At 61.2% G+C, this 55,116-nt stretch carries 62 protein-coding genes, 1 tRNA gene and 1 pseudogene (2 of these 64 running past the window's edge); 16 read left to right on the top strand and 48 right to left on the bottom strand.

Annotated features, from left to right (window positions below; genetic code table 11):
* Nucleotides 1-143, bottom strand: partial view of an acyl-CoA transferase gene (locus tag OE747_RS18055; RefSeq protein ID WP_263829936.1) — the beginning only. The gene continues 277 nt to the left of window position 1, outside the view; 143 of the gene's 420 nt are visible here — the first part of the coding sequence; its start codon is at nt 141-143; the stop codon falls past the left edge of the window.
* A 91-nt stretch (nt 144-234) separates the two neighbouring features.
* On the opposite strand from OE747_RS18055, the gene OE747_RS18050 reads away from it, so the two are divergent.
* Nucleotides 235-2,094: an adenylate/guanylate cyclase domain-containing protein gene (locus OE747_RS18050; protein ID WP_263829935.1), complete on the top strand. Its 1,860-nt coding sequence runs from the start codon at nt 235-237 to the stop codon at nt 2,092-2,094.
* Between the two features lie 267 nt (nt 2,095-2,361).
* Nucleotides 2,362-2,664 carry an SH3 domain-containing protein gene (locus OE747_RS18045; protein ID WP_263829934.1) on the top strand — a complete coding sequence of 101 codons (303 nt, stop codon included), beginning with the start codon at nt 2,362-2,364 and terminating at the stop codon, nt 2,662-2,664.
* A gap of 125 nt (nt 2,665-2,789) precedes the next feature.
* Here OE747_RS18045 and OE747_RS18040 read toward each other — a convergent pair whose 3' ends face one another.
* The 5 genes and pseudogenes from OE747_RS18040 to OE747_RS18020 form a co-directional block, all read right to left on the bottom strand.
* The gene (locus tag OE747_RS18040; protein ID WP_263829933.1) at nt 2,790-3,494 is read right to left on the bottom strand and encodes an IS6 family transposase; all 705 of its coding nucleotides are present in this window, start codon (nt 3,492-3,494) and stop codon (nt 2,790-2,792) included.
* Between the two features lie 57 nt (nt 3,495-3,551).
* A pseudogene (locus OE747_RS18035) lies at nt 3,552-3,980 on the bottom strand (IS6 family transposase); the annotation flags it as partial.
* Nucleotides 3,981-4,187: 207 nt separating this feature from the next.
* A complete protein-coding gene (gene terL / locus OE747_RS18030; protein ID WP_263829932.1) occupies nt 4,188-5,681 on the bottom strand; it encodes a phage terminase large subunit in 1,494 nt (497 codons plus the stop codon).
* Entirely contained in the window at nt 5,662-6,111 is a 450-nt protein-coding gene (locus tag OE747_RS18025; protein ID WP_263829931.1) for a DUF5681 domain-containing protein, read from the bottom strand. The genes terL and OE747_RS18025 overlap by 20 nt, the downstream gene beginning before the upstream one ends.
* Nucleotides 6,104-7,537 (bottom strand): site-specific DNA-methyltransferase, encoded by a 1,434-nt coding sequence (locus OE747_RS18020; protein WP_263829930.1) that lies wholly within the window; start codon nt 7,535-7,537, stop codon nt 6,104-6,106. The genes OE747_RS18025 and OE747_RS18020 overlap by 8 nt, the downstream gene beginning before the upstream one ends.
* 411 nt (nt 7,538-7,948) lie before the next feature.
* Here OE747_RS18020 and OE747_RS24675 point away from each other — a divergent pair, with 411 nt between their 5' ends.
* The 3 genes from OE747_RS24675 to OE747_RS18010 are packed head-to-tail and all read left to right on the top strand — an operon-like array spanning nt 7,949 to nt 10,265.
* Nucleotides 7,949-8,176, top strand: coding sequence for a DUF3489 domain-containing protein (locus OE747_RS24675; RefSeq protein ID WP_404818333.1), 228 nt, complete (start codon nt 7,949-7,951; stop codon nt 8,174-8,176).
* Nucleotides 8,176-8,592, top strand: a complete 417-nt coding sequence (locus OE747_RS18015) for a DUF2924 domain-containing protein (protein ID WP_263829929.1) — start codon at nt 8,176-8,178, stop codon at nt 8,590-8,592. Before OE747_RS24675 ends, OE747_RS18015 begins: the two co-directional genes overlap by 1 nt.
* Nucleotides 8,589-10,265 (top strand): recombinase family protein, encoded by a 1,677-nt coding sequence (locus OE747_RS18010; RefSeq protein WP_263829928.1) that lies wholly within the window; start codon nt 8,589-8,591, stop codon nt 10,263-10,265. Before OE747_RS18015 ends, OE747_RS18010 begins: the two co-directional genes overlap by 4 nt.
* Nucleotides 10,266-10,639: 374 nt before the next feature.
* Here the strand turns inward: OE747_RS18010 and OE747_RS18005 are convergent.
* Nucleotides 10,640-10,729, bottom strand: a tRNA-Ser gene (locus OE747_RS18005).
* A gap of 207 nt (nt 10,730-10,936) precedes the next feature.
* Here OE747_RS18005 and OE747_RS18000 point away from each other — a divergent pair.
* The 8 genes from OE747_RS18000 (at nt 10,937) to OE747_RS17965 (ending at nt 18,113) form a co-directional block, all read left to right on the top strand.
* Nucleotides 10,937-11,806, top strand: coding sequence for an SPOR domain-containing protein (locus tag OE747_RS18000; RefSeq protein WP_263829927.1), 870 nt, complete (start codon nt 10,937-10,939; stop codon nt 11,804-11,806).
* A gap of 17 nt (nt 11,807-11,823) precedes the next feature.
* Nucleotides 11,824-12,990, top strand: coding sequence for a D-alanyl-D-alanine carboxypeptidase family protein (locus tag OE747_RS17995; protein ID WP_263829926.1), 1,167 nt, complete (start codon nt 11,824-11,826; stop codon nt 12,988-12,990).
* Entirely contained in the window at nt 12,987-13,622 is a 636-nt protein-coding gene (gene tmk / locus OE747_RS17990) for a dTMP kinase (RefSeq protein WP_263829925.1), read from the top strand. The genes OE747_RS17995 and tmk overlap by 4 nt, the downstream gene beginning before the upstream one ends.
* Complete coding sequence (locus OE747_RS17985; RefSeq protein ID WP_263829924.1) at nt 13,619-14,740, top strand: DNA polymerase III subunit delta'; 1,122 nt, start codon at nt 13,619-13,621, stop codon at nt 14,738-14,740. The genes tmk and OE747_RS17985 overlap by 4 nt, the downstream gene beginning before the upstream one ends.
* Nucleotides 14,737-15,552 carry a TatD family hydrolase gene (locus OE747_RS17980; protein WP_263829923.1) on the top strand — a complete coding sequence of 272 codons (816 nt, stop codon included), beginning with the start codon at nt 14,737-14,739 and terminating at the stop codon, nt 15,550-15,552. The genes OE747_RS17985 and OE747_RS17980 overlap by 4 nt, the downstream gene beginning before the upstream one ends.
* Nucleotides 15,549-16,349 carry an MBL fold metallo-hydrolase gene (locus OE747_RS17975; protein ID WP_263829922.1) on the top strand — a complete coding sequence of 267 codons (801 nt, stop codon included), beginning with the start codon at nt 15,549-15,551 and terminating at the stop codon, nt 16,347-16,349. Before OE747_RS17980 ends, OE747_RS17975 begins: the two co-directional genes overlap by 4 nt.
* Before the next feature lie 71 nt (nt 16,350-16,420).
* Nucleotides 16,421-17,365: an AEC family transporter gene (locus OE747_RS17970; RefSeq protein ID WP_263829921.1), complete on the top strand. Its 945-nt coding sequence runs from the start codon at nt 16,421-16,423 to the stop codon at nt 17,363-17,365.
* Between the two features lie 31 nt (nt 17,366-17,396).
* Complete coding sequence (locus OE747_RS17965; RefSeq protein WP_263829920.1) at nt 17,397-18,113, top strand: CbiX/SirB N-terminal domain-containing protein; 717 nt, start codon at nt 17,397-17,399, stop codon at nt 18,111-18,113.
* 20 nt (nt 18,114-18,133) lie between these two features.
* Here OE747_RS17965 and OE747_RS17960 read toward each other — a convergent pair whose 3' ends face one another.
* The 7 genes from OE747_RS17960 to OE747_RS17930 form a co-directional block, all read right to left on the bottom strand.
* Nucleotides 18,134-19,411 (bottom strand): peptidoglycan-binding domain-containing protein, encoded by a 1,278-nt coding sequence (locus tag OE747_RS17960; protein ID WP_263829919.1) that lies wholly within the window; start codon nt 19,409-19,411, stop codon nt 18,134-18,136.
* A gap of 346 nt (nt 19,412-19,757) precedes the next feature.
* A complete protein-coding gene (locus OE747_RS17955; protein WP_263829918.1) occupies nt 19,758-20,873 on the bottom strand; it encodes a GGDEF domain-containing protein in 1,116 nt (371 codons plus the stop codon).
* A complete protein-coding gene (locus OE747_RS17950; protein ID WP_263829917.1) occupies nt 20,870-21,457 on the bottom strand; it encodes a heme NO-binding domain-containing protein in 588 nt (195 codons plus the stop codon). Before OE747_RS17950 ends, OE747_RS17955 begins: the two co-directional genes overlap by 4 nt.
* 86 nt (nt 21,458-21,543) lie before the next feature.
* Nucleotides 21,544-23,322 carry a DUF4153 domain-containing protein gene (locus tag OE747_RS17945; RefSeq protein WP_263829916.1) on the bottom strand — a complete coding sequence of 593 codons (1,779 nt, stop codon included), beginning with the start codon at nt 23,320-23,322 and terminating at the stop codon, nt 21,544-21,546.
* Nucleotides 23,323-23,414: 92 nt separating this feature from the next.
* Nucleotides 23,415-24,974, bottom strand: a complete 1,560-nt coding sequence (locus OE747_RS17940; protein WP_263829915.1) for a trimethylamine methyltransferase family protein — start codon at nt 24,972-24,974, stop codon at nt 23,415-23,417.
* A gap of 118 nt (nt 24,975-25,092) precedes the next feature.
* Nucleotides 25,093-25,782, bottom strand: coding sequence for an HAD family hydrolase (locus tag OE747_RS17935; protein WP_263829914.1), 690 nt, complete (start codon nt 25,780-25,782; stop codon nt 25,093-25,095).
* A 24-nt stretch (nt 25,783-25,806) separates the two neighbouring features.
* Nucleotides 25,807-26,088, bottom strand: coding sequence for a DUF3572 domain-containing protein (locus tag OE747_RS17930; RefSeq protein ID WP_263829942.1), 282 nt, complete (start codon nt 26,086-26,088; stop codon nt 25,807-25,809).
* Nucleotides 26,089-26,119: 31 nt separating this feature from the next.
* Here OE747_RS17930 and OE747_RS17925 point away from each other — a divergent pair, with 31 nt between their 5' ends.
* Entirely contained in the window at nt 26,120-27,610 is a 1,491-nt protein-coding gene (locus OE747_RS17925) for a diguanylate cyclase (protein WP_318527321.1), read from the top strand.
* Here OE747_RS17925 and OE747_RS17920 read toward each other — a convergent pair.
* Genes OE747_RS17920 through OE747_RS17905 form a run of 4 tightly spaced genes read right to left on the bottom strand, consistent with a single transcriptional unit; the run spans nt 27,584 to nt 29,500 of the window.
* Complete coding sequence (locus OE747_RS17920; protein ID WP_263829913.1) at nt 27,584-28,051, bottom strand: periplasmic heavy metal sensor; 468 nt, start codon at nt 28,049-28,051, stop codon at nt 27,584-27,586. The two genes, OE747_RS17925 and OE747_RS17920, sit on opposite strands and share 27 nt — an antisense overlap.
* Nucleotides 28,052-28,405, bottom strand: coding sequence for a hypothetical protein (locus tag OE747_RS17915; protein WP_263829912.1), 354 nt, complete (start codon nt 28,403-28,405; stop codon nt 28,052-28,054).
* A 1-nt stretch (nt 28,406) separates the two neighbouring features.
* Nucleotides 28,407-29,024: an RNA polymerase sigma factor gene (locus OE747_RS17910; protein ID WP_263829911.1), complete on the bottom strand. Its 618-nt coding sequence runs from the start codon at nt 29,022-29,024 to the stop codon at nt 28,407-28,409.
* A gap of 5 nt (nt 29,025-29,029) precedes the next feature.
* On the bottom strand, nt 29,030-29,500 hold the full coding sequence (locus tag OE747_RS17905) for an EF-hand domain-containing protein (protein WP_263829910.1): 471 nt from the start codon (nt 29,498-29,500) through the stop codon (nt 29,030-29,032).
* Between the two features lie 221 nt (nt 29,501-29,721).
* On the opposite strand from OE747_RS17905, the gene OE747_RS17900 reads away from it, so the two are divergent.
* Both OE747_RS17900 and OE747_RS17895 read left to right on the top strand, forming a co-directional pair.
* Nucleotides 29,722-30,114 carry a DUF983 domain-containing protein gene (locus OE747_RS17900; protein WP_263829909.1) on the top strand — a complete coding sequence of 131 codons (393 nt, stop codon included), beginning with the start codon at nt 29,722-29,724 and terminating at the stop codon, nt 30,112-30,114.
* Between the two features lie 22 nt (nt 30,115-30,136).
* Complete coding sequence (locus tag OE747_RS17895; protein WP_263829908.1) at nt 30,137-30,838, top strand: NUDIX hydrolase; 702 nt, start codon at nt 30,137-30,139, stop codon at nt 30,836-30,838.
* 82 nt (nt 30,839-30,920) lie between these two features.
* Here OE747_RS17895 and OE747_RS17890 read toward each other — a convergent pair whose 3' ends face one another.
* The 30 genes from OE747_RS17890 to OE747_RS17745 all read right to left on the bottom strand — a co-directional run.
* Complete coding sequence (locus OE747_RS17890; protein WP_263829907.1) at nt 30,921-32,588, bottom strand: ribonuclease J; 1,668 nt, start codon at nt 32,586-32,588, stop codon at nt 30,921-30,923.
* Nucleotides 32,585-33,364 carry a type III pantothenate kinase gene (locus tag OE747_RS17885; protein WP_263829906.1) on the bottom strand — a complete coding sequence of 260 codons (780 nt, stop codon included), beginning with the start codon at nt 33,362-33,364 and terminating at the stop codon, nt 32,585-32,587. Before OE747_RS17885 ends, OE747_RS17890 begins: the two co-directional genes overlap by 4 nt.
* Nucleotides 33,365-33,377: 13 nt before the next feature.
* Nucleotides 33,378-34,127, bottom strand: coding sequence for a biotin--[acetyl-CoA-carboxylase] ligase (locus tag OE747_RS17880; protein ID WP_263829905.1), 750 nt, complete (start codon nt 34,125-34,127; stop codon nt 33,378-33,380).
* 57 nt (nt 34,128-34,184) lie between these two features.
* Nucleotides 34,185-35,627, bottom strand: coding sequence for an NADH-quinone oxidoreductase subunit NuoN (gene nuoN / locus OE747_RS17875; protein WP_263829904.1), 1,443 nt, complete (start codon nt 35,625-35,627; stop codon nt 34,185-34,187).
* Between the two features lie 15 nt (nt 35,628-35,642).
* Complete coding sequence (locus tag OE747_RS17870) at nt 35,643-37,184, bottom strand: NADH-quinone oxidoreductase subunit M (protein WP_263829903.1); 1,542 nt, start codon at nt 37,182-37,184, stop codon at nt 35,643-35,645.
* Nucleotides 37,184-39,328 carry an NADH-quinone oxidoreductase subunit L gene (gene nuoL / locus OE747_RS17865; RefSeq protein WP_263829902.1) on the bottom strand — a complete coding sequence of 715 codons (2,145 nt, stop codon included), beginning with the start codon at nt 39,326-39,328 and terminating at the stop codon, nt 37,184-37,186. The genes OE747_RS17870 and nuoL overlap by 1 nt, the downstream gene beginning before the upstream one ends.
* A gap of 6 nt (nt 39,329-39,334) precedes the next feature.
* The gene (gene nuoK, locus OE747_RS17860; protein WP_011048465.1) at nt 39,335-39,640 is read right to left on the bottom strand and encodes an NADH-quinone oxidoreductase subunit NuoK; all 306 of its coding nucleotides are present in this window, start codon (nt 39,638-39,640) and stop codon (nt 39,335-39,337) included.
* Between the two features lie 4 nt (nt 39,641-39,644).
* On the bottom strand, nt 39,645-39,788 hold the full coding sequence (locus tag OE747_RS17855; RefSeq protein WP_263829901.1) for a hypothetical protein: 144 nt from the start codon (nt 39,786-39,788) through the stop codon (nt 39,645-39,647).
* On the bottom strand, nt 39,789-40,391 hold the full coding sequence (locus tag OE747_RS17850) for an NADH-quinone oxidoreductase subunit J (RefSeq protein ID WP_263829900.1): 603 nt from the start codon (nt 40,389-40,391) through the stop codon (nt 39,789-39,791).
* Entirely contained in the window at nt 40,388-40,810 is a 423-nt protein-coding gene (locus tag OE747_RS17845) for a carboxymuconolactone decarboxylase family protein (protein WP_263829899.1), read from the bottom strand. Before OE747_RS17845 ends, OE747_RS17850 begins: the two co-directional genes overlap by 4 nt.
* Nucleotides 40,807-41,301, bottom strand: coding sequence for an NADH-quinone oxidoreductase subunit NuoI (nuoI, locus tag OE747_RS17840; RefSeq protein ID WP_234138978.1), 495 nt, complete (start codon nt 41,299-41,301; stop codon nt 40,807-40,809). The genes OE747_RS17845 and nuoI overlap by 4 nt, the downstream gene beginning before the upstream one ends.
* A 2-nt stretch (nt 41,302-41,303) precedes the next feature.
* Nucleotides 41,304-42,341 (bottom strand): NADH-quinone oxidoreductase subunit NuoH, encoded by a 1,038-nt coding sequence (gene nuoH, locus OE747_RS17835; protein WP_263388542.1) that lies wholly within the window; start codon nt 42,339-42,341, stop codon nt 41,304-41,306.
* A gap of 6 nt (nt 42,342-42,347) precedes the next feature.
* Entirely contained in the window at nt 42,348-42,734 is a 387-nt protein-coding gene (locus OE747_RS17830) for a hypothetical protein (protein ID WP_164128686.1), read from the bottom strand.
* Complete coding sequence (nuoG, locus tag OE747_RS17825; protein WP_263829898.1) at nt 42,731-44,755, bottom strand: NADH-quinone oxidoreductase subunit NuoG; 2,025 nt, start codon at nt 44,753-44,755, stop codon at nt 42,731-42,733. The genes OE747_RS17830 and nuoG overlap by 4 nt, the downstream gene beginning before the upstream one ends.
* A gap of 3 nt (nt 44,756-44,758) precedes the next feature.
* Nucleotides 44,759-45,169 carry a DUF5333 domain-containing protein gene (locus tag OE747_RS17820; protein ID WP_263829897.1) on the bottom strand — a complete coding sequence of 137 codons (411 nt, stop codon included), beginning with the start codon at nt 45,167-45,169 and terminating at the stop codon, nt 44,759-44,761.
* Between the two features lie 98 nt (nt 45,170-45,267).
* The gene (locus OE747_RS17815) at nt 45,268-45,642 is read right to left on the bottom strand and encodes a hypothetical protein (protein WP_263829896.1); all 375 of its coding nucleotides are present in this window, start codon (nt 45,640-45,642) and stop codon (nt 45,268-45,270) included.
* 5 nt (nt 45,643-45,647) lie between these two features.
* Nucleotides 45,648-46,946, bottom strand: a complete 1,299-nt coding sequence (gene nuoF, locus OE747_RS17810; protein WP_263829895.1) for an NADH-quinone oxidoreductase subunit NuoF — start codon at nt 46,944-46,946, stop codon at nt 45,648-45,650.
* Nucleotides 46,947-46,955: 9 nt separating this feature from the next.
* The gene (locus OE747_RS17805) at nt 46,956-47,183 is read right to left on the bottom strand and encodes a DUF5337 domain-containing protein (protein ID WP_164129243.1); all 228 of its coding nucleotides are present in this window, start codon (nt 47,181-47,183) and stop codon (nt 46,956-46,958) included.
* Nucleotides 47,184-47,204: 21 nt separating this feature from the next.
* Entirely contained in the window at nt 47,205-47,630 is a 426-nt protein-coding gene (locus OE747_RS17800; protein WP_263829894.1) for a hypothetical protein, read from the bottom strand.
* A gap of 22 nt (nt 47,631-47,652) precedes the next feature.
* Entirely contained in the window at nt 47,653-48,777 is a 1,125-nt protein-coding gene (gene nuoE / locus OE747_RS17795; protein WP_263829893.1) for an NADH-quinone oxidoreductase subunit NuoE, read from the bottom strand.
* 25 nt (nt 48,778-48,802) lie between these two features.
* Nucleotides 48,803-49,114 (bottom strand): hypothetical protein, encoded by a 312-nt coding sequence (locus tag OE747_RS17790; protein WP_263829892.1) that lies wholly within the window; start codon nt 49,112-49,114, stop codon nt 48,803-48,805.
* A complete protein-coding gene (locus OE747_RS17785) occupies nt 49,111-50,325 on the bottom strand; it encodes an NADH-quinone oxidoreductase subunit D (protein WP_263829940.1) in 1,215 nt (404 codons plus the stop codon). The genes OE747_RS17790 and OE747_RS17785 overlap by 4 nt, the downstream gene beginning before the upstream one ends.
* Before the next feature lie 73 nt (nt 50,326-50,398).
* Nucleotides 50,399-50,530 (bottom strand): hypothetical protein, encoded by a 132-nt coding sequence (locus OE747_RS17780; RefSeq protein WP_263829891.1) that lies wholly within the window; start codon nt 50,528-50,530, stop codon nt 50,399-50,401.
* A gap of 1 nt (nt 50,531) precedes the next feature.
* A complete protein-coding gene (locus OE747_RS17775; RefSeq protein ID WP_263388551.1) occupies nt 50,532-50,705 on the bottom strand; it encodes a hypothetical protein in 174 nt (57 codons plus the stop codon).
* Nucleotides 50,705-51,310 carry an NADH-quinone oxidoreductase subunit C gene (locus tag OE747_RS17770; protein ID WP_263829890.1) on the bottom strand — a complete coding sequence of 202 codons (606 nt, stop codon included), beginning with the start codon at nt 51,308-51,310 and terminating at the stop codon, nt 50,705-50,707. The genes OE747_RS17775 and OE747_RS17770 overlap by 1 nt, the downstream gene beginning before the upstream one ends.
* A 12-nt stretch (nt 51,311-51,322) precedes the next feature.
* The gene (locus OE747_RS17765; protein ID WP_318527320.1) at nt 51,323-51,856 is read right to left on the bottom strand and encodes a NuoB/complex I 20 kDa subunit family protein; all 534 of its coding nucleotides are present in this window, start codon (nt 51,854-51,856) and stop codon (nt 51,323-51,325) included.
* Complete coding sequence (locus tag OE747_RS17760) at nt 51,847-52,212, bottom strand: NADH-quinone oxidoreductase subunit A (RefSeq protein ID WP_263388553.1); 366 nt, start codon at nt 52,210-52,212, stop codon at nt 51,847-51,849. Before OE747_RS17760 ends, OE747_RS17765 begins: the two co-directional genes overlap by 10 nt.
* 186 nt (nt 52,213-52,398) lie before the next feature.
* Nucleotides 52,399-53,187 (bottom strand): crotonase/enoyl-CoA hydratase family protein, encoded by a 789-nt coding sequence (locus OE747_RS17755; protein ID WP_263829889.1) that lies wholly within the window; start codon nt 53,185-53,187, stop codon nt 52,399-52,401.
* A gap of 57 nt (nt 53,188-53,244) precedes the next feature.
* On the bottom strand, nt 53,245-54,099 hold the full coding sequence (locus OE747_RS17750) for a hydroxymethylglutaryl-CoA lyase (protein ID WP_263829888.1): 855 nt from the start codon (nt 54,097-54,099) through the stop codon (nt 53,245-53,247).
* A 64-nt stretch (nt 54,100-54,163) separates the two neighbouring features.
* Nucleotides 54,164-55,116 carry the end of an acetyl-CoA carboxylase biotin carboxylase subunit gene (locus OE747_RS17745; protein WP_263829887.1) on the bottom strand. It continues 994 nt past the right edge of the window, so only the last 953 of its 1,947 coding nucleotides appear in the window; its start codon lies off the right edge, out of view — the gene reads right to left on this strand; the stop codon is at nt 54,164-54,166.

The following is a 55,116-nucleotide window of genomic DNA, read 5'->3' as shown; positions in this document are numbered from 1 at the left end:
TCGCCCGGCTCCCCGTCGCGCAGGATCAGCATGCCATCGGCCGACACGCGCTCGGGCAGGACCTCACCGCGGAGGGCGATCGCTGGCAGCACAGAGAGGCGCGCATACAGCGCGGCGAGGATGGTTTCGCGGGAGGTGGGCATTGTTGTTCGCTAACCTGCAAGGGCAGAAAAGTCGGGGCAGAGTCTGAAGCGGACATATTTAGAAAGGCAGTTTGTGTGATATAGTTTTTCGATGGAACGCCGGGTTGCAGCCGTCCTTGCCACCGACATGGCTGGCTATTCTCGTCTCGTTGAACTGGATGAGGTAGGGACGCTCAAACGTCAGAAACGCCACCTGCAGGAACTCATTGAGCCGACGATCGTGGCCAGAAATGGCCGGATCGTGAAGTTCACTGGTGACGGGCTCATCGCGGAATTCTCATCTGTGGTGGAAGCCGTCCAGTGCGCCGTCTCCATTCAAGCCGAGATGGCTGCACGAGAAGAAGAATTCTCCGACGACAAGAAGATACGATATCGTATGGCGATCCACCTCGGGGACGTGATCTTCGACGAGGGGGATGTGTATGGCGACGGGGTGAATGTGGCCGCACGGCTGGAGGGCTTAGCTGCGCCTGGGGGCGTGGTCGTATCGGGAACGGCCTACGACGTGCTGAAGGCCAATGTGGATGTCACCTACAAGTCACTGGGTGAGCAGCGGCTGAAGAACATCGCCACGCCTGTCAGAGTCTATCAGGTCGTGGAAGGCGCACCCATTGCTCCCGCATTTCGTGCCCCGCGTCGGGTTGGTTGGCTGGCGGCGGCGGTCGCACTCCTTGCCACGCTCGGCGGGCTGGTGTGGTGGTTTCAGAGGCCCGAATTCGAACCTCTCAATCCGGAAGAACTGGCCTTTGCGCTGCCCGGAAAACCCTCACTAGCGGTACTCCCGTTCGAGAACCTGTCGATGGCAGAGGAAAACCGTTTTGTTGCCGACGGGTTGACAGATAGCCTGATAACAACACTGGCTTCAGCTCCCAAATTGTTCGTCATCGGTAAGAAATCGAGCTTTGCCTATACCGACAAGGCACGGCCCGCCTCGCAAATCGCAGAGGAACTTGGCGTGCGATATCTGGTCGGAGGCAGCGTTCAGATTGCCGAGACGTCGCTGAGAGTTTCTGCCCATCTGATAGATGCGACAACCGGCCAACAAATTTGGGCGAAACGATTTGACGGCGAATTTGCCGCCAGCGGAGTTTTTGAAATCCAGGACAACATAGTGCGAAGCATTCTTGTACAACTCGATGCAAGTCTGGTGTCGGGCGACTTCGCCTTCAGCCTTATCAAGGATGCGGGCGACCTGGAGGTCTACGAATTGATAACTCAGGCAATCGCCGAAATCGAGAAATTCCGCCCAGACGCTGACTTAAAGGCAAAATCCCTGTTGGAGGAGGCCGTCAAGCTGAACCCAAAATCAGCCTCGGCGCATGGCTACTTGTCGTGGCTGTATCTGAGTGCAATTTTCCTGGGGTACTCGCAGGACCCGACGGTGTCGCTTGCCCAGGCTAGGAGACATGCAGAAACCGCGCTGGCCCTGAATCCGGACTATTATCATGGTCATATCGGGCAAGCATGGCTGCATTTATATTCCGGTGAACACGACAAGGCAGCGCGTTCTGCCGAACGTGCCCTGGAACTGCTGCCCGGTGAAGCAACGAACGCGGCCATGGTGGGTTGGATCCTCTCTGCATCGGGCGATCCCGAACGAGGTGAAACGCTCCTGCGATATGGGCTTAGGACGCAGCCACATCCTCCAATCTGGGTGCCGAGCCTTCTGGCGTTTGCCTTGTTGATGCAGGGTCAGAATGACGAGGCGCAGGAACTATACAAAGCGGCATTGGAAGTGTTTCCCAACCCAATGGCGACAGCGCATCTGGCGGCCCTCTCAGTCTTCAATGGACAACAGGAAGATGCAAAAAAATATGCGGAGTTGACGCGTCAAATCTCACCCAACTCGACTGTCGCGCGAAACGCAGCCTATTGGGGATATTTGAGGGATAAGGCATTTCTGGAACAGTACTTGGATGCATTGCGACAAGCGGGCCTGCCCGAATCTTGATCAAGCTGCAGGAAAGGAGCTGTTAATCTTCTCCAGAATCCTCAGCAGCGAATTTGTCCCGCAAAGCCGACGTCACCAGTTTTGCCTTCCGCGCAGTTCGCCACAATCATCCCCGGCACGCTGTCGAGCGCCCGCTCCGCATCCCGCCCGAGATCCAACCGCTTCGATAGCCTGACTGAGCTCAAAGATCGATCCCCCTGAGGTGACTGTTTCTTTCAGCGGACCCTCAAACTACGATCTTCATTGAGGTAGAAACAGGAGAAGACGATGCGCAAAGCTTTTTTCGTCGCACTTGCGGCGGTTTCTATCGGAACTCTCCTGAGTACCAACCCAGCAACGGCCGCGTCGCTCGGACGTTTCGAGGTTTCCGGCGTCGAAGGGGATGACATGCTCAAGATGCGTGCAGGCCCAGGAACCGGGTACCGCGTGATCCTTGGTCTGCCGAACGGTACCGTGCTGCGCGTTCACACATGCGAGCAAACCGGAGGCACGCGCTGGTGCCGCGTGTCCCTGGAGCAAGCACGTGGGCTCCAGGGGTATGTATCCTGGGCATACCTGCGGAAACTGTGACCGAAAGCCTCCGGCTCACCTTCGCGCAAGACAAGCAGGACGTTGGCTGGAACGCGCTTGAATAGCAGTGACGGTGCTGGCAGACGAATGCGAACCAGTCTCTCCAAGGGCACGATGGCTGCCCCTTATGCCGCACAAAGACCGCGCCATTCGGAGAGAGCGGCGGCGCGGTTCAGCTTGAAAGTCGTTCGGGAAGTGAGGCTGCGCTCTGAGTTGAAATGATTGCAGACCGAGGCATGGACAGCGGCGAATTTCTGCAAACTTCGCATCCTCCGGAACCGTAGCATTGCCCGTTCTCGTCGTCGGAATGGAAGGTGCGAGTTCTCGGCCCGATTGTTCAACCAGCGACCCGTTTCCTGGCGATGGCTGGCACCGATTTCCCTCAGAGCGGCACCGTAGGACCTGAGCCTGTCGGTTACGATCGCTTCCGGGCGACCGTGCTTACGTATTGCTTTCCTTAGAAATTTCAGCGCGGCTTTCTTGTCCCGCTTCTTCGTGACGAAGCTCTCAAGGATTTCGCCCTCGTGATCCACAGCCCGCCAAAGGTAGTGGCGTTCGCCATTGATCTTCACGAACATCTCGTCGAGATGCCAGCACCATCGGCTGGATTTCATCCCTGCAATCCTGCGCTTTCGGATTTCAGCGGCGAACATCGGCCCGAACCTGTGCCACCAGAACCGCACCGCTTCGTGGCTCACATCAATGCCGCGCTCGTGCAGAAGGTCTTCCACGTTCCGCAGCGACAACGGGAACCGGATGTACAGCATGACCGCCAAGCGGATGATCTCTGGGCTGGTCTTGAAATAGCGAAACGGGGATCTTTTGGTCATGGCTGGACGCTACAAAACCGCCCTGCCCGCCTCAAGCCGGTTTGCTTTGACAGCACCCCTGAGCCTGTCGGTTACGATCGCTTCCGGGCGACCGTGCTTACGCATTGCTTTTCTTAGAAATTTCAGCGCAGCCTTCTTGTCTCGTTTCTTCGTGACGAAGCTCTCAAGAATTTCGCCCTCGTGATCCACAGCCCGCCAAAGGTAGTGACGTTCGCCATTGATCTTCACGAACATCTCGTCGAGATGCCAGCTCCATCGGCTGGATTTCATCCCTGCAATCCTGCGCTTTCGGATTTCAGCGGCGAACATCGGCCCGAACCTGTGCCACCAGAACCGCACCGCTTCGTGGCTCACATCAATGCCGCGCTCGTGCAGAAGGTCTTCCACGTTCCGCAGCGACAACGGGAACCGGATGTACAGCATGACCGCCAAGCGGATGATCTCTGGGCTGGTCTTGAAATAGCGAAACGGGGATCTTTTGGTCATGGCTGGACGCTACAAAACCGCCCTGCCCGCCTCAAGCCGGTTTACTTTGACAGTGCCGTCTGGCGAATTCGAACTCGTCTTCGTTAATCGCGTTGCATTTGTGAGGTCCTTCAGGCGGTTTGACTGCGCAGACATTTGTGTCTCGGCTGGGTTCACTCTTCACTCCGTGATCGGCGCAGTCGCCCCTCCATGCTTGATTGATCAATTTCACGCGAACCGCATCCTGTCTTCCCGCCGAGGGCGCTCCCGATGAATTTGTCCCATGCGGCGCCCGGAATGCGGATCTGTGTCCAAGTAAGCGATCTGAGACCGACGCATGTACTCCGCAAACTGGGTGAGTGCATCGACCTGGTCGTCATAACTGGCATCCGGGAATAACAGAAGCTCACGTCGGAACGTGTCAAACCAAGGCTTGTTGATGGGGATCGCAAGCTTACCGGACTTGATCCAATCGGTATGAGGGATGAACCGGTCCAGTTTGCTGTGAACCACGTTTATCGGTTGAAAGACTCCGTTCGTCTCGCGCCGGAACTCCTGAAGCAGCGCGTTGCCCATAGCGGACGCCTCGATCAAAACCTTGTCCGCGACCCAACGCTCGCGCCATCGGCGGATTGTTGACTTGAGTTCGGTGTAGTCGAGCCGTCCGCGAATGACGTCGAGAAGATACCAGCGCATTTCCTGGTCATGCCAACCAAAGGTCATTCCGACCGAATAGTCACACCGAGGACCGTCCTTGGCCGCCGTATCCCAACTCTGTACGCGCCGCGTGAACAAAATTTCGTTCGGGAGGGTATCGACCAGATGCAGATCCGACATCGACAGGAATGCGCTCTCACCGTCGGACGGGTTCTGTTGGTATTGTGCCTGGAACGCGAAGGTCCCGATGTCGGCTTTGATCCTGGCGAGAACCTCCTGAGGTTCCCGTTCCGGGTTCAGGACATCCCCGGGCCGCCGCCTGAACACGCGATTGTTGTAAAGTCGGAGTTCTTCCGGGAGTTCGGCGATCGACGGCAAACACAGGTGATCAAAGGTCTCCTTCTCGAGAAGATACGCCGAAAAATCGTCGGGATGCAGGCGCTGCTGGATCGACACGATACGATCTTTTCGCTTGTCGTTCAGACGAGAGAACAAGGTCTGATCGAAATAGTCACGCAACTCCTGACGATAGCTGTCATGCCGCATCTCGGACGGTTTGCCGAGATCGTCAATAATGATCAGGTTGGCACCGAAGCCCGTAACGCCACCACCGACAGAGACGGATTTTCGGCCGCCACCTGCCGAGGTTTTCATATGCTCGTGACGGTTGTGCCTGGGATCCAAGCTCATCTGAGGGAACAGCCGCCTGTAAAATGAACTCGTGACCAGGCGCCTGAACTGTTCCGCATGTTCTCTTGCAAGATCCTTGCCATAACTGACAACCACCACTTTCTGCGTCGGATCGCGCCCCAGAACAAAGGCTGGCAACAAAACCGATCCACAAACCGATTTTAGGTGGCGCGGTGCAATCGAGATCATCAAGCGCGAACACTCGCCCGTTGCTACGCGTTGCAACGCAAAGCACATGGCCTCCAGATAAGGTGCCCGGGCAAGCGTCTCCCCCGGGCAGAGCACATCAAATGCGCCAATCAAGAATGCATAGAGGTTTTCGCGCATTGCGGCTCTGGCGACCTCGGTAACGCTTTCAGGTTTCAGCGCGATCATCGCCCAGTCCTTTCTGAACAGTCGCAAAGAGCTGGTCGGGTGCGCCGCCGAACATCTCGGCCAGAGCCTCGAGCACGGCAACCCCGGTTTCCGAATTCATTTCGGCGGCATCCGCATCCTCCGACATCGCCGCTGCCCTCGCTTCCTGTACCATGGGCAAAAGCTTGAGCACCCGATCGACAGACCGTAATTCTCCCTTTACTGCGCCGTTCACGAGCTGACGCAAAATCGCTTCGAGCATCGGGACTTCACGACGTTTTCCATGTTCGGTGATCGCAATCTTCCGAAAGAACACGTCCTCCAACATTGTTCCCACGTTCTTGCCCTCTTTGGGCCGGCCTTTCGGATTTCCGGAGTACCCCTTCTTGAACTGACTTGCCTTCGGAGGCTTGCCGTAGCCGACCTCGTAGTCCTTTGGCGACTTAGACATTTTCAGCCTCCGTCTTTTCATTGACGAGCAACGCGGTTGCGCGATCATCAAATGCTTCCCCGGTTTCCAGGTTGACAGCCTTGCAGCCGCTTATTTCTTGCCAGCGACGGATGGCAACATCGACATAGAGCGGGTCGAGTTCGATCAGGCATGCCTTGCGCCCGGTCTTCGCCGCCGCCAGCAGGGTTGCGCCCGAGCCGCCAAAGGCATCCAGGACCACATCACCGCGCTGGCTGACATCCATGATCGCATCGGCCACCAAAGCGGTTGGTTTGACCGTGGGGTGATCCACCAGATCTGCCTCACGCCCCTTCCCGAAGCTGTTCACACCGGCATAATCCCACACATTGGTTCGGTTGCGGCCGTGCTTTCCCAGTTCCACGTTATTGAGATGCGGCGCGCCCGGCTTCTTGAAGATACAAATCATCTCGTGCTTGGAACGGTAAAGACTGCCCATACCACCATTGGTCTTGTTCCAGACACAGAGATTGATGAGATCAAATCCCCGACCCTTGCCAGCGGCGATCAGCTCTTCGATGTGACGCCAATCCATGCAGACCATGGATATGCCACCGGCTGGCAGGGCAGCTTCCAAGTGCGCAAAGACCGTCTCGAGGAAACCTCGGAACTCCGTTTCCGACATCTCACCTGAGGCCATGGCAAATTCGCGATGGCCATTGCCGCCTCCAGCGCGGACATGACCTCTTACTGGCACATTGTAAGGTGGATCAGTAAAAACCATTCTCGGAATGGCCCCGGCGAGAACACGATCGTAGCTGTTCGCACTCAACGAGTCGGCACACAGGATGCGATGGTCACCCAGTTTCCAGAGATCGCCGGGCCGTGTTACCGCCTGCTTATGTGGATCCGGAGCCTCGACCAGTTCACGCTCGGTCGCGACAACATCCCCTGCCCCGTTGATGATTATGTCGATCTCTGGCATTTCGAAACCGGTAACGACAAGGTCGAAATCCAGTTCACCTTCAAGACCCAGGTCCATCAGCTCGGCAAATTCGATCTGCAAAGCCTCCGCGTCCCAGTCCGACAGTTCCGCCAACCTGTTGTCCGCGATGCGCAAGGCGCGCACCTCCGCCGGACTAAGATGAGCAGCAACAACCGTAGGCACGGCAGCCAGTCCCAGCGCCTTTGCGGCCTCATATCTTCCGTGACCGGCAATGATCACGTTGTCGCCGTCGATGAGGATCGGGGTGACAAAGCCAAACTGTTCCACCGAGGCTTTCAGCTTGTCCACGTTCTTCGGTGTATGGATACGGTTGTTCCTGGCGTAGGGTTTGAGGTCAGAAACAGGCGTTTGAACAACCTTGTCGGCCATCCAGACAGGCTTGCTCGACGCCTCTGAATCAACAGTTGGCATGCCCTCATGGGGCACTAAGGGCTTCATGACAGATTTGGAATTGGCACCCATCTCGGTCTCCTAACTTCAAAGGCCTTCCGGCCTGGTGTATTGAAGATCTGGAGATTTGGCGGAGCATCCAGCAACCACCGGATCTCCCGATCCAGTTCGTTGCCCTAGATGCTCGAATTGTTTAATGCCCAATGGCGCGAGACTTCAGGGTATGTGTTGACCGCTGTTTCCAGCGATCACAGAATTTGTACTTGAACCAGCGCCAAGCTGCAAGCACAATTTTTGATAAAATCGTTTATTAACAGTTTATTAACGAATTTTCCCGGTGCCGTGAAACAAGGCTCAAAGGGGCAGAAAGGACTGGACTAGCGCCGCAAACCACGCATCACTGGACCCAAGCCCGACGCATTCGGGCTCTCCTCGGTACCGGGGCTGGCCTTTCGCCGCCTCCCTGAACCTGAGGAACCAGACATGTCCAAACCCAAACAGACCAAGATCAACAAGGTAACCGCGATGTTGCGGCGACCGGCCGGAGCCACGCTGGAGGCGCTCTGCAAGGCCACCGGGTGGCAGCCCCATTCGGCAAGGGCGGCTCTCAGTACCTTGCGCAGGAAGGGGGCAGAGATTGAGCGGCGCCCATCGGAGACCAGGGGAGGCCCTTCGACCTACCATCTTGTTCCGGGTCCGGAGGCGAACTGATGCCAAAGCAAATCGAGATCGCCGACCTCGAGGCCATGGATCGGTCGGAGCTTCTGGATCTCTGGCAGGAGATTTTTGAAGAGCCGGCCCCCAAGATGCTGAGCCAGCCCTTCCTGCGCCGCTTTCTGGCCTTTGAACTGCAGTCCCGCCGTCAGGGCGGGCTGTCGCGGCGGGTGCGCAGTGCCCTCGAGAAGGGCCAGGCCGAAAAACCGACCCCGACAAGCCCGGCGATGAAACCAGGCGGGCGCCTGCTCCGGGAATGGAACGGTGTGACCCATGTGGTCGATGTCTCAGATTCCGGGTTCAGCTGGAACGGGCGGAGCTGGCGGTCGCTCTCGGCCATTGCCCGGGAAATCACCGGGGCACATTGGTCAGGACCCCGCTTCTTTGGCCTCAGCGGAAAGGCCGCGAAATGACCGGGCGCCCGAAGATCCGCTGCGCCATCTACACCCGCAAGTCCTCCGAGGATGGGCTCGAACAGGAGTTCAACTCGCTTGATGCGCAATACGAGGCCTGCGCTGCCTATGTCGCCAGCCAGCGGCATGAAGGCTGGAAGCGGCTTCCCGAGCGCTATGACGATGGCGGCCTCTCAGGCGGAACCCTGGAACGCCCTGCCCTTCAGCGGTTGCTGGACGAGATCGATGCCGGGCGGATCGACATGGTCGTGGTCTACAAGATCGACAGGTTAACCCGGTCGCTCGCCGACTTCTCCAAGCTGGTTGAACGGCTGGAAAAGGCAAACTGCTCTTTTGTCTCGGTCACCCAGGCCTTCAACACCTCCTCCTCAATGGGGCGACTGACCTTGAACGTGCTTTTGTCCTTTGCCCAGTTTGAACGCGAAGTCACCGCTGAGCGGATCCGCGACAAGATCGCGGCCTCCAAGAAAAAGGGGTTCTGGATGGGTGGAAACCTGCCGCTGGGCTATGACAGGCATCCCGATCAAACCACCAGGACCCTGGTCATCAACACGGACGAGGCATCAACCGTCCAGCATCTCTTCACGCTTTACGCCGAACATGGCTGTCTTCGCCAGGTGGCAGACATCGCTACCGCGGAGGGAATGCGGTCAAAACGCCGGGTGTGTGCGAACGGGACCACGTCGGGCAACCATCTCCTGTCCCGCGGACAGATCTATTACCTGCTCCGCAACCCGGTCTACCTTGGACAGATCCGCCACAAGGACAAGATCTGGCCCGGCCAGCACGCTGCAATCATTGAGAATGATCTCTGGAACCGGGTTCAGAGCCGGATGCGGGCCGCATCAACCCGGGGACGCGGATCGCGCAACGAACCCGGCGCAGTCAATGATATCGGGGCCTGGCTGACAGGAAAGTTGCGCGACGAAACCGGTGACCGGCTGACCCCAACCCACACGACCCGGGTCCGGCGGAGGCTGCGCTATTACATCTCAAACCGTCTGATCTCGGGCGGCAAGGATCCCACTGGCTGGCGGTTGCCTGCCACCCTGCTGGAAAAGGCTGCTCTCGATGTCATGGCCAAGCACCTCACTGAAGCGGCCCGCACACATCGGGTGCTGCTGGAGCCCGATGCAAGCACAACCGAAGCGACGAACCTGTTGGTCCTGGACCTTGTTGCGCGTTTGGCAACTAAAGGCGGCAGCCTCGGTGCCGACCTTCTCTCCTCAGGTGTCCTGTCACGCGGTCGCATCGAGCTCGACCTCGATGGCGCAACCCTGGCCCGGTTGCTCGGCGTTCCCGCTGACCTATTGCTGCCCGACCTGCTGCAGGTGACAGCCCCGTTCGATCTTCGCCGCCGCGGCGTCGAGACAAAAATCATCGTTGGCGAGACGCACCCGGACCCCGACCCCCATCTCCATGCCATGCTGATCCGCGCCCATGGCTGGGCCCGGGAATTGAAGTCCGGTGTCCAGCTGTCCGACATCGCGCATCGTGAGAAGGTCCCCGGCTCCTTTATCCGCAACCGCACTCAACTCGCCTTCCTGTCGCCCAAAATACAGACCGCCATCCTCGCGGGCAGTCAGCCGCTCGAGCTGACCCTCAAGCGTCTCGTCAGCATCACACATCCGCTTGATTGGGCCGAACAGGAACGCCTCTTCGGGTTCTCCTGACACCCAATATCAGCTTTCCCTGCTGTTGGATTACAATTCCCTGATCCCCGTTTGAACATTCCCTGCTCGCGTCAGAAAATTCCCTGTTCCATCTTCTAGGGAATTTTCTGCCAAGCCATTGTAGACTGGCTCTTTTTTTGAGTGTGCCACCTCAGAAACCGACCAAAGCCACCGAGATTCGCTGTAAATCCAGCTGTATCAGGGAAATCTCGGCCAAAGCGCACCCGCCCAAAACCCGAACTGAGACTTCAGGGAAAATCCACGCCAAGATATGGCGTCAGCACCGGCTCAGTTGAGGAGACGGTCGAGCAACCCGCGGGAATTGCCGGAGAATTTCGGCTCAAAAAGCACAAGAAAACTGAGACTGGGGTGGCTGGCGGGGAGACAGGGATTCGAACCCTGGGATGGCTCTCACCATCAACGGTTTTCAAGACCGCCGCATTCGACCGCTCTGCCACCTCCCCGACAGGTTGACGTCTATGATCTCCGCAAAGCCGAGGCAAGTCCCTCTTCTTGTGAAAACTTGCCGAGTGCAATGCAGCGGGCTTTCAAAGGCAAGGCCCTCAGGTTATGATCCGCCCGGCGCGGGGCCCCTTCCCGCAATAACGTAACGACCGGCAAACCGGCAGCGGGACAAGAATTGTCCCGAAACAGGCAAGGAAGTAGTCGACATGCACGTAGAAATGCAGAAGGCAGGCCCCCGTACCCGCATACTGGCGCTGGGGTTCAGCCTTGTCTTCCTGGCGGCATGCGAAGAAGGCGCCGGTGTGCCTTTTCTTCAGCCGAAGGACAAAGAGGCCGCAACCGAGACGCGCAGCACCAAGCTGGTCGAACGCGATGTTGAGGCACCGGATGTGTTCCAGGTGACCGAGGCGGGACTTTGGGATGGCCGCCCCTCCTTGGGCGGGGTCTGGGTCGCGCATCCGGATGTCAAGGAGCCCGAACGCGTCATCATTCGAAACGCCAGCAACGACAAGTTTGTGATCGGGGCCCTGTTTCGGCGCGAGCGCGATATTCCTGGACCCAGAATCCAGGCCTCCTCCGACGCCGCGGCTGCACTTGGGATGCTGGCTGGCGCTCCGGTCCAGTTGAACGTAACGGCCTTGCGCCGCGAAGAGGTTCAGGAAGAGCCTGTGGCGGACGCCGCGACCGCAGACACTGCCTCACTTGAGGAATTGCCGGAGGTCTCGGAAACCGCTCTTGACCCGGTTGCCGGCGCTGCCGCCGCAATTGAAGCCTCGGCACCGGATGTGCAGCAACCGGCGGCGCCCGCGCCATCCGCGCCCCCGAAACCAAAGACGTCGAGCCTCGACAAACCGTATATCCAGATCGGTATCTTCAGTGTCGAGGCGAACGCCAATCGCGCCGCCGATCAGATGCGCGCCGCGGGCATGGTACCGACTGTCCGGCAGGAAACCACGAACGGCAAACCGTTCTGGCGGGTCGTTGTCGGTCCTGCTCAATCCAAATCCGAGCGCACCGCATTGTTGGATCAGGTCAAGTCCACCGGATTCTCCGACGCCTATGCGGTCAAGAAGTAAGACGGAGGTTCATTCCGATGTTGAATTCGTTTCGCAAAGCGGCCCTTGCGTTGGGGCTTGCGCTCACCGCTATACCGGCACACGCATTCGATACCTCGGCGCGTGCGGCCTATGTGCTGGATCAAAGCACCGGCACCGTGCTGCTGGCAAAGAACGCTGATGAAGCGCTGCCACCGGCGTCGATGTCAAAGCTGATGACGCTCTATGTCGCCTTCGAGGCCCTGCGTGACGGACGCCTGACACTGGACGAGCGCTTGCCGGTATCGCAACATGCGATGAGCTATGGCGGCTCGACCATGTTCCTGAACACAACCGACCGGGTCCGGGTCGAGGACCTGTTGCGGGGTATCATCGTGTTGAGCGGCAATGATGCCTGCGCAGTGATTGCCGAGGCACTCAGCCCCGATGGGACCGAAGCCGGCTTCGCCCGGTTCATGACCAAGCGCGCCGAGCTGTTGGGCATGACCCAATCGACATTTGCCAATTCCAATGGCTGGCCGGCGGCGGGGCATCTGATGTCGGTTCACGACCTTGCCATTCTCGCCAGTCGGCTTATTGCCGACTTCCCCGAGTATTACCCGCTGTTTGCTGAAACCGAATTCGCCTTTGACGGGCGGGCGCCATCGAACACACGCAACCGAAACCCGCTGCTGCGGCTTGATATCGGGGCCGATGGATTGAAGACCGGGCATACTGCCGAGGCCGGTTATGGTCTGGTGGGTTCGGCCAAGCAGGGGGATCGCCGGGTGATCTTCGTTGTCACCGGGCTTGAAAGCGAAACCCGCCGCGCAGAGGAGGCGGAAGCAATCGTGAACTGGTCCTTTCGCCACTTTGCCACCAAGACCGTTGCCCGAGCCGATACACCGGTCGCCAAAGCCGAGGTCTGGATGGGAGCGAAACAATCGGTAGGCCTGGTTCCGGCCGAAGATCTGGATCTCTTGTTGCCGGTATTGTCAGACAAGAGCATTGAGGCCGAGGTCGTCTATGACGGTCCTATCAACGCCCCTATCGCCAAGGGCCAGAAGATTGCCGAACTGGTGATCAAGCCAGGAGAACTACCCGAAATCCGCCGTCCGCTGGTTGCGTCCGAGGACGTGGCAACCGGCGGGTTTATTGTGCGATTGAAAACCGCCGCGACAATGTTGATGCAACAGTTCGGCACCGGCGCACCGGAGGCGATGTGACCGGTCAGGGGCTGTTTCTGACGTTCGAGGGGATCGATGGTTCCGGCAAATCCACGCAGGCCAGGCGTCTGGCCGAGGTTCTGATCAAGCTTGGGCACGAGGTCGTCTTGACGCGCGAACCGGGTGGTTCGCCCGGTGCCGAGGAAATCCGCCGTCTTGTTCTGGAGGGCGCGCCGGATCGCTGGTCCGCCGAGACAGAAATCCTGCTGTTCACCGCAGCGCGCCGCGACCATATGGAGCGCACGATCCTGCCAGCGTTGAACGCGGGCAAGATCGTCATCTGCGATCGGTTCGCGGATAGCACCCGCATGTATCAGGGGCTCTCGCGCGGGGATCTTCGAGATCTGGTCGATCAATTGCACAAGCTGATGATCGGGCGTGAACCCGACATCACCCTGTTGATCGACATGGACCCCGAGACCGGCCTGTCCCGCGCCAAGGGGCGCCAGGGAACCGAGGAAAGGTTCGAGGATTTTGGGCCAGAGTTGCAGCGGAAAATGCGCGCGGGTTTCCTGAACCTCGCGCGGGAGTTCCCGGATCGGTTTCATGTTGTGGACGGAAATCGCGACGCCGACGCTGTTGCCCGCGACGTCGCAGACCTCGTTCAGCGCGAATTGCGGTCGATGGCATGAGTGACGAGGTTCCTGCCCCGGATCAGGTTCCCGGTGCTCCGCATCCGCGCGAGACGGTGCAGCTCTTTGGCCAGGATGCCGCTGAACAGGCCTTTCTGGATGCTTATCGCTCGGACCGGCTGCACCACGGCTGGCTGCTGACCGGTCCGCAAGGGGTGGGTAAGGCTACTCTGGCCTGGCGCATTGCCCGTTTCCTTCTGGCAACGCCGCCTCAGACGGATGGTGGGTTGTTCGGGGCTCCTCCTCCGCCGGAAACGCTGGAGATCGCGCCGGACCATCCGGTATCACACCGCGTATTGGCCGGGGCCGAGCCGGGGCTTGCCGCGATCACCCGGTCGATGAACGATCAGGGACGGCTGAGATCAGAGATCGTGGTCGAGGATGTCCGCAAGCTTGGCCGGTTCTTTGGCCTGAGCGCAGCTGATGGCGGGCGCCGCGTCGTCATCGTCGACAGCGCCGACGAGATGAACACAAGTGCGGCCAACGCGCTGTTGAAGATGCTCGAAGAGCCCCCCGCGCGAACAACGCTCTTGCTGGTCTCACACCAGCCCTCGCGCCTGTTGCCAACGATCCGGTCCCGCTGTCGGACCCTGCGGCTGTCACCTCTGGAACCCGCGGCGCTACAAGCGGCCCTGGATCAGGCAGGTGCAGGCCGATCTGCGGAGATCGCGGAACTGGCCGTGCTGGCCAGCGGCTCGGTCGGTGCGGCGCTTCGGTTGATCGAACTGGATGGTCTCAAACTGTATGGTGAGCTCCTTGCCATTCTGGCCAGCCTGCCCCGGCTGGATCGGCAACGTGCCCTTGCCCTGGCCGAAACCGCGGCGGGCCGGAACGCGGCGCCACGGTTCGATCTCTTGTTGAAGCTGATCGAAATCCTGCTGGCGCGACTGGCGCGGACCGGCGCGACCGGGTTACCGCCCGATCCCGAGGCCAGTCATGGCGAGGCAAGCGTGCTGACAAGGCTTGCCCCCGATCCCGAAAGCGGGCGGCGCTGGGCCGAGGTCGCGTTGACGATCTCTGCCCGAACCCGTCATGGTCAGGCGGTCAACCTTGACCCCGCTGCGCTTGTCCTAGATACGGTGTTCAAGATGCAGGATACCGCCAGTTGGAGCAGATGAGCGCAACCGAAACGCCACCAGAAATCACCGACAGCCATTGTCATCTCGACTTTCCGGATTTCGAAGGACAGCTGGGCGATATCGTGGCCCGTGCCTGTCGCGCGGGTGTGACCCGGATGGTGACGATCTGCACCCGTCTCAGGAACGAACCCGGCGTGCGTGCCATTGCCGAGGCCCATGCACCGGTCTTCTACGCGGCCGGCACCCACCCGATGAGTGCGGCAGAGGAACCTTTGGCCAAGGTCGAGGAGTTGGTCGCGCTCAGCAGACACCCGAAATTCGTGGGCATTGGCGAGACCGGGTTGGACTATCACTATACAGCCGACAGCGCCGCGGTTCAGCAACAATCCCTGCGGATCCACATTCAGGCCGCACAGGCAACCGGGCTTCCGCTCATCGTGCATGCCCGGGCGGCGGATGACGACATGGCGCGTATTCTCGCGGAAGAATACCGGAACGCGCCCTATTCTTGCGTGATGCATTGTTTCTCTTCCTCGGCCGAGCTGGCCCGAGCCGCATTGGATCTGGGGTTTTACCTGTCCATGTCGGGGATCGCGGCCTTTCCCAAAAGCCAGGAGGTAAGAGATATCTTTGCGGTCGCACCGCTGGACCGCATTCTGGTAGAGACCGACGCACCCTATCTCGCGCCTCCTCCGCATCGCGGCAAACGGAACGAACCTGCGTATACCGCGCATACCGCGCGAAAGGGCGCTGAAATCTTTGGGCTCGACTACGCCGATTTTGCCGCCCAGACACAGGAAAACTTCGACCGTCTGTTCACCAAGGTGGCGTGTTTCAGGGCTGCGGCATGACAACAGAGCTGCGTTTCACCATACTTGGTTGCGGGTCTTCGGGAGGTGTGCCGCGGCTGGGTGGGCATTGGGGCGATTGCGATCCGACCAATCCCAAGAACCGGCGCCAGCGATGCTCCATGCTGGTCGAGCGCGAAGGCCCGGATGGGACCACAACCGTTCTGATCGACACAACGCCGGATATGCGCAACCAGCTTCTGGAGGCGGGAACCGGGCGTCTGGACGGCGTCGTCTATACCCATTCCCACGCTGATCATGTGCACGGGATCGACGACCTTCGCATGATCGTCTTCAACATGCGGGCGCGCATCCCCGTGTGGGCCGACGGGGATACGCAAAATGCATTACTGTCCCGGTTCGGTTATGCCTTTGTCCAACCCGAAGGCTCTCCTTACCCGCCCATCCTGGATATGAAGACCATTTCCGGCCCCTTCGAGATTGACGGCCCCGGCGGCTCCATTCCCTTTCGTCCCTTTCGGGTTGGACATGGTTCGATCGACAGTCTGGGGTTCCGGATTCACGATCTAGCCTACCTGCCGGATGTGGCCGAGATCTATGAACCCTCCTGGTCAGAGCTACAGGGGCTGGACTGCTGGGTTCTGGATGCGTTGCGGCGCACACCGCATCCAACCCACGCGCATCTGGAAAAATCCCTCGACTGGATTGCCAAGGCGGCGCCCCGCCGCGCGGTGCTGACGAACATGCATATCGACCTTGACCACGCCACCGTTTCAGCCGAAACGCCGGACCATATCGAACCTGCCTATGACGGCATGGTAATCCGGTACCGGCTTTGACAGATGAGAGTTGCCCCTGCGGATATCCCGTCTGACGGCCTCACCACTGGTCGACACGGATAAGGACGCACATGTTTCAGGCCCTCATCGACGTCATCTTGCCGGTGTTTCTGGTTATCGGCGCAGGGTACGCGGCCACACTTGCAGGTTACTTCAAACCCGAGCATATCGACGGGCTGATGCGGTTCACGCAAGGGTTTGCAATTCCCTGCCTGTTGTTTCGCGCGATTGCCCATCTTGACCTGAACGCCAGTTTCGACCCCGCGCTTCTCGGCAGCTTCTACGCAGGCGCAACATTGTGTTTTGCTTCCGGGTTGTTTGGCGCGCGCTATTTCTTCGGTCGCGACTGGGAAGACAGCGTCGTCATCGGGTTCTGCTGCCTGTTCTCCAACTCTGTGCTTTTGGGACTGGCGATCACCGAACGCGCCTATGGGCCCGAGAGCCTGACCGGGAACTATGCGATCATCGCGATCCACTCGCCATTCTGCTATGGTCTTGGGATCACCGTGATGGAGGTGATCCGCAACCGCGGCCGGGGCGGTCGGAAGATGGCGAGTTCGGTCTTGTCCGCGATGTTCCGAAATGTGCTGATCCTGGGCATCGCAATGGGTTTTGCCGTGAACCTGAGCGGTCTGGGGCTGCCACAGATCCTGGACGACGGGCTGTCCCTGATCACGCGCGCCGCCCTGCCCGGTGCCCTTTTCGCCTTGGGCGGCGTTCTGGTGCAATACCGGCCCGAAGGCGATCTGCGCGTGATCGCCTATGTCTGCGTGATCTCTCTAATGGCCCACCCTGCGCTGGTGTGGTTTTTCGGATCGGCCCTGTCGGTCGAACAGGGCCTGTTCCGGTCCGGTGTGTTGAATGCGGCCATGGCCCCAGGTTTCAACGCCTATATCTTTGCCAATATCTATGGTCGGGCCAAGCGCGTCGCGGCCTCGTCCGTTCTGATCGCAACTGGGGCGTCCATTTTCACCGTATGGGCTTGGTTGACCCTTTTGGGCAGTTCAGCACCTTGACTTGCAACCGGGCCGCAACACAAATCTTTGTATGACCAATTCGAAACACGTCCTGCTGGTGGCCCACGGGCAACCCTCTGATCCAATACCTGCCGAGGACGACTTGGCGGAGATCGCAAAGCAGATTCAAACCGATGTACCAGAGGTGACGGTGCATTCGGCGACCCTGGCCTCTCCCGGGTATCTGGAAACCGTGTTGGACCGCCTGCCGGCCTCGACCCCGGTCTATCCGCTGTTCACCTCCGATGGCTGGTTTGTCACCACGGCCTTGCCGCGCAGGCTTGGGTCACGGGCGAACCCGATCATGCCGCCAATGGGCATCGACCCGGATCTGCCACAGGCGGTTGCACGGCATTTGCACGGTACCCTGACTGCGCGGGGCTGGCAGGCCAGGGACACTGAACTGGTGGTGGCAGCGCATGGATCGGGGCGCAGCCGCAATCCGGCGGTCGCCGCAGAGCGTTTTGCGAATGCCCTTCAATCGCTGGCAGGTTTCGCCAGGATCAATGTTGGATATGTCGAACAAGAACCATCGATTGCCGAAGCTGCCCGGCACTGCGGCAATCAAGCTCTTTGCTTGCCATTCTTCGCCTGCGCTGGCGGACATGTGCAAGATGACATACCGATGGCCCTGACCGAAGCGAGCTTCAAAGGGGACACGCTGCCGGTTCTGGGCGTTCTGCCGTCTGTTACGTCTTTGATTGCGCGCAGGATATCCGAACATGCGGCTGCCGCGACGGGCGATTGACCCGCCGCGGCAAACGATACTCAGTTCCCGCTGGTCGAGACCGAGAACACCGGAAGACCAGGTGTCGCCGGAGCCGTGGACGCCTCGGAAAGAACCGCGATCCGCTCCGGGTTCTGGCCAAGCACGCTGGAGCCGCTTTGTGCTGCATTCAGGGCCAGACGCATCCATTCACCGGCCCGTGCCATTCCGATCGGCGCGCCGAATCCTTGCCGCAACTGGTGGCTGACAATCTCGCCATAGCCCAGTTGCCCGGCAGAGGCGAGCAGCGTGGCCGAGGCCAAGGCCATTTCGGCATTGTCCGTCCGATATCCCACCCCAAGGCAAACCTTGCCCCCGGAGATCAGGCTGGGCATCGGCTGTCCGGAGTTTTGCAGGAAGGTGGAGGTCGAAGCCACGATCTCGGACGGCGCCTTGGTGTCGATACCCTCCATCTGCGGCGCCATGGCTTGGGCCAGTCCTTCGCATTGCTGTTCGATCTGGACCGAGGTCATGTTCGGGATGGTGACTTCGATCTGGCTTGCTTCGACCATCGCCTGACCGCGCGCCTGGCAGAATTGCTCGTTAAGCGCGAATACCGGCTCGCGAACCTGCCCGGCGCGGCTGAGACCGCCGTTCGACGTGGTCAACAGATTGACCTCGTTACAATGCGCATTGATCGACTTTGGACCCTGCTGAGCGAACCCGAAATTCGGGAGCGCGGCACCGGTATCCGCCCGCGCCGCCACAGTAGGTGCCGTGGTCAGCGGCTGAGACGTCGCTGCCATATGGGTCTGAGGCTGCACCGGCTGCACGGCCTGCGGGGTCTGGATTCCCAGTTGCTCATTGCGATAGGTGCGCAACAGGCCCGCCTGCCCTTGGCTCGCCAGGATCTGGTTGTAGGGCGCCACATGCGCGCTTGCCAAGGCGCGCTGGTGGGAGGCGAGCAGGAAACCAGTTTCATGCTGATCAAGATAGCCATCGGTCACAAACCCCATGTCCGCCTGATATTGGGCGATCGCGCCACGGCTGCGGCGACCAAGCGCCCCATCGACAACACCGGCGTTGTAACCGAAGTAGTTGAGAGCCGACTGGACTTCGCGGTTTTCCTGCCGCTGCGCAGAGGATGTGCCTGAAGTTCTGGCTGTACTGCGCGCAGCCTGCTGCTGGCGTTGCTTGTTTTTGTGCACTTCGTTGACGATCAGACCACCAAGAAGCGCTCCACCGATCAGGGCGGCCGCTTCGTCGGCCATGGCCCGTTGTACGGGCATCACAACCATACTGGCCGCAACGACCGAGGCACACAGGCGTGCTCTTTTCATGTCAATCACCTTTCTCCATGGTTTTCCCGTATGGAATGAATGCAGGAAAACCGGCTACGAAAATGAAATAAACTACCTCAAATGGCAGCAAACCGGCGGGTCTTTGTCAAGGGAATTGGAGTCTGACCGCAAGACGCCTGTCTGCTGCAAACGGGCGCCTAAGGTTTTCACAGGTCAGATTTACCCCTGATCCATCTCAACGCCAGAGATCATTTGCACCCGCCATTCATGCTCACGCCCGCGCGCGACCGGCGCTGTTGAGCTGGATCCCTCATCTCCGCGATCTACGGAAAACGGCGTATTGACCTCTGCGCGCATCCCAATCCTCGGCGATGCCGACAGGTCGCTACACCGGCCTTCTTGCCGCGCGATGCCTTTCTTGTCCGGTATCCGCTCCCGGCGCGCGGCCTTGTTCGATCACTTCGCTATTGTCCCCGCCAGCCTTGCCCGGGCTTGCAGGGTCTTCTCCGGTCGCGACCGGAAGCGTCAGGTTTCTATTGTAGAACCTATAGGTCGCCCGGCCCTTCCGTTTTGCAGAGTACAAAGCGAGATCGGCGGCATGGATGAGCTTGGATGCCTCGGGGGCGGCAAACTGTGTGGACAACACGATACCGATGCTTGCCGAGATCTGGCACTGCTCTCCGTTGAACGGAATGGGTTCCTCCAAGCGGTCGATCAAACGGCGTGCAATGCTCTCAAGCTTTTCCTTGTCCTGCAGGTGGTTGAAAACCAGAATGAACTCATCACCACCAATGCGCGCGACGGTGTCGTCGCCACGGGTTTCTTCTACCATTATCCTGGCGACCTGCTGCAACACGTGATCGCCTGCGGCATGCCCCAGCGTATCGTTGACCGACTTGAAATAGTCGAGATCCAGATGCATCAGGCTGAAAGGGGTCACACTATTGGTCAACCGGGCCAGGATGTGATCCATTGCACGGCGGTTCTTCAACCCCGTCAATGTATCGGTATAGGCCTGTTCTTCGGCCGCGATCATGGCCCCCTGAAGACGAAGGTTCAACGTCCGCGACGCTTCCATCGCGGCGGATTTTGCTTCTACAAGGTAAAGCAATTCGATGGCCAGATCGGTGCCCGAGAAGTCGGCGCTTGTCAGGGCATAGTCGCGTACCGCATCAAGGATCGATATTCCGAACGACAGGTTGATGACCGCACCCTCGTCGGCGGGGAGAGGCACGACAACACCCTTCAATGCCGTCCGGGGATTGTCCCTGAAACGAAGATGCAGTTTTGCGCCAGAAGTCGCGATAGCCTGGATCGTGGCCACCGAACGTGGTCGCAGCAACTCAAAGACTTCCAGGAAGCCGCTCCCGACCATTGCCATCTCGGGCCGAAGTTTCTGCAAGGTCGGCCCGACGTCTGTTATCCGCCCCGTTGCATCAAGCAGAACAAACATCGGGCAAAGCTTTTCAAGCAGACGGGCAAGATTGTCCTTGTCCGTCATCTGGCCCGCGCCCCGAGTTCGAAAATCCGGCCTTCGGCGAAGTCTGTTTCGATCAGCGTGATTTCAATCATTTCACATTCGCCGACCTCGCCCGCGTGCTCCAACATGACCAATGCCCCATAGTCGTCCGCCATGGCCCGCAGAACCCCCAACAGCACATAGGAAAACCCAGGCAATCCGCCATGACATGCCAGGGTGAAGCGGCCCCCGGCTGCCTCTGTCAGTTCGAGCTGTGGCAAGACCAGATCGGATACCGCCAAACGCGCGCGATCGGGAAGATCGTCCAGCGAATGCAGAAACTCCACATAGCTCACCCCACCAAAGCGCAACAGCCGACGCAAGGCCTCGGTATTCGGGTTCGAGACGAGATAGGTACCGAGATCCTCCAGAACTTCGCGCTTTGGCCGCCCCAACTCATCGCACAACTCGTCCAACACCCTCCGGGACGCCTCATCATCATAGACAAGCATCGCCTCGAACTCGACAAATCCCAGGTGCGCCGCCTCGGTCACGCGGATCCAGCGGCTCTTGCCGTAGGTATTGCACACAAAGGACTGTATCGCCTTGTTGATGAGTCCATGCATGGAGGGCCCTCATTACGTTCACCACAGTCTCACACCGGAAACGTTAACAAAGCTCCAACATCTCATCAGAGATTGATCAAATGCTCCTAATCCCTGGGCGCGATCACCCGCCCCGCAACGGCCAACGCCTTCTGTCCCGAGGGCACAATAGAAAACTGCCCATCCTGGGCCTGTATCAAGACATCGACCGGAAAGGTCTCGGTCCGGTCTTCGGCACGGTCTCCGGCGACCCGCAAACGCAAGTCGCCGTTTGAGCTGCGCAACAGATGAGTGATCCGCACAACTCCGTCGGTATCCACAAACAACACCAACGCTTGCCCATCGGCATCCGCGATCGGGCTAAAGGCACCGCGCAGAAACAGGCATCCCGGACGACCGTTCGGCAATACCTGCTTGCATCCGTCATGCCAGGCCTCAAGCTGGTGTGCTGGAACATCGGTCAGATCAGAGGCATCCAGCGGCGCCCCCGCCCCGGCCACCGGCATCGTCGCCATCAGCTCTGGCACAACGGCCTCTGAGGACAACAAGAACTCAGGCTCACTAAACTGATAACGACTGTCGATCCGCCGGGCTCGATTGATCAAGCGCAGCATCCTCTGGTCGCTGCGGGTCTGCGCGATTGCCGCCAATTGTTCAAGCCCGCGATCCCCGGCCTTTCCCCAGTCGTGCGCCATCTCCCAAATCGGCAGTTCGTCAGAGTCGGCGGTGTTGGTTTCATAGCGCGCGACCTGGCTCGCCGTAGAAATACGGTTGCCATCCAGCACGGGTGTCAGCCAGATCGCCGCCAGGGTGACAAGCAGGATTGCGAAGGCGACGTTGCATCGGCGCAGGCGGGCCTGCCAGTTTGCCCCGACAAGCGCCAACCCGGCATATCCGATCGCGTAAACCGCCAGAAGTCCGGTAACGAGCACCGCCAACAGCCGATCCGGCGTCCAACCATAGCTTGAGACACGGATCGCCAGAGCCCAGGCGGCCAGCCCAACCAGAATTGGCAACAGCAAAGCCAGCAGGCGTGTCGCCCTTGTTATTCCGGCGGTCTGAACGGCATGCGCATCGTCGCGATCGACTGCCGTTGAAATCAACCCGATAGCCACCGACGCCGTCGCCAGCAGGATCGCAGCGGATGAAAGATCACCAAACAACCCGGTCAGACCGCGCAATGGCAGCGCTATCAAGAAAATAGAGACAATCGCCAGCATGACCGGCACCAACAGGCGAAGCAACCGAAGCAGGGGAAAAGGCGCAACCTTCTCCCTGACTTCGTAGATCACGGCCAAGCCAAAACCGACAATCGCCCCGCTTAATCCAAAAGCCAGCCAACTGGTGCGCATGACAATGTCGACCAGCCCCACTTTGACCAGATCAAGCAAGGCATCGGACAGGAACAGAACCAGCCACACCATCGCCAGAAACAGCCAGGCCAGGAGAAAGCGGGTCGTGATCTCCCATGCGGTTTCAAACAGGGCGCCATAATCGTTCCAGCGCCTGGGATCCGTCAGCCAGACCGCCAGAAACGGCGTCGCGACAAAGATCAGGGTGCTCAATGTCGAAACCAGGTTCGCATGATCGAGCGCATCGGTCGCCAGGTCGAAACGAGAACCGGCCGACAGAGACAATGCGGTCGCGGGGAGCGAGAGCACAAGCGCGCCAACCAGCGATCGCAGCAAGCCGACGGTGCCCGACATGGCCAGTGATACGCCGAACTGCACCAGGACAAAGGTCAGCAGGCCGAGCCGCACCATATCAGGGACAGACGGCACCGACCAGGTCTCGGCCAAAGCCCACAGCGCCAGAGCGGCCACGAAACCGATAAGCGCCTGGCCCAGCCGGGCACGGATTTCGGGCGTAAGGCGATTGTCGGGCATGGTTTCTTCTTTGCTCAGTCCATGTTCAGACGAGAGTAGCCGCCAAGGCGGCCAGACTCCATGGGGTGCAGCACAAAGACGTCGGTGCCCTTTCAAAAATCGGTGGGCGCGCCGCCTTCGGATTTACGGCGGGACACAAAGTCGGCCAGTTCCTCCCGGATCGCTTCGTCGAGGGGCGGTGCCTCGAAACTGCCGATGATCTCCTTGAACATGTGATGCGCGCGCTCAGGCGTCCATATGGCGCCTGCCGCCTCCCATCCCTCGTAATTCTTCCAGTCGCTCAGGAACGGCTGGTAAAAGGCCGTGCTATAGCGGTCCTGAGTGTGCTGGATGCCAAAGAAATGACCGTCATTGCCCACTGCCCGTATCGCGTCCAGCGCGATGTCGTCGGGTGTGGTGGCATAGGTGTCAGGCTCCATATAACGCTGGATCTGCTGGAGGATTTCGCAATCCATGATGAACTTCTCGGGACTGGCGATCAGCCCGCCCTCGAGCCAGCCGGCGGCGTGGTAGACCATGTTGGTGCCCGACTGGACCGCCGCCCAAAGCGAGTTGGACGTCTCCCACATCGCCTGACCATCGGGCACGTTGGCGGCGCAGACCCCGGACGAGCGAACCGGCAGCCCATAGAACCGCGCCATCTGGCCGGTCATCTGGGTGGCGCGCATGTATTCCGGCGTACCAAAGGCGGGCGCGCCGGATTTCATGTCCACGTTGCTGGTAAACGTGCCGATCACACAGGGGATGCCGGGCCGCACATATTGGAACAGCGCAATGGCGCACAGCGCCTCGGCCAGCGATTGCGCCACCGCGCCCGCCATGGTCACCGGCGCCATTGCGCCCGCCAGTGTGAAAGGCGTCACCACGATCGCCTGCCCGCGCCGCGCCAGCCGCAGGCAGCCGTCGATCATCGGATGGTCGTGTTTCAGCGGCGAGGTCGAGTTGATGTTGGTATACATCCGCGGCGTCGCCTCGAACTCCTCGTCACTGAGGCCCCCGGCGATGCGCACCATCTCCATCACGTCCTCGACCCGCTCCTTGCCCAGGCTATAGGCATGCATGACCTTGTCCGAGATCGTAAGCTTATCATAAAGCACGTCGAGATGCCGGACCGAGGCATGGATATCTACCGGTTCCACCGGATAGCCGCCCGCAAAATGAATACAGTTGAAATACTGCGTCAGCTTCAGCAGGTTCTGGCACTGTTCGCGATTGCCCGGCACCTTGCGGCCGATCTCCATATCCCAGTAGTTTGGCGGCGAGGAGACATTGCCGAACAGGATCACATTGCCGCCGATCTTGAGCGTTCTGTCGGGATTGCGTGGCGTGAGTGTAAACTCCCGGGGGGCTTTGGCGACCATCTCCATGACCCAGTCACGCCCCATGCGCACCACGTCGCCATCCACCTTGCACCCAGCCTGACGGAACAGGGCCAGAGCTTCTTCGTTGTAGAAGGCGATACCGATCTCTTCGAGAATGCGCATCGCACCGTCGTGAATGGCCTCGACACCTTCCTGATCAAGCGGTTCGGTCGGTCTGTCGACATTTATCGGCAAGCGCCATGGCATCTGTTCGATGACAGCTTTGCCTCTGCGGGCAGCAGCGCCAGCCCGGCCACCGCCACGACGTTTGCGGGTATCGGTATCAGTCATGGAACCCTCCTGATCTGGATGGTTCAAAACTCTCATGTCTCGGGCACCTTGCCGCCCTGACACCGACACCAAGTGTCGTTTTTTTCTGTTTTACTGCCGTCCTAACCGTTTTTTGTGGTCAAGAGGCCAGCCAACCCCGGATATGGCCGATGTCTGGCAGAACTATATCGGCATACGGCGCCAGTTCGTCATGCTTTGCGAGGCCGGTCAGAACCGCAACCGTTGTCATCCCCGCCGCACGTCCCGCCAGCATGTCATGGGTGCTGTCACCCACCATGGCCACGCGCGCTGGAGCGAGACCAACCTTTGCGGCAAAGGCCAGCATCTGGCCCGGCCCGGGTTTGGCGCCATGACCGCTGTCAAAACCAGCGATGAAGTCAAACCTGTCGGCCACCCCGATCGACCCCAGATGCGCGCGCGCCGGGGCCTCGCCATCATTGGTGGCGACACCCAGTTTCAGACCGCGTCCACGCATATCGTCCAGAAAGGCAGCCAGCGGCACCGCCTGAACCTGCGGCGCGCGGGCGCTTTCCTCGTTGATCATCGCAATCAGTTCCGCATGAGCGAAACCAGGCAGCGCTGGCAGCAGGGCCTCGGCGATCTCGCTCGGGGTGCCCGCGATCACGATACTGTCGCGCGCATATTGCCCCTGGTCAAAGTCAAAGCCGATCATCGCCCCCAACTGCGCGGCGCGCGCAGCGTCGCCGCCCCCCACACGGGTCAGAAAGGACCGGCCAAACGCCCCCCAGGTCGCCGCAAAATCGAACAGGGTTCCATCCTTATCGAACAACAAGGCGTCAATTGGCATCGGTTATGGCTCCGGGTTGAGAGATCAGGTCCAGTGCACTTTGGCTCCGGCCAATACGACAAGTGCCTGCATAGGATAGTCGTATGCCAAGCGCTCTGCATCGCAAAACGCGACGACCCAAGCGTCGTCCATAGTGAGAAACTCCAGCACCGAGGCCAGGAAAGCGCGTTCGGTGGCACGTTCTTTCATTTCAGCGGGATCAGCACCTGTCGAACCCAGAAAAACCGGCAAGAGATCATCATTGCCCAAGAGCCAGACCAGAGCTTTCAGGGCGATAGTTTCGGCGGCATCGGCGGAAAACGGCATAGCCATCGGGGTGTTAACGTTCGGAAAGGGTTTGTTAACCAGTCTCATAAACACTTTGACAAGAATTGAAAGCAATAGTCGAAGGGCTGGAGCAGTGCAGGGAACGATACTGATACTTGATGGCGTTTCCACCAACCGGATCATGCTCAAGGTCCAGTTGTCGGCGGCATGGTATCATGTCGTCCAGAGCGACCGGATGGAAGGAGTGCTCGCGATCATTCGCAGGGTCCGGCCCGACCTGATCCTGTGCGCGCTTACCCTGCCGGATGGAAATGCGTTGGATCTCAAGAGGTTTCTGACCAGCACTCCGGATTGCGCCGACATTCCCTTGATCGCGATTGCACCACAGAATGACCAATCAGCACGCCACAAGGCATTGGCGGCAGGTATTGACGACGTCTTGAGCCAACCGTGTGACGATGTCATTCTACTGGCCCGGATCCGAAGTCTGATCCGGGCGCATTCCAGAGCCCAGGAACTGCGAGAGCAGAGCGGTTCGCATATCATGGAACTTGATGAAAGCCCGGTCGACTACCTCGTGCCGCGCCGCCTGGCGAACATCGCGATAGTGACCCAGACACCGGGAACCGGTGCGATCTGGCGCTCCCGGCTCAAGGGGCTGATGGCACACAACATGGATCTGCATCGCATCGAAGATGCACAGAACCTGCTCAATGAACGGGCACCGGATGCGATCGTGGTCGAGTTGAACGACGGTTCGACCGGCATGCGACTGCTCGCCGACTTGCGTGCCCGGACCAGCACCCGAAATTCCGCAATCATTGCTGTGCCGAACCCGGCCAACCCGCACCTGGCCGCCGATGCGCTGGACAGAGGCGCGGATGATGTGATGCCTGCCGGGTTCGAAGTAGGCGAACTAACATTGCGTCTGGAAACGCAACTCCAGCGCAAGACGCGGACGGACAGGTATCGCGATTCTCTTCGCGCCCGAGTCGAAGCTGCAATGATTGATCCGATGACCGGCCTTTACAACCGGCGCTATGCCATGCCTGAGTTGCAGAGGCTGGCGGGGCTGACCGCCGATACCGGCAAACCCGTTGCCGTCATGCTGGCCGATCTTGATCATTTCAAGACAATCAACGACCGGTATGGCCACCCCACTGGCGACGCGGTGCTGGTCGAAACGGCGATGCGGATGAAATCGCAACTCCGGCCTGCCGACTTGTTGGCACGTATTGGCGGCGAAGAATTCCTGATCGTGTTGCCGGGGACAAAGAAAGACGAAGCCCTGCAAGTGGCCAATAGGCTGTGCGCCCATATCAATCGTAGTGCTTTCGCGATTTCAGATAGCGGCGAACATGTCTCGGTAAGCCTTAGCATTGGCTTGTTTGCCGCCACGGCATCGGAACTGCGCGGTTTCCATCGCGATCAGCTTGCAACCAAGATGATCGCCCGCGCCGACCATGCGCTGTATGTCGCAAAAGAATCGGGCCGCAACCAGGTTTCGACAGCAACGGTCGTGCCGCTGCCGCTGTCAGTCCCGCCAGGGTTTGTGGCGTGATTTCCGGCCAAGGGACACCACGCGCTCTGCATATTCAGCGCGCTCGTCTTCGCTCATTGCCGCGATATGGCTCAACAACGCTTGCTGCATCGAGGCCGATCTTTGGCCGCGCATTTCTTCCAGTGCCCGCATATGGGCGGCGAAACCCTCGGGATCGAATGGGCGCGCTTTCAGTAATTCGACAATGGCCGACATCGACCGGTTGCCGCGTTCCCTTTCATCTTTCGACGCTTGATGGGACGCCGCCCGCAGCATCACGCGGTCCTGTTCCGGCAAGGCAAGAAAGAGAGCGATAGCTGTCGGCGGCGGCCTGTGTTCCCGGCCCGGCCCATACCGCCAAGCGATACCCAGCCCCAATCCGATCACCAGCAGATTGAATGCAAGCGATACCACCAGCAGCACCCGGATCGGCCATCCGATTTTCTTACCCGTCTCGCTCATTCACCCCTCCTCGCCCAATACATCGACCAATCCGTAATAATTGAGAAACTCACTATCGCCCGACGTTTGAAAAACCAGATCCGAGGGGTCTGGCAGGTTTTCCGGCGGAAACACTCCAATCCAGACCCCGGTAACGCCAGCGGCAACCATGCCGCCCACCCCGGGCCAGCCCCCGAAACCGATCAACAGCTGTTGCCAAAGACCCGGCTCTTTTTGCCTTTCTTCCCCGCGAGGTACCGCAATTCTGTTGGCCTGAATGCGATCGGCATCCGCCAGGATGCGCCCGACGAGATCATCCGGGACGTCCCGCCGCGCATGACGCGCGGCAGCCAGCATGTCATCCAGTCTCGTCATGTCATCCGTCATCGTGATACCCCAATTCATCTTTGCGTCCCGCCAGAACCGCGGCCAGTGTCCGTTTGCCACGCGCTGTCAGGCTTTCAACCGCTTCAACCCCGATCTCCATGATCCCGGCAATCTCAGGGTTCGAAAGCTCTTCGATATGACGCAGCACCACGGCTTGCCGCTGCCGAACCGGCAATGTCATCAACGCCTCCTGAAGCGCATCCACACGCGCCACGTCAAGCATGCGGTCCATCGCTGCCGGGCTGCCATCTTCCGGCTCTGGAATGCCGTCAAGGGCCAGCGCCTGTCTGCGCCTGCGAAGGTCGAGGCACAGATTCATGACTACGCGATAAAGCCAGGTGCTGACCTTGGCCTGACCACTCTGCCATTCTGGCGCGATGCGCCACAGGCGCAGCATCGCTTCTTGCATGACATCTTCGGCCTCGGCCCGGTTGCCCAGAACCCGCAACGCCACAGAGTAGGCCCGCGGCCCCAGCAACCCGACCAGTTCACGCGCGGCCTCGGGATCCCCGTTGGCATAAAGCCGCAGAAGCGCCTCCTCCGTGACAGGGGCCGCGGCAGGGGGGCTGCCGCGATCCTTGGAGCCTTTGGAGGCCAGGTCCTTCATCCAGATCAGTGCTTCTGTTTGCCGCCAAAGCCGTGACGCCCGTGACGCTCTGACATCCGCTGCTGCATCTGCGCAAATTCCTCCTCGGTAATCGCTCCGTCACCATCGGCATCGATCCGGCCAAAGAAACGCCCCATATCCTTCTTCGGCTGAGGCATTTCATCCTGACTCAACTGGCCGTCCTTGTTGCTGTCAAGCCGCTCAAGCATATGGGTGACATGTTCAGAGACGCGCGATTGCGCCTCGGCCTCCAGTTCGGAGCGGCTCAGCAGCCCGTTGCCATCGGTGTCGACGCCCGAGAAGCGCGCGGCCCGGTGCCCCTGCATTTCCTCCATCGTGATCTTGCCATCGCCATTGGAATCCAGTTCCGAGAAACTGTGACGCGGCCCCGCGCCCGGCCCCATGGCCCAAACGGTCGACGCGGTTGCCGCAGCCGTTACCAGTACAAATCCCGCAACCAAGCCTGCAAGTTTCATGTCGATCATCCTTTGTCTTCGGCGGCACCGTACCGCCGTTCATTATACTCAAACGCGGCACTCGCGCTTCTCCGTCGCGAATTTCGGAGATTTTGGTGACGCTTCACGAATAGGTGAGATTCGGCTAGATTTTTGCGACATCCAGACGCAAGACGGCTCAGCACCCTTTCCGTCGCCCGCAAAGACAGTCAGATTGGCGCACACACATGAACGAGCGACACATGACCGACCAGACCGCCTGTGCAGTCAACGACCGACCGACATGGCCTGCCCTTTTTGCCGGGTTCCGCGGCAAGTGCCCCAATTGTGGCGAAGGCAAGCTGTTGCATTCCTATCTCAAGGTGAACGACTGCTGCGCAAACTGCGGCGAGGCGTTTTACCATCACCGCGCGGATGATGGCCCGGCCTATCTGACGATTCTGTTTGTCGGGCACCTGATGGCCCCTCTGCTGCTGGTGGTGTTCGAAACCTGGCGTCCCAACCCGATGACCCTGTTCAGCGTCTTTGCGCTTGGCTGCGTTTCATTATCGCTCTACCTTTTGCCTCGACTGAAGGGGAGCGTGGTGGCCTATCAATGGGCACGGCGCATGCATGGATTTGACAGTTCCATCTGACCCCGGTCCGGCAGGAGGGGACATGGAGCAGGACAAAGCGGCAATCCGCAACGCGGCCACGGTGATCGTCTTGCGTGACAGGGCAAGCGACCCGGCGATCCTCATGGGACAACGCGGGGCTAAGGCGGCATTCATGCCAAACAAGTTCGTCTTTCCTGGCGGGGCCGTGGACAAGGCCGATACGGGCATACCGCTGGCAACCCCGCTGCCGCAGGTCTGCGCGGAGCGGCTGAGCGAAAAGTCATCCGAGGACTTGGGCCACGCTCTGGCCGTGGCTGCCGTGCGTGAGCTTTGGGAAGAGACCGGGCTGATTCTGGGCAAGCCGGGATACTGGTCCGGCGCGGTACCCGACGATTGGAAAAGCTTCGCCGCCACCGGGCATCTGCCAGCGGCAGATGCCTTGCAGTTTGTGTTCCGCGCGCTCACCCCTCCTGGGCGGCCCCGTCGCTTCGATGCCAGGTTCTTTTTGGTCGATGCCGGTGAAATCTCGGGCGATCTCGACGACTTCACCCATGCCTCCGATGAACTGTCGCATTTGCAGTGGATACCGCTAAAAGACGCACGCCGGTTCGACCTGCCGTTCATTACCGAGGTCGTTCTGGCCGAAGTCGCAGGCCGGGTCGATGACCCAACGCCCCCGGAGTCGGTACCCTATTTTCACAACAACGACGAAGCAAGCCTGTTCCTGCGGCTGCGCGGCTATCCGATGCCCGAGACCGGCTGAGCGGCCCGAGCGGCGCGCCACAAGATTTGACATCAAATCTTGTCCACAAGGTCTTGTTTCAAGACCTTGACCGGCGCCCGGATCAGCGCATCCGGCTGATCACCACCGTCACCTCGGGCTTCTTGCCAATCTCCGTTTGGGCCGATTGCCGGGCGATCCGCCGCAGCGCTTCCTCCAGCCGGTCATCATCGCGCAACGTCTTCTGATTCGAGCGCATAAGGAACTGGTTCAGGTCCTCTTCCAGCACATCGACCAGCGGTGCCTTGGATGTGCCGAACTCGGGCAACCCGATGATGTCGCACCAGGGTTCACCCAGCGGCTCATCCTCTTCGTCCATGATCACCGTGACCGTCACATGCCCGTTCAGCGCCATCCGGATCCGGTTGCGGATCACCCCGTCGAGCGCGCCCACCTGTACCGAGCCGTCCAGATAGGTGCGCCCTGTCTCGATATGGGCGGCGACCACCGGCGCATTGCCGCTGAGGTCCAGCATGGTGCCGTTCACCGCCACCACGCCCTGACGCCCTCCCGTCTCGGCGAGGCGCGCATGTTCGCGCAGATGCCGGTGCTCACCATGCATCGGGATCACCATTTGCGGGTCGATCAGCGCATGTACCCGCTCCAGATCGGGGCGGTTGGCATGGCCCGAGACGTGATACCGGCCCGAGCTGTCGTCGACCACATCCACGCCCTTTTCGCTGAGCTGGTTGATGATGCGGATCACTTCCTTTTCGTTGCCCGGGATGGTCTTGGACGAGAACAGGAACAGATCCCCCTCGGCCAGTTCCAGCCCGCGATACTTACCCCGCGCCAGCTGCGCGCTGGCGGCGCGGCGCTCGCCCTGGCTGCCGGTCACGATCAGCATCAGATGATCACGCGGGATGTCCTGTGCCTCCTCGGGGCTGATCACGGGCGGAAACTCGGACAGCACGCCGGTCTCCATCGACGCCTCGATCATCCGCCGCATGGCGCGGCCCAGCAGAACCACCGAGCGCCCGGCGCGGGCGCCCGCTTCGGCCAGGGTCCGCACCCGCGCCACGTTCGAGGCGAATGTGGTCGCCACCACCATGCCGGTGGCGCCCGCCACCAGTTTCTCGATTTCGGGGCCGACCTCTGACTCCGAGCGGCCCGGATTGGGCGAGAATACATTGGTCGAGTCGCAGACCAGCGCCTGCACCCCGCTCTTACCCACCGAGTCCCACAGGTCGGGATCAAAGGCCTCGCCCACCACCGGGTTGGGGTCGAGCTTGAAATCGCCGGTATGCACGACCCGGCCCGCCGGCGTGTCGATGACCAGCGCGGCGCTTTCCGGGATCGAATGCGATACCGGCAGGAATCCCACGGTAAAGGGACCGGCCCGCACCTGTTCGGGCCAGGCCGAAACCGTCTGTACCGCCTCCTCGGGCAGGCCCAGTTCGGACATCTTGCGCCGGGCGATATTGGCGGTGAAGGCGCGCGCATGGATCGGCTTGCGCAACTGGTCATAGGTATGGGCGACCGCGCCCACGTGATCCTCATGCGCATGGGTGATGAAAACCGCCTCCAGCCGGTCGGCATTCTCCCGCAGCCACGAAATGTCAGCCCAGATCAGATCCACACCCGGCGTGGTGTCCATATCGGAAAAGGCCACGCCAATATCGACCAGGATCAGCCTTTCCTGCCCCGGCTTGCCATAACCATAGACGTAGGCGTTCATGCCGATCTCGCCGGCGCCTCCCAATGGAAGGTAGATCAATCTCTCGCGGCTCATACGGTCCCGTTTTCCTTGTTATAGCGATGGATCACGGTCAGCCCGTGCATCGTAAGATCGTCTTCGAAGATATCGAACAGAATTTCGCTTTGCTGGAACAGCGCCGCCAGACCGCCGGTGGCAATGACCTGCATCTCCCGGTCGCGTTCCGCCTTGATCCGGGCGCAGATCTCCTTGACCAGACCGACATAGCCCCAGAACACGCCAGATTGCATGCAAGCGACCGTATTGGTTCCGATCACCGCCTGCGGCTTGGCGATATCCACATGCGGCAGCGCCGCCGCCGCCATGTGCAGCGCCTCGAGGCTCAGGTTCACGCCGGGCGCGATCACGCCGCCCACATAGGCGCCATCGTCATCGACAACGTCGAATGTGGTGGCGGTGCCAAAATCGACCACGATCTTGTTGCCGCCATGGCGGTCATAGGCACCAGCGGCATTGACAAGACGGTCGGGGCCGACCGCCGTTCCCACATCGACGCGCGGCAGAACCGGCAAAAGGCAGTCGGGCTTGCCCACCACCAGCGGACGGCAGCCAAAGAAGCGGTCGGCAAAGACGCGCAGGTTGAACACCACGCGCGGCACCGTGGACGAGATGATCACATCGGTGATGTCGGTTTCGATGCCGTAGTGTTTGATCAGGGTCGAATACCAGGTGAAATAGGCATCCGCCGTGCGCGCGTGATGGGTCGAGGTCCTGAGCGTGCACAGGAATTTCTCGCCATCCCAGATCGAGAAGACGGTATTGGTGTTGCCGCAATCAATGGCCAGAAGCATGGCCCTGTCTCCCTTAGAAATAGACCTCTGCCGCCGGGATGCTGACCCGGCCCTGGGCGGTGTTTAGGACAAGGTTGCCGTCCGCGTCCACCGTTTCAAAGGTGCCCACGCTTTCCGACGTTGCGGTACGGGCGATGATTACCTCGCCCAGACGGGCGGCGCGAGCCAGCCAGGCACTGCGGATAGGCGCAAAGCCATAGGTCAGGAATTGCGTCTCATACCGGGCAAAAGCGGCGGCCAGTTCAGTCAGAAACAGCTCCGGCTCCACTCGCGCGCCGGTTTCCGACAGCAGCGAGACCGGTCGCACCGCGCCCGTCTCGACCGCGTCGGCGCCGGGGGCATCGGCTAGATTGACGCCGATACCGATGGCCAGATGGGCCACCCCACCGCCATGACCGGTGCTTTCCAGCAGGATGCCCGCCAGCTTGCCACCGTTCAGCAGCACGTCATTGGGCCATTTCAGCGACAACCCGTCGGCCCGTCCAGTCACCGCCACGCAGGCATCGAACAATGCCAGCGCGGCGACAAAGCTGCGCAGGGCGGCCTGTTTCGCCTCGCCCACCGGGCGCATCACCAGCGTTGCCGCCAGATTGCCGTGGGCCTGGGTCCAGGCCCGGCCGCGCCGCCCGCGCGCGGCGGTCTGGCGCCGTGCCATGATCCATTCCGGCCCCGACAGCGTGGGTGCAACCCGGGTCGCCTCGTTCAGGGTGCTGTCGACCTCGTCCAGCACCCGCTTGCCATAGCCCTGGGGCCAATCACTCATAGCGCAAAAAGGCCCGGTCCGCGGACCGAGCCCTCCTTTGTTGGTTGTGTTGCGGGATCAGTTGACAAGCGTCGCCGCCGCGGCGGCTGCCGCCCCTTCGACCCCGAACTGATAGAACAGACCCACCAGCATCATCGCCGCCGACCCCATCAGCGCCACCCACAGCACGGGCGAGGAATGGGTATCGATCGGCTCTTCATTCTCGGCGCCGAAATACATGTAGAAGACGATGCGCAGATAGTAGAAGGCACCGATGACCGAGGCGATGGCCGAGGCCACGACCAGCCCCATCAGCCCGGCATCGACACCGGCCTGCCAGACGCCCAGCTTGGCAAAGAAGCCCAGCATCGGCGGCACGCCCGCCAGGCTGAACATCAGAATCAGCACCGCCAGCGCCTTGCCCGGATCACGGCGCGAGAACTGGCGCAGGGCGTCGATATCCACCACCGGCTGGCCGTCCCGCTCCATCATCAGGATAAAGGCAAAGGTACCCACGTTCATGGTGACATAGATCGCTAGATAGATCAGCATTGCCTGCACGCCCGTCTGGGTGCCTGCCGCCAAGCCGATCAGGGCATAGCCCATATGCGCGATGGACGAAAACGCCATCAGACGCTTGATGTTGCGCTGGCCGATCGCGGCCACCGCACCCAGGAACATGCTGAGCACCGAGAGCACCACCAGCACCTGTTGCCAGTCGCTGACCGCGTTTCCGAAGGCATCAAACATCAGCCGCGCGAACAGACCCATCGCCGCCACCTTGGGTGCGGTGGCAAAAAAGGCGGTGATCGGGGTGGGCGAGCCTTCGTAGACATCCGGCGTCCACATGTGGAAGGGCACCGCCGAGACCTTGAACGCCAGACCCGAGATCAGGAAGATCAGACCAAAGAGCAACCCGATCGAGACCTCGCCATGATGGGCGCTGGTCAGGATGCCCGAGAACAGCGTGGTGCCGGTATAGCCATAGACCAGCGACGCGCCGTAAAGCAGCAGGCCCGAGCTGAGCGCACCCAACACGAAGTATTTCAGACCCGCCTCGGTCGATTTCGCACTGTCGCGGCGCAGCGAGGCCACGACGTAGAGCGCCAGCGATTGCAGTTCGAGCCCCATATATAGGGACATCAGGTCACCGGCGCTGACCATCATCATCATGCCGACGGCAGCCAGTGCCACCAGCAAGGGATATTCGAACCGCAACAGCCCGCGCCGCGCCATGTAGTCCTGGCTCATCAGCAGAACGGCACCGGCCGAAAGCAGGATCGCCACCTTGGCGAAACGGGCGAACGCGTCATCGACGAACATGCCGCCAAAAGCCACGCGGGTGCCGCTGTCCTGGGTCGCGATCCAGATCGCCAGCACCGCCATCAGCGCCGCTGTGGTCCAGACCAGAACCGGGCCCATCCCGTCCTTGGTGGTATAGACCGCCCCCAGCAGCGCCGCCATCGCATAGAGCGCCAGAACGATCTCGGGCAGGATAATGTACAGATCAGCCTGGATCATGTTCCCAAAGCTCCCTTAATGCGATGCGACCTGGGTCGCGGTCTCGGCCGCGGCCAGGGCCGTGTCAAAGTTCGAAATCAGCGCGGCGGTCGAGGGGCCGATGATATCGGTCACCAGCGCGGGGTAGACCCCCAGCAGGATGGTCATCACGATCAGCGGCGCAAAGATGGCGCGCTCGCGCGAGGTCATGTCGGTGATCGCCTTCAGGCTTTCCTTGATCAGGTCCCCGAACACCACCCGGCGATAGAGCCACAGCGCATAGCCCGCCGAGAAGATCACGCCCGAGGCGGCAACCGCCGCAACCCAGGTATTCTTCTGGAAGGTGCCCATCAGGGTCAGGAATTCACCGATGAACCCGCTGGTGCCCGGCAGGCCGACATTGGCCATGGTGAACAGCATGAACACGCGGGCATAGGTCGGCATCCGGTTCACCAGACCGCCATAGGCGTCGATGTCGCGGGTATGCATCCGGTCATAGATCACGCCCACACACAGGAACAGCGCCGCCGAGATGAAGCCGTGGCTGAGCATCTGGAAGATGGCCCCGTCGACACCCTGCTGGTTGGCGGCAAAGATGCCCATGGTGACAAAGCCCATATGCGCAACCGAGGAATAGGCGATCAGCTTCTTCATGTCCTCCTGCACCATCGCCACCAGCGAGGTATAGACAACCGCGATGGCCGAGAGCCACAGGATCAGATCTGTCATCACCTCGGCCCCCACCGGGAACATCGGCAGCGAGAAGCGCAAGAAGCCGTAGCCGCCCATCTTCAACAGGATCGCGGCCAGCACCACCGAACCGGCGGTCGGTGCCTGCACGTGCGCGTCCGGCAACCAGGTATGCACCGGCCACATCGGCATCTTGACCGCGAAGCTGGCGAAGAAGGCCAGGAACATCAGGGTCTGCGCCCCGCCCAGCACATGCACGCCCAGCACGCTGAAGCTCTCGGACGAGAACTGATGCTTCATCAGCAGCGCGATATCGGTGGTGCCGGCGTCCACATACATGGACACCATCGCCACCAGCATCAGCACCGAGCCGAGGAAGGTGTAGAGGAAGAACTTGAAGCTGGCATAGATCCGCTCCTTGCCGCCCCAGATACCGATGATCAGGAACATCGGGATCAGGCCCGCCTCGAAGAACAGGTAGAACAGCACCAGGTCGAGCGCCATGAACACGCCGAGCATGAGCGTTTCCAAGAGCAGGAAGGCGATCATGTATTCCTTGACGCGGGTCGTCACCTCCCAGCTGGCCAGGATGGTCAGCGGCATGATGAAGGTGGTCAGCAGGACAAAGAGCACGCTGATCCCGTCAACGCCCATCTTGTATTTCAGACCCATCAGCCATTCACCCTCTTCCACCATCTGGAAGCCGGTATCGGCCGGATCAAAGCCGGTATAGATGCCGATGGACACAAGGAAGGTCACGGTCGTCGCAAACAGCGCCACCCATTTGGCATTGCGCTGGGCTGCGGCGTCCTCTCCCCGCAGGAACACGGCCAGGATCGCCGCAGCCAGGGCCGGGATGAAGGTGACAATGGAAAGGATGTTGTCCATCAGTGTGCGCCCCCGCCGATCGACATCCAGGTGACCAGGGCAGCGATGCCCAGAACCATCCAGAAAGCGTAAGTGAAGATGTAGCCCGACTGAGCCTTGCCCGCGAGGCGGGTGAAATAGGGCACCACGCCCATGGCGACGCCGTTCAGGAAGCCATCGATCGTGCCGCCGTCACCGCGTTTCCACAACAGCCGGCCCAGAGCCAGCGCCGGGCGGACAAAGATGGCGTCGTAGAGCTCGTCGAAATACCACTTGTTCTTGAGAAACAGGTAGAGCGGACGCTGATTGGCCGCCAGCCGCTTGGGCAGTTCGGGATTGACGATATAGAACAGGTAGGCCAGCGCCAGACCCAGCACCATGGCGATGAAGGGCGAGACCTTGACCCATTTCGGGGCCGCGTGGGCATCGTCCAGCACGTGGTTGTCGGGGCCGAAGTAAAGCGCCCCCTCGCCCGGTGCCCCGGCAAAGGCTGCGTGATGCTCGCCCTCGGCCATCGCGTGGGCCGCTTCTCCGCCGTGACCGGCGTCATCGCTGCCATGGGCCGCCTCGCTGGTGGTGACGGTGTCGCTGTCCGAGGCGCCATGGGCCGCGTCCTGGCCACCCGCCGCGGCCTCGGCCACCGGGATGCCATAGAACTTGCCCACCTGATCGGCATGGCCAAAGAAGTTGCCATACCAGATCATGCCCGCAAACACCGCGCCCAGGCTGAGCACACCCAGCGGCACCAACATGACCTTGGGGCTTTCATGGGCGTGATCATGGGTATGCTTGTCGCCCCGCGCCTCGCCATAGAAGGTCAGGAAAATGAGCCGCCAGCTGTAGAACGAGGTCATGAACGCGGCCACAACGAGTAGCCAGAACCCGTAGGCGGATCCGCCCGCATAGGCGCTTTCGATGATCGCGTCCTTGGACAGGAACCCGGCAAAGCCGATGGTGGTCAGCGGGATGCCGACACCGGTAATGGCCAGCGTACCGATCATCATCGCCCAGAACGTATAGGGGATCTTCTTGCGCAGCGCGCCATAGTTCATCATGTCTTGCTCGTGATGCATCGCATGGATGACCGAACCGGCGCCAAGGAACAACAGCGCCTTGAAGAAGGCATGGGTGAACAGGTGGAACATCGCCGCCGAATACATGCCCACACCTGCGGCCACGAACATGTAACCCAGCTGCGAACAGGTCGAATAGGCGATCACGCGCTTGATGTCAGTCTGCACCAGACCCACGGTCGCGGCAAAGAACGCGGTGGTGGCGCCCAGCACGGTGATAAACCCGGCCGCGCCCGGAGCGAATTCATACAGCGGCGACATCCGGCAAACCAGGAACACGCCCGCGGTCACCATGGTGGCGGCGTGGATCAGCGCCGACACCGGCGTCGGGCCTTCCATCGCGTCGGGCAACCAGGTGTGCAGGATCAGCTGGGCCGATTTGCCCATCGCGCCGATGAAGAGCAGTACGCCGATCACCTCGGCCGCATTCCATTCCCGCCACAGGAACGTCACCTGCGTCTCGGCCAGCGTCGGCACGGCGGCGAAGATGTCGGAGAAGTTGATGCTGTCGACCAGGAAGAACAGGGCAAAGATACCCAGTGCAAAGCCGAAATCGCCCACCCGGTTGACGATGAACGCCTTCATCGCCGCCGCATTGGCGCTGGGTTTGCGATAGTAGAACCCGATCAGCAGGTACGAGGCAACGCCCACGCCCTCCCAGCCAAAGAACATCTGCACCAGGTTGTCCGCCGTCACCAGCATAAGCATGGCGAAGGTGAAGAAGGACAGATAGGCAAAGAAGCGCGGTTTGTAGCTTTCGCCGGTGCGCCATTGCGGGTCGTGATCCATGTAGCCAAAGCTGTAGAGATGCACGAGCGCCGAGACGGTGGTGACCACGATCAGCATGATCGCGGTCAGCCGGTCAAGGCGGATCGACCAGGAGGTCGAGAGCGAGCCGCTCTCGATCCAGCGCAGGATCTCGATCTGCTGGGTGTGCCCGTCAAAGCCCAGGAACACGATCCAGCTGAGCGCGCAGGCCAGGAACAACAGGCCTGTGGCGGTCCACATGGCGGCTTTCTCGCCGATGAACTTCCAGCCGAACCCGCACAGGATGGCGCCCACAAGCGGGGCAAAGAGGATGGTTGTTTCCATGATCCCTTACCCCTTCATCACGTTGACGTCTTCGACGTCGATGGTGCCGCGGTTGCGGAAGAAACAGACGAGGATGGCCAGACCAATGGCGGCCTCAGCGGCAGCAACGGTCAGCACGAAAAGCGTAAAGACCTGCCCGACCAGATCGCCCAGGAACGAGGAAAAGGCCACAAGGTTGATGTTCACCGCCAGAAGCATGAGTTCGATACTCATCAGCAGGACGATCACGTTCTTGCGGTTCAAAAAGAGCCCGAAAATGCCGATGACGAACAGCGTCGCCGCGACAGTCAGGTAATGTTCAAGTCCGATCATCCACTTATCCTCTGGTCCCTTTGGTCCCAAGTCTTCTTTCTCTCAGCCAGCGCAGACCAACATAGCCCGCCGCGGCCTTTACCACCCAAAGACCGGCCAACCCGGCCAGCCCGATATGGGCAAAGGTGCTATGCGCAAGTTCCAGCACTCACAGCCCCTGCCCCGGTTTCACGTCTTTCAGTTCCATCGCCTTGGCCGGGTCGCGCATCATCTGCGCGATGATGTCCTGACGCTTGACATCCTGACGGTGGCGCAGGGTCAGCACGATGGCCCCGATCATCGCCACCAGCAGGATCAAACCGGCAAGCTGGAACAGAAGGAAATACTGGTCATAGATGATGAGGCCCAGCGCCTCGGTATTGTGGCGATCCGCCGGCACCGGCTGGGCCAGATGCCCGGCGGCACCCTCGGCGGTTTCCCAGGCGCCATAGGCCATGACGAACTGCATCAGGATCACCAGCCCGATCAGCAAGGCCAGCGGCATATAGCGCGCCATCTCGGCCTTCAGTTCGGCAAAATCCACGTCCAGCATCATCACGACGAAGAGGAACAGAACCGCAACCGCGCCCACATAGACGATGACCAGCAGCATGGCCACAAACTCGGCCCCCAGGAGCACAAAGAGCCCCGCCGACGAGATAAAGGCCAGGATCAGCCACAGCACCGAATGCACCGGCTGGCGGCTGATCACGGTGAACAACCCGCCGGTGATGGCGCTGATGGCAAAGAGGTAAAAGGCAAACACGCTCATTTATCATCGTCCCCATTATCGCCCATGACCTCTTGCGCCAGGTTCAGCGCGCGGGTCATGGCCGGAATGCCGGCAAAGACCGACATCTGTCCGATCGTTTCCACGATCTCTTGTTTCCTTGCCCCCGCTTCCAGCGCGTGGCGCACGGTCTGGCGCACGGCGGTGTCGGCCTGGGCGCCCTGGCAGGTCAGCCCCGCCAGCGTCAGCAGCAGCCGGGTCCTGGCATCCAGCCCGTCCTTGTTGACGGTGTTGCCGAACATCAGCTCCATGACCTCTTTGGGCATGGTGGGCCACATCGCCTCGAACCCCTTGAAGGCCTCGGAGGGCGAGAAGTTCTCCAATGCCGGATTGAACGCCTTGGCCATGTCATGGGCCTGGGCGAGCATCATCTCGAACGGGTTTTTCGGCGCATCACTCATCTGTAGGGCGCATCCAGTTCCAGGTTGCGGGCAATCTCGGCCTCCCAGCGGTCGCCGTTCGACAGGAGTTTCTCCTTGTCATAGAACAGCTCTTCGCGGGTCTCGGTGGCAAACTCGAAATTCGGTCCCTCGACGATGGCATCGACCGGACAGGCCTCCTGGCAGAAACCGCAATAGATGCATTTCGTCATGTCGATGTCGTAACGCGTGGTGCGGCGGGATCCGTCCTCGCGCGGTTCGGCGTCGATGGTGATGGCCTGCGCCGGGCAGATCGCCTCGCAGAGCTTGCAGGCGATACAGCGTTCCTCGCCATTGGGGTAACGGCGCAGTGCGTGTTCACCGCGGAACCGGGGCGACAGCGGCCCCTTTTCATGCGGATAGTTCACGGTCGCCTTGGGGGCGAAGAAATACTTCAGCCCCAGCTTCATGCCGCCCCAGAAATCCTGAAGCAGGAAGTATTTGGCGGCGCGGGTATAGTCGATATTCGCCATGATCAGCCCCCCACGGTCCAGCGGGCGAAGAGGCCCCAGAACCAGTCGAATTTTGCCGCAAAGGCCACGAACACCACCCAGACCAAGCTGAACGGCAGGAAGACTTTCCAGCCCAGCCGCATCAGCTGGTCATACCGGTAGCGGGGCGTGATCGCCTTGACCATTGCAAAGAGGAAGAAGAAGAACGCCATCTTGGCGACCATCCACAGCACCCCGTCGGGCAGGCCGGGAATGGGCGACAGCCAGCCGCCGAAGAACAACAGCGAGGTCAGCGCGCACATCAGGAAGATGGCGATATATTCCCCGGCCATGAACAGCAGGAAGGGCGTGGCGGAATATTCCACCTGATAGCCCGCCACCAGTTCCGATTCCGCCTCGGGCAGGTCAAAGGGCGGGCGGTTGGTCTCGGCCAGCGCCGAGATGAAGAACAGGAAGACCATCGGGAAATGCGGCAGCCAGTACCAGCCGAAGAAGCCCCAGCCGGTATCCTGCGCCCGCACGATATCGCCAAAGTTCATCGAGCCGGTGGACAGGATCACCCCGATGATGATGAGGCCAATGGAGACCTCGTAAGAGATCATCTGAGCGGCAGATCGCAGCGAGCCCAGGAACGGATATTTCGAGTTCGAGGCCCAGCCGCCCATGATCACGCCATAAACCTCAAGCGAGGAGACGGCAAAGACATAGAGGATGGCCACGTTGATATCGCTCAGCACCCAGCCGTCGTTGAACGGGATCACCGCCCAGGCGATCATCGCCAGCACAAAGGAGGTCATCGGCGCGAGGATGAACACCGTCCGGTCGGCGCCGGCGGGAATGACCACTTCCTTGACCACGTATTTCAGCGCGTCGGCCACCGATTGCAGCAGGCCATAGACGCCCACCACGTTGGGGCCCCGGCGCATCTGGACCGCAGCCCAGATCTTACGGTCGCCATAGACGAGGAACAGAAGCGAGATCATCACAAAGGCAACAACTGCAAGCACTTGTGCCAGGATGATCAGGGCTATGCCGCCTGGGGTGTTAAAGAATTCAGCCATAGGTCCTCACACCGTGGGTATTCCATTTTCGGCGCAGTGCGCGACCACGACTTCGGCGTCGATGGTCTTTGCCCCGCGCGGCAGGGATGGCGAGATGGTGTAAACAGCATCCGCCGCCCACACGCCACCCTTTTCATTCACATTCGTGCGCAAATGACGCGCAAAGCCGTAGCCCCGGATCAGGGCATATTGGGCCGCCGCGCATTCGGCATAGTCGTCCAGATCGGCGGCGCTGCGCGCGCCGCTCATCCGCACCCCGAATTGCACCAGATCACCTTCCAGCAGCGCGGTTTCGACACCCATATATTGGGGCGCGAAACGCGACACCTGATCCTGCGCCGGTTCGGCGCAGGCCATCAGGGCCAGGGGCGATATGAGCGCGAGGCGGGTCATTCTGCGGCGATCTTCTCCGCCCGGCGCGCCTTGGCGGCGGCCGACAGTTCGGCCATCAGGGCGCTGGCCCGGGCAATCGGGTTCGAGAGATAGAAATCGTCCACCGCGTTGCGGAAGCTGGCCGCGCCCAGCGGGCCCTGTTCCAGCGCCTCGACCGCGTTTTCGGGCACCTGGTCGATCTGCGCCAGATGCGGCACCTCGGCCACCAGAGCCTGACGCAGTTGCGCCAGCGAATCGTAGGGCAACGTGGCGTCCAGCTCGGCGCTCAGCGCCCGCAGGATGGCCCAGTTTTCCTTGGCCTCGCCCGGAGCAAAGCCCGCGCGCATGGCCAGTTGCGGTCGGCCTTCGGTGTTGACGAACAGGCCGTTTTCCTCGGTATAGGCGGCACCGGGCAGGATCACGTCGGCGCGATGAGCGCCCCGGTCGCCATGGCTGCCCTGATAGATAACGAATGCACCGGCGTCGATTTCGACCTCGTCGGCGCCCAGGCTATAGATCACCTCGGCCCCGTCGATGGCGGCCTCGATGCCCCCCTCCGTCACTGCGCCGATATCCATGGCGCCCACGCGGCCAGCCGCGCTGTGCAGCACCAACAAGCCCGAGCCCGAGATTTCGGCCATCTTCTGCGCGGCGGCCAGAACCGCCAGACCGTCGGCCTCGCGCAGGGCGCCCTGCCCCACGATCACCAGCGTCTTCTTGTTTTCGCGGGTCTCGTCCGAGACGCCTTGGGCGATCATGTCGGCCAGCGCCTGCCGGTCGGTGCCCGCGTGGTAATAGTCATAGGTCAGATCGGCGGCAGGGCCGATCAGCGCCACTTCGGCGCCCCGGGTCCAGGCCTTGCGGATACGCGCGTTCAGCACCGGCGCCTCGTCGCGCGGGTTGGTGCCAATGAGCAGGATCATTTCGGCGTCGTCGATATCCTCGATGGCGGCGGTGCCGACATAGGCACCCCGGTTGCCGATCGGCAGGCGGGCATTGTCGACCCGGCATTCCACCTTGCCGCCCTGCCCCTCGACCAGCTGTTTCAGGGCAAATGCGGCCTCGACCGGGACCAGATCACCGATCAGGCCGGCGAGTTTCTTGCCCTTCATGGCAGTCGCGGCGGCACTCAGCGCCTCGGGCCAGGTGGCGGGCTTCAGCTTCCCATTGACACGCACATAAGGCCGGTCCAGCCGCTGGCGGCGCAGCCCGTCCCATACAAAGCGGGTCTTGTCGCTGATCCACTCTTCGTTCACGCCGTCATGGTTGCGCGGCAGGATACGCATCACCTCGCGCCCCTTGGTATCGACGCGGATGTTCGATCCCAGCGCATCCATCACGTCGATGCTCTCGGTCTTGGTCAACTCCCAGGGACGGGCGGTGAACGCATAGGGTTTCGAGGTCAGCGCACCCACCGGGCACAGGTCTATGATGTTACCCTGAAGGTTCGAATCCAGCGTCTGGTTCAGATAGCTGGTGATCTCGGCGTCCTCGCCCCGGCCGGTCTGGCCCATCTGGGTGATGCCCGCCACCTCGGTGGTGAAGCGCACGCAGCGGGTGCAGGAAATGCAGCGGGTCATCGCGGTACCGACCAGCGGGCCCAGGTTCAGATCGTCCACCGCGCGCTTGGCCTCGCGGAAACGGCTGAAGTCGACGCCATAAGCCATGGCCTGGTCTTGCAGATCGCATTCGCCGCCCTGATCGCAGATCGGGCAATCCAGCGGGTGGTTGATGAGCAGGAACTCCATCACGCCCTCGCGGGCCTTCTTGACCATCGGCGAGTTGGTCTTGACCACCGGCGGCTGGCCTTCCGGCCCCGGGCGCAGGTCGCGCACCTGCATCGCGCAGGAGGCCGCCGGTTTCGGCGGGCCGCCCACGACCTCGACCAGGCACATCCGGCAATTGCCCGCGATCGACAGACGTTCGTGATAGCAGAAGCGCGGCACCTCGATCCCGGCCACTTCGCAGGCCTGGATCAGGGTCATTGCGCCCTCGACTTCGATCTCGTGCCCGTCGATGTTGATCTTGCGGAGGTCAGACATGATCTAATTCGCCCTCAGTAGCGCGCCGATTGCGCTTTTGTTCGAAATTTCCAGCCGGCCCAGTCGGCACAGGTCGCCCGGCTTGTCATAGTTGAGGCCCAGCTCGGCCATGTAGACGCGGCCTCTGGCGCGCATCCGTTCTTTCTCATCGTCCGAGTCGAGGACCGCGCGGATTTCGTCGTCGGAATAGCCAAGCTCGTTGGCCCTTGCCCGCAGGCGACGGATCTCGCCGATCCCTTTGAAAATGCGGCCGTCGATATCGTCGCATTTCTTGCGGATTTCGTTCGCCACCACGATGGTGAAAATCCCGTCTGCGATCTCGGGCACTTCGCGCAATGGCGGCTTGGCCGCAGCCGCAGCCGCCGCGCCGAGACAGAGGGCCGTTGCGAATGCTGTGATTGCACGTTTTGGCATGGAATATCCCTTCGATTTGGAAACTCCAAATCGAGGCAGTCCAGGGACGTTATTCAATAACGCCACGCCGGATCGGCAAGGATATGCCACAAGCCGCGTCATGGCCGCTGGCAGGTTCCGCTGAAGGTCAGCTTGTCGTCGACAATGCGCAACTGTGCCGGATCGCTGTCCGGTCCAAGCGACCATTCGATCTCGGAGGTACCGTAGTTGCCGATGCAGTAGACCGTGCCACCATGCCGCCCGGCCTCGCGCGCGTCATCGGGCGACTGGCTGGCCTTGTCCACGGTCACCGTGAAATTGGCCAGGCTGACTTTCTTGTCGACGGGTTTGGCCTTGACCGGGAAGTAGTGACCACCAAACAGAAGCCGGTTCTCGCGCTTTGTTCGGGTGCAAGCGGCGGTCACGGCCAGCGCACCGATCAGCATGGCCAGCACGGCGCGTTGAAACTGGCGAGAGGTGGGGGTCATGCTCATTTCGCTCACTCCGCCGCCATCGCACCCATGCGGCCCGATTTCTGCGCCTTGATGCGATCCTCGATTTCGTCGCGGAAATTGCGGATCAGGCCCTGGATCGGCCAGGCCGCCGCATCGCCCAGGGCACAGATGGTATGGCCCTCGACCTGCTTGGTCACGTCCCACAGCATGTCGATTTCTTCCAGTTCGGCCTCGCCGCGCACCAGACGATCCATCACCCGCATCATCCAGCCGGTGCCTTCGCGGCAGGGCGTGCACTGGCCGCAGCTTTCATGCTTGTAGAACTTGCTGAGCCGCCAGATCGCTTTCACGATATCGGTGGATTTGTCCATCACGATCACCGCCGCCGTGCCCAGGCCCGAGCCCAGTTCGCCGCGCAGGTAATCGAAATCCATGATCGCGTCCTTCATCTTTTCCCCGCGCACGCAGGGAACAGAGGAGCCACCCGGGATCACCGCCAGCAGGTTGTCCCAACCGCCGCGAATGCCGCCGCAATGGGTCTCGATCAGTTCCTGGAACGAGATCGACATCGCCTCTTCGACCACACAGGGGTTGTTCACATGACCCGAAATGGCAAACAGCTTGGTGCCCGCGTTGTTCTGGCGGCCAAAGCCCGCGAACCATTCCGGCCCGCGCCGCAGGATGGTGGGCACAACCGCGATGGATTCGACGTTGTTGACCGTGGTCGGGCAGCCATACAGCCCTGCCCCCGCCGGGAAGGGCGGCTTCATCCGGGGCATGCCCTTCTTGCCTTCGAGGCTTTCGATCAGGGCGGTTTCCTCGCCGCAGATATAGGCGCCCGCGCCGTGATGCAGATAGAGGTCGAAGTCCCAGCCCGACTTGGCGGCGTTCTTGCCCAACAGGCCCGCGTCATAGGCCTCGTCAATCGCGGCTTGAAGCGCCTCGCGCTCGCGGATGTATTCACCGCGAATGTAGATATAACAGGCGTTTGCGTTCATCGCGAAACTGGCGATCAGGCAGCCCTCGATCAGCGTGTGCGGATCGTGGCGCATGATTTCCCGGTCCTTGCAGGTGCCCGGCTCGGATTCATCGGCATTGACCACCAGATAGGAGGGGCGGCCATCGCTTTCCTTGGGCATGAAGGACCATTTCAGACCGGTGGGGAAGCCCGCGCCGCCGCGCCCGCGCAGCCCGCTGTCCTTCATCTGCTGGATGATCCAGTCCCGCCCCTTGGCGATGATGCCGGCGGTTCCGTCCCAATGGCCGCGCGCCATCGCGCCTTTCAGCGTGCGGTCGTGCATCCCGTAGAGATTGGTAAAGATCCGGTCCTGATCCTTCAGCATGCTTCCTGCCTACCTTTGGCTATCCTGACGCAGGCGCCAGAGTTGAAAAATGTTGATCACCGCATAGATGAAACCGGCAAGTGCTGCGAAATCGAAGAGCAGCGCGTACCGGCCCGGCAGCCCCAGCGCCGGACCGATGAACATCGACAGGACAAGCCACAGCACCATGGTCACGGCGATGACCAAGGCGATGTGGCGACCCTTGCGGGCAATGTCCTGTTCCAGTTTCTCGTCCATGTTTCCAGTGCGCACCACGGGTCACGCCGTGGCACTGTTTCCTTCATATCGCCACGTGCCCTTGCGCGCGGCCAGTTCAGCTTCGCCCGGCAAGGCCTTGGACGGCTGAACCAATTTCATCTCTCCTGCGGCCTCGACTGTTGTCGCGACCAGCTCGGGTTCCGCTGCCGCGCTTGCCGCCGGTGCCATCGGCGCCGGGGCGCTTGGGGCGACATCGGCCAGTGTTTGCGTGGCCAGTTCGGCCCGTTCCTGGGCCTCCTGCACCGCGCCGTACATCCGTCCGCCAAGGTAGCCGCCAGCGGCAAAGGCCGCCACACCTGCGATAGCGGCGGTCATGACACTTGTCTGACCAAACACCAGGATCACCCCCGCAACGACAAGCCCGCCATAGGCCGCCCGTTTCCAGACACGTGCCGTGTCCGCCGTCTTGTCCGTCGAGGTCGTCATGATGTGGTCTCCCTGTTGTCAGTTATTCGTCGTAAATTCCGTCCTTTTTCGCCCGTTTGGCAAATTCCGTTTCCTCGCCCGCCGCCAATTGGCGGGCTTGTTCGATCCAGCCGTCGCGTTCGATCCGGCCCTTGAACTTCAGCCGTTCATCGACCCAGGCCACCTGGGCCGGAGTCCAGGCGGCAATCTGATCGAAATGATAGAAACCCAGCTCGTTCAGCACGCCTTCCAGCTTCGGCCCCACGCCCTTGAGCAGCTTGAGGTCGTCCGCGCCACCTTCTCGCGCGGCGCTCAGGGTCAGGGGTTGTTCCTCACCCGCCTCTTCGGTTGCGCTCTCGGGCTTCACCTCGGCCTTGGGAGTCTGCTTGACCGCCGGTTTCGGCGCGGCGGGTGCAGGCGGCGGGCTGACCTTGCCCGCGCGGCTGGCGACCGTGCCATCCTTGCCGATCCACGGCGTCAGCAGCGGAACTTCGGTGCCGTCGATCCGCTTGACCGTGTCGCCGATATCGGTGGCCAGCTGCACGCTGGCATTATAGCGCGTCTTGCCGCTGTCATACTCGGTGAGACTGGTCAGCCCCTTGAGCGGTTCGGAGGCGTAACGCCCGTTCTGAGGGCCGGGCACCGGCACCTTGCCCGCTGCCAGTTCGTCCAGAAGCTCGCCGAACCGCTTGGCGGTCAGATCCTCGTAATAATCCTTGCCGATCTGCGCCATGGGGGCGTTGGTGCAGGACCCGAGGCATTCCACCTCTTCCCAGCTGAACTTGCCATCGGCGGACAGGGTATGGGGTTTGGCGGCGATCTTTTCCTTGCAGACCGCGATCAGGTCCTCGGCGCCGCAGATCATGCAGGAGGTGGTGCCGCAGATCTGGATATGCGCAACAGTTCCAACCGGTTGCAGCTGGAACATGAAATAGAATGAGGCAACTTCGAGAACCCGGATATAGGCCATGCCCAGCATGTCGGCGACAGCTTCGATGGCGGGCCGGGTCAGCCAGCCCTCCTGCTCTTGCGCGCGCCACAAGAGCGGGATGACCGCGCTGGCCTGACGACCTTCGGGAAACTTAGTGACCTGCGCCTCGGCCCAGGCCAGGTTGGCGGGCGTAAAGGCAAAGCTGTCGGGCTGTTCGGGATGCAGACGGCGTAGCATGGTGTTCTTGTCCTTCTATTTCCCGTTACGCGGCACAGGGCCCGGTGTTGATGCGGATGGAGTTGCCATCGCCCAACCGTTCCGCCTGGCCCTTCGACAGATAACTCGCGGTGATCGCCAGCGTCTGCTCGCGGCTCAGACCGGCCTGAAAATCGACGGCACCATATTGGCGCTCGTCCCGCAGCACGCAGCCGACACTGGCCACGGCATCCAGATAGTCAGCGCGCATTTCACCGGTGATCACGCCGGTGTTGCCCTCGCCTGTGGGCGCACCCTCACAGGCAGCCAGCCCGGCCAGCATGCCCATCCCGGTCAAAGTGGATCGCATCGGGCTCATCTGTCGATCTCCCCGAACACAACGTCCATCGTGCCGATGATGGCGGCGACGTCGGCCAGCTGGTGGCCCCTGGCGACATGGTCCATCGCCTGAAGATGCAGATAACCCGGCGCCCGGATCTTGGAGCGATAGGGTTTGTTGGTACCATCAGCCACCAGATAGACGCCGAACTCGCCCTTGGGCGCCTCAACGGCGGCATAGACCTCGCCAGCGGGTACGTGGAACCCTTCGGTGTAGAGCTTGAAGTGATGGATCAGGCTTTCCATCGAGGTTTTCATGTCGCCGCGTTTGGGTGGCGTCAGCTTACCGCGCGCCAGCACGTCGCCGGGGCAATCGCGCAGCTTGGCAATGGCCTGGCGGATGATCGAGATCGACTGGCGCATCTCTTCCATCCGGCACAGGTAACGGTCGTAACAATCGCCGTTCTTGCCCACCGGCACCTGGAAATCGAACTCGTCATAGCATTCATAGGGCTGCGCGCGCCGCAAATCCCAGGCCAGACCCGAGCCGCGCACCATCACACCAGAGAATCCGTATTGCAGGATCTCCTCCTCGGTCACCACGCCGATATCGCAGTTGCGCTGCTTGAAGATTCGGTTCTCGGTGAGCAGCCCGTCGATGTCATCGAGCACCTTGGGGAAGCTGTGGCTCCACGCCTCGATATCGTCCAACAGCGCGTCGGGCAGGTCCTGATGCACGCCGCCGGGCCGGAAATAAGCCGCGTGCAGACGCGCGCCACAGGCCCGCTCGTAAAAGATCATCAGTTTTTCGCGCTCTTCGAATCCCCAAAGCGGCGGGGTCAGCGCGCCCACGTCCATCGCCTGGGTGGTCACGTTCAACAGGTGGTTCAGGATACGGCCGATTTCCGAGTAAAGCACCCGGATCAGGCTGGCGCGACGCGGCACCTCGACACCTGTCAGGCGTTCGATCGCCAGACACCAGGCATGTTCCTGGTTCATCGGCGCAACATAGTCGAGCCGGTCGAAATAAGGCAGGTTTTGCAGATAGGTGCGGCTTTCCATCAGCTTTTCGGTACCGCGATGCAACAGCCCGATATGGGGGTCACACCGTTCGACGATCTCGCCGTCAAGCTCCAACACCAGACGCAGCACGCCATGCGCCGCAGGGTGCTGCGGGCCGAAGTTGATGTTGAAGTTGCGGATCTTCTGCTCGCCCGTCAGCGCGTCCTCGAAGCCCTTGCCGCCATCCATCATCTGTCTCTCCTGTCCGGGGCACCCCGGATTACAATTCGCGCCGGGGCACGCGGCCCCGTCGCCGACGCGATCAGCGCCGCTTGTTCGTCTTCGCCGCGGCCCGAGCCCGGGCGCCCTGCGTCTCCGCTACCTTGACCGCGACCCCGACAAGGATCGCCCCGAATGCCGCCAGGGCTGTCATTTCACCCAGGATCATCATCATGTCACCTGCGCTCCAACTCTTGCAGCTTCACCGCCATCCACCAGAGCAGCGCAATCGCCCCGATGGGAACCACGCAGACCAACGCCCAGTACTTGTCGATCCCGAAGTGCGGCAGCAGTTTCAACATCGGCACGATGGTCGCAACCGTCCACACGAGCCAGAAGAGGAACTCCATCACTTGGCCTCCTTCTTCTCATCCCCCGGAAGAATGTAGTTCGCGCCTTCCCAAGGGGACATGAAATCGAATTGCCGGTATTCCTGCACCAGGTTCACGGGTTCGTAGACCACCCGCTTTTCCGCCTCGTCATAACGCACCTCGGTATAGCCGGTGGTCGGAAAATCCTTGCGCAACGGATAGCCGCGAAAGCCATAGTCGGTCAGGATACGGCGCAGATCGGGGTGACCGGTGAACAGGATGCCGAACATGTCGAACACCTCGCGCTCGAACCAGTTGGCCGAAGGGTGAACGCCCACGATGGACGGAACCATCTCGTCTTCACGGATCGAAACCCGCAGCCGGATGCGCTGGTTCTGATACATGCTGAGGAAATGGTAGACCACATCGAACCGCTTGGCGCGCTCGGGGTAGTCGACAGCGGTGATATCGACCAGGGTCGAGAACCGGCAGGATTGATTCGATTTCAGGAAATCGACAAATTCAACCAGGTTCGAAGGCGCCACGTCGACATTCAGCTCACCAAACGCGATGTCCCAGGACAACACACAATCTGCGCGCTTGAGTTCCAGTTGCGTGCCCAGTTCTGTCAGTGCTTCACTCATACCCGGGTCCCCTCAGCGCACGATGGTGCCGGTGCGGCGGATCTTGCGTTGCAACTGCAACAGCCCATACAACAGCGCCTCGGCGGTCGGCGGGCAGCCCGGCACATAGATGTCGACCGGCACGATCCGGTCACAGCCACGTACAACCGAATAGCTGTAGTGATAATAGCCGCCGCCATTGGCACAGGACCCCATCGAGATCACGTAGCGCGGCTCGGGCATCTGGTCGTAGACCTTGCGCAGCGCCGGCGCCATCTTGTTGGTCAGCGTGCCGGCCACGATCATCACGTCCGACTGGCGCGGCGAGGCGCGCGGCGCGATGCCAAAGCGTTCGGCGTCATAGCGCGGCATCGAGGTGTGCATCATCTCGACCGCGCAGCAGGCCAGACCGAAGGTCATCCAGTGCAGCGAGCCGGTGCGCGCCCAGTTGATGATGTCCTCGGTCGAGGTCAGCAGGAACCCCTTGTCCTGCAACTCGGCATTCAGGGCCCGGGTGGCGACTTCCTTGTCGACGCCCGCGGTGTTGGCACCCGTCATCACTGCCATTCCAGCGCCCCTTTCTTCCATTCATAGGCAAAGCCGATGGTCAGCACGCCCAGGAAAACCATCATCGACCAGAAGCCCACATCGCTGATGTCCTTGAACCCGACGGCCCAGGGGAACAGGAACGCGATTTCCAGGTCGAAGATGATGAACAGGATCGACACCAGATAGAACCGGACGTCGAACTTCATCCGCGCATCGTCGAAGGCGTTGAACCCGCATTCATAAGCGCTGACCTTTTCGGGATCGGGATTGCGCACGGCCAGAACCACCGCAGCGAGAATCAGAACTATGCCAAGACCGGCTGCGACGACCAGAAACACGAGGATCGGGAGGTATTCCCGCAACAGCTCTTCCACGAGTGGCTCCTTTCCTGCGCGCCCCGTTCGGACGCGCCGTCAATTGGCGTGTTGACACGACCTTCTCTAACCGCGCCCGCGCAGAGGGTCAACTGAACGAAAGCCCGCAGTAACGCATATTTCGACGCAGGCAAACATAGGCTTTCATGAATGTTTTCAGGCGGAAATCCCGGACGCGACCGGGTCCTAAACCTGAGTATTCCATGCAGGTTTGCGCTTGTCGAAAAAGGCACCGATTCCCTCTTGCGCCTCTTCGGTTTCCCAGCGGTCCACCAGCGCCTGAATCGTCCTGTCGATCGCGGCATCGTCAATCCTCGGACCCAGATCGCGGATCAGCGCCTTGGCCGAGGCAACCGCGCCCGGCGCACAGGCGAGATAGGGGGCGACTTCGGCCTCTACCGCAGTGGCAAGATCATCGGCCGGAACCGCTCTGGCCAGAAGGCCCAGTTCAACCGCCTCGGCCGCGCCAAAGATCCGCCCCGACATGAACACCCGGCGCGCCCGCGCCTCGCCCATACGGGCGATGACATAGGGTCCGATGGTGGCGGGGATGACGCCCAGGCGGGTTTCCGTCAGGCCCATTTTCAGGCTGTCCACCCCAATGGCGATATCGCAGACGCTGGCCATCCCCACCCCGCCACCAAAGGCGTTGCCCTGCACCGCACCGATCAGCGGCTTGGGCAGGGTATTGAGCGCCTGAAGCATCTCGGCCAGCTTGCGCGCCTCGACAAAGCGGGTGGCGGCATCCGCTGCCATCTGCGCCTGCATCCAGGCCAGATCGCCGCCAGCGCAGAAAGTCTTGCCCGCGCCGGTCAGGATCACGACGCGCACGGCCTCGTCCGCTGCCAGTTCCCCAGCGGCCCGGGTCAGATCCGCCAGCATCTGCGCCGACATCGCATTATGCTTGTCCACCCGGTTCAAGGTGAGCGTTGCGACGCCGCGCGCGTCGGTCTCGATTGTGATGGTCTGATACATGATCACTCCTCAACAGCCGCCCAGCGGCCTGGAAAACAGGGCTGACTTTGGTCTGGTTCAGGCGGCCCGCATATTGCGGGCCATGGTCGCCGCTTCCTCGATCACGCCCATATCCAGCCCGGTCCGATAGCCAAGACGTTTCAGATGGAGGGCGACCGCCTCGGTCGCGACGTTGCCCGCCGCACCCGGCGCATAAGGACAGCCCCCCAACCCCCCGACCGCCGCGTCGAACACCCGGACGCCCAGCGCCAGCGAGGCGTCGATATTGGCCAGCGCCCGGCCTGCGGTGTCGTGGTAATGCCCCGCCAGACGCGTGACCGGAACCCGCTCGCGCACCGCCATCAGCATCCGGGCGATCTTGTCCGGCGTTGCCTGTCCGATGGTATCGCCCAACGAAATCTCGTAACAGCCCAGCGAGAACAACCGGTCGGCCACCTCGGCCACCTTTTCCGGCGGCGTCGGCCCGTCAAAGGGACAATCCGTCACGCAAGAGACATAACCCCGCACCGGCAGGTCGATATGACGCGCGGCCTTCAGGATCGGTTTGAACCGCTCGATGCTCTCCTCGATCGTGGCGTTGATATTGGCCTTGGAAAACCCTTCCGACGCCGAGGCGAAGATCGCGATTTCATCCGCCTTGGCCGCCAGCGCATCCTCGTAGCCGCGCATGTTCGGCGTCAGCGCGGCATATCGGATGCCCTCGCCGCGCGTGATGCCCGCCAACACCTCGGCCGAGCCCGCCATCTGCGGCACCCATTTGGGTGACACAAAACTCGCCACCTCGATCCGGTTGAACCCTGCCCGGCTCAGGCAGTCGACCAGGGCGACCTTGTCCTTTACAGGGATCTCACGCTTTTCGTTTTGCAGCCCATCGCGCGGACCCACCTCGAAAATCTCGACAAAATCGCCCATCCGCGCTCTCCCGCTTCTTTCTGGTTTCAAATACTCACATCACGACGATTTCGCCGGGCGCGCGTCAAGCCTCTTCGGGTTCCAACCGGACCAGAGCGGCCCCGGCCTCGACCTGCGATCCGGCCTCGGCCAGCACTTCGGCCACCACGCCGTCACGCGCGGCCAGCAGCGAATGCTCCATCTTCATCGCTTCGAGAATGGCGAGACGGTCGCCTTCGTGCACCTCTTGCCCAGCACTGGCAAAAACTGCTTTCACCAGCCCGGGCATCGGCGCCAGAACCACGTTGGTATCGCCGCCCGCGCTGCTTTCCCGCGCCAGCGGATCGATCAGACCAAAGCGATAACCATTGCCCCAGAACACGGTCAGTTCATCCCGTCCCCGGGCAACCCGCGCCTGTACCCGCGTGGCATCGACCCACCACAGGCCGCCCTTGTGTTCGACGCGGTGCCGCGTGTTGTCGCCCAGCGCCACATCGAACTGCCCCGGACCGCTGACCAGAACGCGGGCCGAGAATTCCTCGTCATGGTGGGTCAGGGTCACATCCCAACCCAGCGGCCCCCACAGCGTGAAGCCGCCCAATTCACCCGCACCCTCATGCAGGCCCAGCGCCGCCAGCGCCGCGATCGAGCGCGCCTTGGTGCAGGCCACCGGCGCGGCGGTCAGGCTGTCGGCCTCGCGCCCGATCAGCCCGGTATCGACATCGCCCCGGACAAAATCCGGCTGACAGGCCAAAAGCCGCAGGAAGGACACGTTGGTGACGGTGCCGCCGATATCGGTCCAGCGCAGCGCCCGTTCCAACTGACGCAGGGCCGCGCCACGGGTCGGGCCATGCACGGTGATCTTGGCGATCATCGGGTCATACCAGGGGCTGATAGTATCGCCCGCGCGCACGCCGCTGTCGATACGGGCGCCTGCCGGAAACTCCAGATGGCTGAGCGTGCCGGTTGCGGGCAGGAACCCTTTCGGCACATCCTCGGCATAGATCCGCGCCTCGAACGCATGACCGTTGATCGACA

Origin of the sequence: Ruegeria aquimaris, from assembly GCF_025751555.1 — a bacterium.
GTDB classification, from domain to species: Bacteria; Pseudomonadota; Alphaproteobacteria; order Rhodobacterales; family Rhodobacteraceae; genus Ruegeria_B; species Ruegeria_B aquimaris.
Note: the sequence above shows the minus strand (reverse complement) of the source record. Positions and strands in the feature narration are given on the sequence as shown.

Excerpts from the sequence above, each read along its gene's own strand:
- OE747_RS18050 (WP_263829935.1), top strand. The coding sequence starts at position 235 with ATGGAACGCCGGGTTGCAGCCGTCCTTGCCACCGACATGGCTGGCTAT.
- OE747_RS18045 (WP_263829934.1), top strand. The coding sequence starts at position 2,362 with ATGCGCAAAGCTTTTTTCGTCGCACTTGCGGCGGTTTCTATCGGAACT.
- OE747_RS18040 (WP_263829933.1), bottom strand. The coding sequence starts at position 3,494 with ATGACCAAAAGATCCCCGTTTCGCTATTTCAAGACCAGCCCAGAGATC.
- terL (WP_263829932.1), bottom strand. The coding sequence starts at position 5,681 with ATGATCGCGCTGAAACCTGAAAGCGTTACCGAGGTCGCCAGAGCCGCA.
- OE747_RS18025 (WP_263829931.1), bottom strand. The coding sequence starts at position 6,111 with ATGTCTAAGTCGCCAAAGGACTACGAGGTCGGCTACGGCAAGCCTCCG.
- OE747_RS18020 (WP_263829930.1), bottom strand. The coding sequence starts at position 7,537 with ATGGGTGCCAATTCCAAATCTGTCATGAAGCCCTTAGTGCCCCATGAG.
- OE747_RS24675 (WP_404818333.1), top strand. The coding sequence starts at position 7,949 with ATGTCCAAACCCAAACAGACCAAGATCAACAAGGTAACCGCGATGTTG.
- OE747_RS18015 (WP_263829929.1), top strand. The coding sequence starts at position 8,176 with ATGCCAAAGCAAATCGAGATCGCCGACCTCGAGGCCATGGATCGGTCG.
- OE747_RS18010 (WP_263829928.1), top strand. The coding sequence starts at position 8,589 with ATGACCGGGCGCCCGAAGATCCGCTGCGCCATCTACACCCGCAAGTCC.
- OE747_RS18000 (WP_263829927.1), top strand. The coding sequence starts at position 10,937 with ATGCACGTAGAAATGCAGAAGGCAGGCCCCCGTACCCGCATACTGGCG.
- OE747_RS17995 (WP_263829926.1), top strand. The coding sequence starts at position 11,824 with ATGTTGAATTCGTTTCGCAAAGCGGCCCTTGCGTTGGGGCTTGCGCTC.
- OE747_RS17985 (WP_263829924.1), top strand. The coding sequence starts at position 13,619 with ATGAGTGACGAGGTTCCTGCCCCGGATCAGGTTCCCGGTGCTCCGCAT.
- OE747_RS17980 (WP_263829923.1), top strand. The coding sequence starts at position 14,737 with ATGAGCGCAACCGAAACGCCACCAGAAATCACCGACAGCCATTGTCAT.
- OE747_RS17975 (WP_263829922.1), top strand. The coding sequence starts at position 15,549 with ATGACAACAGAGCTGCGTTTCACCATACTTGGTTGCGGGTCTTCGGGA.
- OE747_RS17970 (WP_263829921.1), top strand. The coding sequence starts at position 16,421 with ATGTTTCAGGCCCTCATCGACGTCATCTTGCCGGTGTTTCTGGTTATC.
- OE747_RS17965 (WP_263829920.1), top strand. The coding sequence starts at position 17,397 with ATGACCAATTCGAAACACGTCCTGCTGGTGGCCCACGGGCAACCCTCT.
- OE747_RS17960 (WP_263829919.1), bottom strand. The coding sequence starts at position 19,411 with ATGAAAAGAGCACGCCTGTGTGCCTCGGTCGTTGCGGCCAGTATGGTT.
- OE747_RS17955 (WP_263829918.1), bottom strand. The coding sequence starts at position 20,873 with ATGACGGACAAGGACAATCTTGCCCGTCTGCTTGAAAAGCTTTGCCCG.
- OE747_RS17950 (WP_263829917.1), bottom strand. The coding sequence starts at position 21,457 with ATGCATGGACTCATCAACAAGGCGATACAGTCCTTTGTGTGCAATACC.
- OE747_RS17945 (WP_263829916.1), bottom strand. The coding sequence starts at position 23,322 with ATGCCCGACAATCGCCTTACGCCCGAAATCCGTGCCCGGCTGGGCCAG.
- OE747_RS17940 (WP_263829915.1), bottom strand. The coding sequence starts at position 24,974 with ATGACTGATACCGATACCCGCAAACGTCGTGGCGGTGGCCGGGCTGGC.
- OE747_RS17935 (WP_263829914.1), bottom strand. The coding sequence starts at position 25,782 with ATGCCAATTGACGCCTTGTTGTTCGATAAGGATGGAACCCTGTTCGAT.
- OE747_RS17930 (WP_263829942.1), bottom strand. The coding sequence starts at position 26,088 with ATGCCGTTTTCCGCCGATGCCGCCGAAACTATCGCCCTGAAAGCTCTG.
- OE747_RS17920 (WP_263829913.1), bottom strand. The coding sequence starts at position 28,051 with ATGAGCGAGACGGGTAAGAAAATCGGATGGCCGATCCGGGTGCTGCTG.
- OE747_RS17915 (WP_263829912.1), bottom strand. The coding sequence starts at position 28,405 with ATGACGAGACTGGATGACATGCTGGCTGCCGCGCGTCATGCGCGGCGG.
- OE747_RS17910 (WP_263829911.1), bottom strand. The coding sequence starts at position 29,024 with ATGAAGGACCTGGCCTCCAAAGGCTCCAAGGATCGCGGCAGCCCCCCT.
- OE747_RS17905 (WP_263829910.1), bottom strand. The coding sequence starts at position 29,500 with ATGAAACTTGCAGGCTTGGTTGCGGGATTTGTACTGGTAACGGCTGCG.
- OE747_RS17900 (WP_263829909.1), top strand. The coding sequence starts at position 29,722 with ATGACCGACCAGACCGCCTGTGCAGTCAACGACCGACCGACATGGCCT.
- OE747_RS17895 (WP_263829908.1), top strand. The coding sequence starts at position 30,137 with ATGGAGCAGGACAAAGCGGCAATCCGCAACGCGGCCACGGTGATCGTC.
- OE747_RS17890 (WP_263829907.1), bottom strand. The coding sequence starts at position 32,588 with ATGAGCCGCGAGAGATTGATCTACCTTCCATTGGGAGGCGCCGGCGAG.
- OE747_RS17885 (WP_263829906.1), bottom strand. The coding sequence starts at position 33,364 with ATGCTTCTGGCCATTGATTGCGGCAACACCAATACCGTCTTCTCGATC.
- OE747_RS17880 (WP_263829905.1), bottom strand. The coding sequence starts at position 34,127 with ATGAGTGATTGGCCCCAGGGCTATGGCAAGCGGGTGCTGGACGAGGTC.
- nuoN (WP_263829904.1), bottom strand. The coding sequence starts at position 35,627 with ATGATCCAGGCTGATCTGTACATTATCCTGCCCGAGATCGTTCTGGCG.
- OE747_RS17870 (WP_263829903.1), bottom strand. The coding sequence starts at position 37,184 with ATGGACAACATCCTTTCCATTGTCACCTTCATCCCGGCCCTGGCTGCG.
- nuoL (WP_263829902.1), bottom strand. The coding sequence starts at position 39,328 with ATGGAAACAACCATCCTCTTTGCCCCGCTTGTGGGCGCCATCCTGTGC.
- nuoK (WP_011048465.1), bottom strand. The coding sequence starts at position 39,640 with ATGATCGGACTTGAACATTACCTGACTGTCGCGGCGACGCTGTTCGTC.
- OE747_RS17850 (WP_263829900.1), bottom strand. The coding sequence starts at position 40,391 with ATGAGCGTGTTTGCCTTTTACCTCTTTGCCATCAGCGCCATCACCGGC.
- OE747_RS17845 (WP_263829899.1), bottom strand. The coding sequence starts at position 40,810 with ATGAGTGATGCGCCGAAAAACCCGTTCGAGATGATGCTCGCCCAGGCC.
- nuoI (WP_234138978.1), bottom strand. The coding sequence starts at position 41,301 with ATGGCGAATATCGACTATACCCGCGCCGCCAAATACTTCCTGCTTCAG.
- nuoH (WP_263388542.1), bottom strand. The coding sequence starts at position 42,341 with ATGGCTGAATTCTTTAACACCCCAGGCGGCATAGCCCTGATCATCCTG.
- OE747_RS17830 (WP_164128686.1), bottom strand. The coding sequence starts at position 42,734 with ATGACCCGCCTCGCGCTCATATCGCCCCTGGCCCTGATGGCCTGCGCC.
- nuoG (WP_263829898.1), bottom strand. The coding sequence starts at position 44,755 with ATGTCTGACCTCCGCAAGATCAACATCGACGGGCACGAGATCGAAGTC.
- OE747_RS17820 (WP_263829897.1), bottom strand. The coding sequence starts at position 45,169 with ATGCCAAAACGTGCAATCACAGCATTCGCAACGGCCCTCTGTCTCGGC.
- OE747_RS17815 (WP_263829896.1), bottom strand. The coding sequence starts at position 45,642 with ATGAGCATGACCCCCACCTCTCGCCAGTTTCAACGCGCCGTGCTGGCC.
- nuoF (WP_263829895.1), bottom strand. The coding sequence starts at position 46,946 with ATGCTGAAGGATCAGGACCGGATCTTTACCAATCTCTACGGGATGCAC.
- OE747_RS17805 (WP_164129243.1), bottom strand. The coding sequence starts at position 47,183 with ATGGACGAGAAACTGGAACAGGACATTGCCCGCAAGGGTCGCCACATC.
- OE747_RS17800 (WP_263829894.1), bottom strand. The coding sequence starts at position 47,630 with ATGACGACCTCGACGGACAAGACGGCGGACACGGCACGTGTCTGGAAA.
- nuoE (WP_263829893.1), bottom strand. The coding sequence starts at position 48,777 with ATGCTACGCCGTCTGCATCCCGAACAGCCCGACAGCTTTGCCTTTACG.
- OE747_RS17790 (WP_263829892.1), bottom strand. The coding sequence starts at position 49,114 with ATGAGCCCGATGCGATCCACTTTGACCGGGATGGGCATGCTGGCCGGG.
- OE747_RS17785 (WP_263829940.1), bottom strand. The coding sequence starts at position 50,325 with ATGGATGGCGGCAAGGGCTTCGAGGACGCGCTGACGGGCGAGCAGAAG.
- OE747_RS17780 (WP_263829891.1), bottom strand. The coding sequence starts at position 50,530 with ATGATGATGATCCTGGGTGAAATGACAGCCCTGGCGGCATTCGGGGCG.
- OE747_RS17775 (WP_263388551.1), bottom strand. The coding sequence starts at position 50,705 with ATGGAGTTCCTCTTCTGGCTCGTGTGGACGGTTGCGACCATCGTGCCG.
- OE747_RS17770 (WP_263829890.1), bottom strand. The coding sequence starts at position 51,310 with ATGAGTGAAGCACTGACAGAACTGGGCACGCAACTGGAACTCAAGCGC.
- OE747_RS17765 (WP_318527320.1), bottom strand. The coding sequence starts at position 51,856 with ATGGCAGTGATGACGGGTGCCAACACCGCGGGCGTCGACAAGGAAGTC.
- OE747_RS17755 (WP_263829889.1), bottom strand. The coding sequence starts at position 53,187 with ATGTATCAGACCATCACAATCGAGACCGACGCGCGCGGCGTCGCAACG.
- OE747_RS17750 (WP_263829888.1), bottom strand. The coding sequence starts at position 54,099 with ATGGGCGATTTTGTCGAGATTTTCGAGGTGGGTCCGCGCGATGGGCTG.